Raw genomic sequence first — 47,444 nt, 5'->3', positions numbered from 1 at the left:
GCACGACGGCGCAGCTCAGGCGGGTAGGAGGAGGGACGTGCCATGACTCGAATCCTTACACGAAATCGAGTCTCCACTGAACACGGGGCGGTTCAGTTCCTCGGCCACGGCGTCGGTGACCTTGCTGATCAGGTCCGCGCTGACCTCGACACCGTAGATCTGGGCGAGGTGGGAGCGGATGTCGCGCACCGACATGCCGCGTGCGTACAGCGACAGGATCCGCTCGTTGAACCGGGCCAGACGTCGGGCGTTCTTCGGGACCAGCCGCGGCTCGAACTCGCCGTTTCGGTCCCTGGGCACCGCGACCGTCACCGCCCCCACGTCGGTCAGCACCGTCTTGGACGAGGTCCCGTTGCGGCTGTTGCCCGAACCGCGGCCGGCCGGATCATGTTTCTCATAGCCGAGGTATTCGGTCATCTCCGCGTCCAGGGCGCGTTCCAGCACCGCCCGGGTCACCTGGGTCAGCAGCCCGCCCTCGCCCAGCAGGGCCGCTCCCGAGGCGTCCGCGCGGTCCATCAACCGCTCGACGACCTCGTCCACCAACCGCTCATCGACCGGCTCGACGACCGGTCCTTCGTTCTCGCCCATGTCCTGTCCGTTCCGGCCGGCCAGAGCCCTCGACCGGGCCCCGGCCAGCCTCCCAGCTCACGGACTTACACGAACTATCTGACACGCTCCACGTGTCGATCGAGCGTCGTTCACCACGTCGGAGGGGGCGGTAGGAGAGCCGTCCCGGCCCACCACGGCAACCATCGCTCGGAGTGGACGTTGGCTGCCGCTCCGACTCGGGCGGGTGGGTCAGTCGAGTTCGTTCTTGTGGACGACGCCGTCTTTGACGATGAGGCGCAGGTTGCGTTCTGGATCGGCGAGGACGGACAGGTCGCTGGTCGGGTCGCCGTCGACGACCAGGACGTCGGCCCAGGCTCCCGGCGCGACGACGCCGAGCGGAGCCGCGCGGTAGGGGTCGCGGCGGTCGGACAGGCGGAAGAGCTCCGCGTTGCCGGAGGTGGCCATCTTCATGGCCTCGACCGGGCTGAGGTATTTGCCGAGCCGGACGAGCATCTCGTTCTGCCGATGGGCCTTCCCGGGATCGAATACCAGGTCGGTGCCGAAGGCCAGCCGTACGCCGTGTTCGAGTGCCCAGCCGAAGGTGCGGGCGACGCCCTCGCACACGTCGCGGTTCTTGCGGGCGCTGTCCGGAGAGGCGTAGTGGTGGTCGTCGGCCTCGAAGGGCTGGGTGCTCAGCCACACGTTCTTCTCGGCGAGGTAGCGGATGGTGTCCTCGTCGGCGAGGTGGCCGTGCTCGATGCAGCGGATCCCGGCCTCCACCGCGCGGCGCACGCCTTCGGAGGTGTAGACGTGCGCGGTCACGTAGGTGCCCCAGTCGGAAGCCGCGGCGACCGCCGCCTCCAGTTCCGCGGTGGTGAACTGCAGTACGTCCAGCGGGTCGAACTCGGAGGCGACGCCTCCGCCGGTCATCAGCTTGATCTGCGTGGCGCCCTTCCTCAGCTGCTCGCGCACGGCCGCGAGCACCCGCTCCGGCCCGTCGGCCACCCGCGTGAACCCGATCTCTTCGGTGCGAGGCTGCGGCCCGCCGAATGCCGTCGGGGTGTCGTGGACGGTCCCGAAGTCGCCGTGCCCGGAGGTCTGAGAGACGGCCGCCTGGCTCGGGTAGATCCGCGGGCCCGGGAACAGCCCGCGGTCGAGCACGCGCCGCAGCGGCTCGGTGTCTCCGGCCATGTCCCGGACGGTGGTGAAGCCGCGCATCAGCATGTCGCGGGCCGAGGCCAGGGCCTGGTAGTAGACGGTGCCGGTGGCTCCGAGCTGCAGCTCCGCCATGGTGCCGCCGATCGCGAACAGGTGGACGTGAGCGTCGGTGAGCCCGGGGATGAGGGTGCGGCCTCCGCCGTCGAGCACCGTCGTTCCCCGGGAGCCGTGCGGGGGCGGGCTGCCCAGCACCACCTCCGCGATCCTGTCCCGCTCAATACGGACGTGTCCCGGCACCGCCTCAGCGCCGGTCCCGTCGAAGACGCGCACGTTCGTCACCAGCAGCCCGGCAGCAGAGTCGTCGATACCCATGCCGTCATCCTCGCCCGGCCGGGAGACCGCCACGAGACGGGACACCCGGGCGGAGGCCGTCAGAACACCGGCGTTCCGCGGGCGCCCACCGAGCCGGGCAGGCGGACAGTACTGGGAGTCCGCCACCCGGCCCGCCCCCTGGACGGACTGAGGACGCAACCCGTGCCAGACGCGCGAACGACCTCACTGGCCTGGCGGATGCCTCGTCAGTAGCGCCAGCGGACGGCCTCGATGACCTCCGCATCCGTGTGCATCGCGAACACCTCCGCCTCCGCCCGCCGGACGGCCAGCACGGCCTCGTACAGCTCGGGTCCGAGCGCCTGCCGCAGTACGTCGGACTTCTCGTACGCGTCGATCGCCTCCGGCAGGCTCGCCGGGAGGCGTTCGGCGTCGCCGAGGGTGGCGGGGTCGCTCAGGGTCTCGGGCGGGAGGGGCAGGCCGGCGTCCAGGCCGGCGAGTCCTGCGGCCAGCGCGCCGCCGACCGCCAGGTACGGATTGGCGGCGGCGTCGAAGCACTTGAGCTCGGCGTTGGCCTGCCCGGCGGCGGAGCCGGTGATCAGGCGCAGCGCCGCCTCGCGGTTCTCCAGGCCCCAGCAGCGGTAGGCCCCGGCGAAGTGGGAGGGGACCAGCCGCAAGTAGGAGGCGGCGCTGGGGGCGCCGAGGGTGAGCAGGGCGGGCAGCTCGGCCAGGATGCCCGCGAGGAACTGCTCGGCCTCGGGGTGGAGCCCGTGGCGGCCGGGGCCGCCGTGTCCGAGGTTCCGGCTGTCTCGCCAGAGGCTGAGGTGCAGGTGGCCGCCGTTGCCGATCGAGCCCTCGGAGAAGACGGGCGCGTACGAGACCCGCAGGCCGTGCCGGGCGGAGACGGCGCGGATGGTGTGGCGTACCAGCATCGCGGTGTCGGCCGCCTCGACCGGCCCCTCGGCGGTGACCGAGACCTCGAACTGCCCGGCGGCGTACTCGGGGTGGAGCTGGAGCACAGCCAGGCCCTGGGCGGTGAGGGCGCGCAGCACGTCCCGCAGGTAGTCGGAGTGCTCGACGAAGCGGGTCATCCCGAACGCGGGCGCGACCGTCGCGGGGGCTCCGGCGGCGTCGGCCGCCACCCACTCGATCTCGATCCCGGCTCGCACCGAAAGCCCGCGCCGCTCGACGGCCTCGGTGACCTGACGGGCGAAGCCGCGCTGGCAGCCGGGGTGCGGCGTGCCGCCCTGGGTGTAGCGGTCGGCCGGGGCCCAGGCCCAGCCGGGCTGGGCGGCGAGCGGGGTGAGCCGGTCGAGGTCGGGGACGAGCCGCAGGTCGCCCACCGGACCGCTGCTCGAAGGCGTAGTGGTGAGGGAGTCGTCCACCAGGGTGATGTCGAAGCAGGGCACCGAGCCGACACCGTACTCGGCGGCGCGTTCGAGCTGGGCGAGCGGGACGGACTTCACCCGGGTGAGCCCGGCGTTGTCGACCCAGCCGAACACCACCCCGTCGATTCCGTCTGCGGCGAGCTGGGAGGCGGCCGCCCGGGCCTGGGCGGCCCGCTCAGCTCGGGGGTACGTGGTGGTCATGCCGCCCATGCTGGCGCTCGCGGCGGCCGGCGGGCGAGTCGCCGACCGCGAATTCACTCGTCCGTGAACGATCGTGGCTGTGACGTGACGCGGGAGGCGGGGCATGGGAACCGCTCTGCCCGGCCGGTGGTCGACCGGGCCGAGGCCGGTGGTGCCGCCGACACTGGACGCACGCCCGCCACAGTCACTGCACGCGGCACGGTCACCCGATGGTGGGACGGTCCGCCGAAGATCGTCCCCGAACCCGTCTCCAGGCCACTACGCTCCCAGCAATCGAAGATCCGTGTCCGGACGAAGATGCGGCACGCTGCCGAAAGGCCATGGATGACCCCCCACATCGCCCGTGAGCGACGGGAGCCGTCGCCGACGGCGTCCCCCGAACTCCAGCTGGCCGATGCGCCTGGCACCCACTCGCTCGCCGCCTGGTTCCTCGGCCCGATGGCCGAGAACCAGACGGTGCTCGCCGACCTGATCAACGACGCCTTGGCGTCGCACTGCGCGGCCCGCAGGAACCTCTACAAAGACGACCCGCCCTACGTCACCGACGGGATCAAGCAGTCGCCGGAGTACCAGCAGTCCGTCGCGACCATGCGCAGGGAACACGCCAAGCTCCTGGACCACCTCGGCAGTTCGGTGCCGTTCTTCAGCTACCGCTACCAGGCCCACATGAACTGGGACCAGACGATCCCGGCGCTCGCGGGCTACTTCGCGGCCACGCTGTACAACCCGAACAACGTCGCCCTGGAGTCCTCGCCGGTGACGACCCGGTTGGAGGAGGAAGTCGGAAAGGACCTGTGCCGGCTGCTCGGCTACCAGCCGCTCGCCCTGCCGACACCGTGGGGCCACATCACCTCCGGCGGCACGGTCGCCAACCTCGAAGCCCTCTGGTCCGCACGCAACCTGACCTACTACCCGATCGCGGTGGCCGAGGCGATCCGGCGCCACCCGCACGCACTCGGCGGCGCCCGGGACCTCACCGTCCGCCTGGCGAACGGCAAGGACACCCCGACGCTGCTCGACCTGGACCCGTGGGAGTGCGTCAACCTGCCGGTGGACGAGGTGCTGGGCCTGCCGACCCGGATGGTCGAGGACCATCACGTCAGGACGGAGGACCTCAGGCTGATCAACACCTACACGTTGCAGCACCTCGGCTACGAGGAGTTCCGTCGGCGCTTCCTGGAGGGCCGGGTGGGCAACCCGGCCGTCCTTGTGACGGCGACCATGCACTACTCGTGGCCGAAGGCTGCGGCCCTGCTGGGCATCGGGCAGAGCGGTCTGGTCCCGGTCGAGGTGGACCTGGACGCGCGGGCCACCGTGGCGAGCCTGCGCACCCGCCTGGAGGAGTGCGAACGGGGCCGCCGCCCGGTCATCCTCAACGTCGCCGTGCTGGGCAGCACCGAGCAGAGCTCGGTCGATCCGCTGACGGAGATGCTGGCGCTGCGCGAGGAGTTCCACGCCCGCAACGTCTCCTATCCGATCCACGTGGACGCGGCGTGGGGCGGCTACTTCGCCTCGGTCAGGCGTCGCCGCCCGGAGCAGGCCGACGGCCAGGTCACCTTCACACCGGACTTCGTGATGAGTGAGTACGTCAACCGGCAGTACGACTCCCTGCACCGGGCGGACTCGATCACCATCGACCCGCACAAGGCCGGTTTCGTGCCCTACCCGGCGGGTGGCCTCTGCTACCGCAACGGTGCGCAGAAGAACATGGTGGCCTTCACCGCGCCCTACCTCGACCTGGGAAACTCGGGTGTGGGCCTGTACGGAGTCGAGGGTTCCAAGCCGGGTGCCGCCGCGGCGGGCGTCTACCTGAGCCACCGCGTCATCACCACCGACCAGCACGGCTACGGCAAGATCCTCGGGCAGGCACTGTTCAACAGCAAGCGCCTCTACGCGGCCTTCGTCACCCTCGGCCTCGACCACCCCGACCTGCTCGTCGCCCCGCTCCAGCGGCTGCCCGTCGAACGCGAACACCCGGGCGACGAGCGCGCCCTGCGGGAGCAGCTCCTTTTCATCCTGGACCGCATCGTGTGCAGGAGCAACGAGGAGATCATGGCCGACCCGGAAGCCCGGGACCTCCTCGCCGAGCTCGGTTCGGACCAGGTCGTCATCGCGTACGCGTTCAACGCCGTCCGCGAGGGCCGGCCCAACCCGGACCTGGCCAAGGCCAACCGGATCAACCGCCTGATCGCCGAGAAGCTCGGGATCGCCCCGAAGGTCCCTGCCGCCAGGAACATGCCCGCGCCCGCACAGCGCCCCGACCTGATCGTCAGCGGGTCGGCCCTCGAACCGGACCTGTACGGCGGGGTGTACATGCGGCGGGTGGCGGACCGGCTGGGCCTCCAGGGAGATCCCGGCGGGACCCCGATCAGGCATCTGGTCTCCTGCACACTGGACCCCTGGCTGACCGACACCGAGCGCGGCGACTTCATCCCCGTCCTGCGGGAAGCGTTGGCCGAGGGGGTGCGGGCGGCGATCCGCGAGGTGTTCCCCGAGCCTGCCCGGTGACCACTGGAAGTCCGAAGCCGTCATCGATCCCGTTCAGGCGGTGACTCCGAGCCTCTGATCACGTGCGGTGCGTTCTCGGGCGGTCGTGGGGGACGGCCTGGCGTCGGGGCGGGTGGATGGGGGAAGGAGACTGACAGGGATCGGCATTCGAGTGCCGTTGCGGAGGACCGATGCGTCAGGACGGACGGGTCACGGACTCCTTGTTCGCGCTGCTGAGCCGGGACTGGCTGGGGGCGCCGGTCGCGGTGCTGGTGGTGGCGGTGGGTGGCGCCATGGTCGGGGTAGGAGGGGCCTGGGCGGTGGCGCTCGGTGGTCCGGCGCTGGCCGTCGGTGTGCTGCTGGCGGCGGGAGCCGTGCGGCACCTGGTGCTGGTGGCCCGCGAGGCGCGGGCGAATCCGCCGCCGGGGCGGCTGGTGGACGTGGGCGGCCATCGGATGCACGTCCTGGGCGCGGGGGACGGCGGGGGCGGGCCCACGGTGGTCTGGATGCCCGGCGGGCACGCCCCTGGTGAGGACTTCCGGGAGCTGCACACGCTGTTGTCGGCCCGGGCCCGGTCGGTGCTGGTCGACCGCTTCGGCACGGGCTGGAGCGATGTCGGGCCCTTCCCCCGGACGACGGCGGCCGAGGCGGAGGAGCTGTCGGCCGCGCTGGAGATGGCGGGGGAACGGGCCCCGTTCGTGTTCGTCGGCCATTCCTTCGGCGGGTTACTGGTCGCGAACGTCGCCAGGCGGCGGCCGGAGCTGGTGGCCGGACTGGTGCTGCTCGATCCGACTCCCCTGGAGGTCATCGCTTTCGCGCCGCGCAACCGGCAGCTCGAGGGGATGCGTCGGCGCATCCTGCTGACAGCGGTGCGTCAACTTTTCGGTGCGCACCGTGGCCGGGGCGAGCGGACCGGGCAGCTGTGCGCCGCTGCGTCGGCCTTCGGGGAGCTCACGCCGACCGGCTTGGCACGGGTGGGCTGGGAGACCGTGGTGTACGACGGGGACCTCGGGAACCTGCCGCTGGTGCTCGTGATACCCCGGGATCTCATCGGCGGCGAGGCGGTGCTGGCCGGCGCCCGGGACGCGGTCGAGGCCGAGCGGATCAGCCGCTTCTACCTCGGCAGCAGGGTCCGGTACCTGGCGGCGTCGACGGCGTCCCGGCTGGTGCACACGCCCGAGGGGACGGGCCACGACTTCCCGCACGAGGCGCCGGAGTTCGTGGTCGGTGTGGTCGGGGACCTGGTGCGGGAGCTGCGGGTGGTCAGCCCATGACCGTCCGCGCCGAGTCCGCGCGTGCCGGGCGCCGGCGTGAGAAGGAACCCAGGTCCACGACGTTGCCGGTGTGTTCGCAGCGGTACCGGACCGGGTCGCCGTCGTGGTCGTGGCCGGCCTCGACCAGGTCGATCAGGGTTGCGAGGAAGCGGCCGACCAGCGGGGCGTTCTTGAACTGGTTGCCGCTGGTGCCCATGGCGACGTAGTAGCCGCCGAGGGCGGTGCGGTCGTAGATCGGGGTCCAGTCGTCGGCGACGTCGTACACCCCGGCGGTTCCGAGGGCTCGGTTGGGCACCCCGATGGTCGGGAAGCGGCGGGCCGCCCGGGTCACCTGGGTACGGAAGCGGTGGGCGGTGGGGCGGGGGTCGGCGGCGTCCGGGTCGTCGATCCACTCGGGTGGGTCGCAGGCGGGCTCGGTCCCGCCGACCAGGAGGTGGCCGCCGGGGGCCGGCCGCAGGTAGGTGCCGAGGTCGAGGTCGGCGACGACAGGGGTGTACCCGCCTGGTGCGGGGACCTGGTGGACCTCCTCGCGCAGTGGGCGTACTCCGATCGTGAAGTCGGCGCCGACGCCCGCCAGCCGGTTGAGGGCGCCCGACCAGGGGCCGGCGGCGTTGACGACCACTGGTGCGGGGATCCGCGCGCCGTCGGCGAGCCGGATGCCCGTCACCCGGTCCGCGCGCCGGTCGACGGCGACCACGGCCCGGTGGAACAGGAAGTGGGCGCCCAACTCGCCGGCCGCGTCGGCGAGGTTCTGGGCGGCGAGCTGCGGGTCGTCGACGTACCCGGCGTCCGGGGTGAACAGGGCGCCGAGCTCACCGGTCGGGCCGGCGAAGAAGGCGTCGTCGTCCACCGGCTTCGGCGGCCAGTACCGGCCGGGGTCGATCCCGGGCAGGCGCCTGCGCAGCGCGGCGGCGTCCCACCTTTCGTACGGGACGCCGGTGCGGTCGAACAGGGCGGTGACGGCGGACGGGTCGGCGGCGGGGGAGTCGAGCAGCACGGCGCCGGTGCGGTGGAAGGCGGCGAGCGGTCGGCGGTCGGTGAGTCGCAGGTGCTCGGGCCAGGACGTCCAGAGGTGCTGGGCCTCCCAGGCGGTGGCGACGCCGTCGAACGTGGAGTAGTTGAAGCGGATGATCGCGCTGGAGGCGCTGGTGGAGCCGTGGCCGGCGGCACCCGCCTTGTCCACGACGACCACCTGGCGCCCGCTGCGGGCGAGTTCAAGGGCGATGGCGGCGCCGATCACTCCGGCTCCGACGACTACGGCGTCCGCTCGGCGACTGGTCATCAGGTCCTTCGGAACGGTAGGCGGGGCACGGAGTCGAGCAGCTCCCGGGTGTACGGGTGCTGCGGGGCGTGCAGGAGGGCCCCGGTGGCGGCGGTCTCGACGATCCGGCCGTGCCGCATGACCGCCACCGTGTCGCAGACGTGGCAGACGGCGGGCAGGTTGTGGCCGATGAACAGCATCGACAGACCGAGCCGCCGCTGGAGTTCGCGGATCGTGTTGAGGACGGCCGCCTGCACCGAGACGTCGAGGGCCGAGGTGATCTCGTCGGCGATCAGCAAGCCGGGCTCGACGGCCAGGGCGCGGGCGACGGCGACCCGCTGGCGCTGGCCGCCGGACAGCTGCCGCGGTAGGCGGTCCGCGAACCGGGGGTCCAGGCCGACGAGTTCGAGCAGGGCGGGGACGCGCTCGGCACGGGCCCGCCGGTCGAGCCGGTGGAACGCGGTGGCCGCTTCGAGCAGGGTCTGGCGGACGGTCATCCGGGGATCCAGCGCGGTGTCCGGGTCCTGGAGGACGATCTGGACCAGACGGCCAAGCCGACGCCGGTCGCGGACGGTGCGGACCCGGACTTCCCGACCGTCGAGCAGGATCCGGCCCCCGTGCACGGGCGTGAGTCCGACGATCGCGCGGGCCAGGCTCGACTTGCCGGAGCCGGACTCGCCCACGAGCCCGAGCGTGGTGCCGGCCGGGATCTCCAGCGAGACGCCGTCCACGGCGGCGACGGGGCCGCGCGGGCCGTGGTGGCGGACGGTGAGGTCGCAGACCTGAAGGGTGGTCATGAAGCGAGGACCGCCTCCGGCACCGGATTCCAGCACGCGACCCGCTGCTCCGCGTCGAGGCCGTCAAGCGGCGGGGCCTGCTCGGCACAGCGGTCCAGGCGGTGCGGGCAGCGGGGTTCGAAGGGGCAGCCCGGGGCGGGGGCGAGCGGGTCGGGCGGTGCGCCCTCCACAGTCGGCAGCGGACGGTCACGGTCGGCGGTGAGGTCCGGTACCGAGGCGACCAGGGCCCGGGTGTAGGGGTGCCGGGCGCCGTCGGCGAGGCGGCCGGCGGGCAGGGATTCGACGATGGTCCCCGCGTACATCACCAGGACGCGTTCGCAGAACTCGCCGACCAGCGCGACGTCGTGGCTGATGAACAGGACGGCCGCGGAGGTGTCCCGCCGGAGGTCGGCGAGCAGTCGGGTGATCTGCCGCTGCACGGTGACGTCGAGGGCGGTGGTCGGCTCGTCGGCGAGGATCAGGCCCGGCCGCACCATCAGCCCGGCAGCGATCATCACGCGCTGACGCTGGCCACCGGAGAGCTGGTGGGGGCGCGAGCGCAGCAGTGCGGGGGGAAGGGCGACCCGGCGCAGCGCGTCGGCGGCTTGCGCGGCGGCCTGGGCGCGGCTCGCGCCGCGGTGGGCCCGGACGGCCTCGGTGAGTTGGGTGGAGACCCGCAGGGAAGGGTTGAGTGCGGAGGCCGGGTTCTGGAAGACCATCGCCAGACCGGTCGCGAGGTGGTGGTCGCGCTGCTTCGGGGTCATGGTGGCGAGGTCGGCGCCGAGCAGCCGGAGGGTCCGCCGGGACACCCGGGCCCGTTCGGGGAGCAGGTCGGCGATGGCGAGCGCGGTGAGCGATTTGCCCGAACCGGACTCGCCGACGAGCCCGACGATCTCGCACGGCCGCAGCGCGAGACTCACCCCGCGCACCGGACGAATTACGCCGTCCGGAGCGGGGAGTTCGACGCTGAGGTCCTCGACCTGGAGCACCAGGCCGTCCTCGGCCGGGCCGCTCGGGGCGGGCGATGGCACGGGCGTCCGGGGCGCCGGGCCGCGCCGGGCCACGCTCCCGGCCAGCACCTCGCCGAGCAGCTGGAAGGTCAGGGCCGCGTAGAGGACCGCCAGGCCCGGGGCGAGCGCGGACAGCGGTTCGGCGTAGATCCGGTCGAGTCCCTGGTTGAGGAGCTGCCCCCAGTCGTAGCTGGGCGGCTGGACGCCCAGTCCGAGGAAGCTCAGCCCGGAGAGCGCGACGAGGGCCGTACCCGCGGCCGTGGTGGTGGCCAGCAGCAGCGGCTCGGCGATGTTGGGCAGGACGTGCCGCCACAGCAGGCGGTGCCGGCGTAGGCCGAGGGCCCGGGCCGCGGCCAGGTGGTCGGTGCCGGCCACGGCGGCGGAGAGCGTCTGGGCGAGCCGGGCGAAGCCGGGGACGCCCGCGACGGCGAGGGCGAGCATCGCCCCGCCGGCGCCCGCGCCGAACACCACAGCGAGGAACATCGCGACCAGCAGCGCCGGGAAGGCGAGCAACAGGTTGATCAGGGCGGTGAGCGGCCGGCGGGCGCGGCGGCCGACGACGGCGGTGGCCCCGCCGAGCAGGACACCGCCGGTGGCGCCGAGCAGGGTCGCGGCCAGCGCGAGCAGCAGGGAGAGCCGGGAGGCCGTCAGGACCCGGGCCAGCACGTCCCTGCCGAGGTTGTCGGTGCCGAACGGGTGGGCAGCGGACGGGCCTTGCAGCACCGCGAAGGGGTCGGGGCGGTCGGCCGCCGTGCCCCACAGGAGCGGTGCGGCCAGCCCGAGGACGAGCAGCGAGACCAGCATGACCGCCGAGATCCAGGCCATCGGTGAGCGGAGGTACCTGCTGGGAACGGGCATCTCAGCTCTCCCGGATCGTCGAACGAGGGTCGAGCACCGCCAGCAGCACGTCGACCAGGAGGCCGGAGAGCAGTACGGCGGAGCCCAGGATCAGCACCATCGCCTGGATCACCGGGTAGTCCTGGGCCACCACGGACTGGGCCATCGCGGAGCCGATGCCCGGCCAGCCGAACACCTTCTCGACCAGTACGGTGCCGGCGATCATGCCGGGCAGCAGGCTACCGGCGACGGTGAGAGCGGCAGTGGCCATGTTGGGCGCCGCGTGTCGCAGGTAGCGGCGGGAGGGGGACAGCCGCTTGCTCCGGGCGGTGCGCAGGTAGTCCTCCCCCAGCACCTTCAGCGCCTCGACCCGGACGATGCGTACCAGGACGGCCGCCGGAGCGACGGACAGCGCGAGGACGGGCAGGACGAAGGACTCGGCACCCGCCGTGCCGGCCACCGGCAGTAGCTGGAGGCCGACGGCCAGCAGCGCGGTGAGCCCGGCGGCCAGCACGAAGTCCGGTACCCCGGCCAGGCCGGCAGTGACCACGGTGAACGCCAGCTCGCTGCGCGGGTGCCGGCCGTCGCGGGTGTGGACGGCGGCGAGCAGTCCGCCGGGCAGGGCGACGGCGAGGGTGGCCAGGAAGGCCAGGCCGGCGATCTCCAGGGTGGCGGGCAGCCGGGTGCGGACCAGTTCGGCGACCGGTGTCCCGGTGATCAGCGAGGTGCCGAGGTCACCGTGCACCAGGCCGCCCAGGTAGTGCCGGAACTGGGCGAGTAAGGGTGCGTCGAGGCCGATTTGGTGCCGGCGGGCGGCCACCAGCGCGGGGGCGGCATCGATGCCGAGGGCGGCGCGGACCGGGTCGCCGGGGATGAGGTGAACCATCGCAAAGGAAGCGGTGAGCACGATCCCGAGGGAGAGCAGTAGCCGGGCGGTGCGGCGCGTCAGGAACACCGTCCACGGGTGCCGCAGCAGACGGGGCAAGGACACGGTGGGCTTCCCGGTCACTGGTGGAGGCGGATGCTGGTGGGGACGAGCTGGCCGCCAAAGGTGGTGGCGAAGGTGGTGCGGTAGCCGTACACGGTGTTCCGGCCGTCGGCGATCGGCAGGGCGTCGGCCGAGCGCAGCAGCGCGGCGGCGGCCCGGTTCCAGGTGCCGCAGCCGGTGGTGTCGGGCTCCCGGAGCGCCTGGGAGATCAGGGCGTCGTACTGGGGGTTGGTGACGCCCGCGAAGTTGAGGCCCTGGGCGGGGGTGGGACCGGAGAAGAACGGGATGAAGCCGACCGGCAGGGCGAAGCCCGGTGAGGTGCCGACCACGACGTCGAAGTCGCCGCTCTGGTACATCGCGTTGACGAGGGCGGGCAGGCTCTCAGTGACCAGCGTGACGTCCGCGCCGAGCGCCGTCCAGGTCCGGGCCATCAGCTCGGCGGCGGGCGGCAGGGTCGGTCCGAGGTCCGAGCTGGTGATCAGGCGCAGCCGGAGCCCTCGGCCGTCCTTGGTCAGCGGGCCGCCATCAATGCGGGCCCAGCCGACCGCGCGCAGAGCCTCGGCGGCGTCCTGCGCCGGCAGGTTGGTGGCGGCGAGGTCGGCGTGGCAGACGGCCCCGACGGCGCCGAAGTCGGCGGCGGGCCGACCGGTGCCGCCGACGGCGACGTTGGCGAGGCCCTGGCGGTCGAGGGCGGACACCAGGGCGCGGCGCAGCGCCGGGTCGGCGAGGGGACGGCCGGGGCGCTGGTTGAAGAAGGTCAGCCCGACCACGGTCGCCACGTCCTCGGTGGCTAGACCGTGGCCGGTGAGCCGGGCGCGGTCGGGCCCGTTCACGCTCGCGATGTCGACGCCCCCGGTAAGCAGCAGGTTCGCGGTGGTGGAGGCCTGGGGCACCACCGAGAGGACGATCCGGGCCGGCAGGCCTGGCGCGGCGGTGGTCGCCCCGGCGGGGCCCCAGGTGTAGCCCTCGCGGACGGTGAACTCGTACGGCCCACCCGGGGAGTAGCGGGTGAGCACGTACGGGCCGGTGCCCTGGGTGGCACGGTCCAGCGATCCGGGCCGGTCGAGGCCGGCCGGGCAGACGATCGGCAGCAGGCCGAGGGTGCGGGTGAGGAACGGGAAGGGCGTGGCGGCGGTCGCCGACACCGTGCCGGTCCGGTCATCGGCACTCGCGGTGAACGGGACGTTCGGCAGCACGGTCTGGGCACCGGCGAGCTGGTGGACCGGGTCACCCGCGTAGTCGAGCGCCCGGGCCACGGCGGAGGCGGTGAGCGGGGTGCCGTCGGAGCAGGTGATGCCCGGGCGGAGGGAGAAGGTGGCCGTGGTGGTGGTGGCCTGCCAGGAGGAGGCGAGACCGGAGACCACGGTGCCGTCGGGGGCGACGTTGACCAGCGAGTCGTAGGCGTAGCGGGCCTGACTGGCCCCGAAGGTGGAGTACGGGTTGAAGCTGGGCGTCTCGCTGGACTCGGCGATCCGGAGGGTCCCGTGGTCCACCAGGGGGGTGGTCGTCGAGGAGTTGGCGACGTCGCCGCAGCCGCTCAGCGCGACGGCCGAGGCGGTGAGGGCGGCCGCCAGGGCGACCGGCGGGGTGCGTCGGGGCATGGCGGCCATGGTGCCACCTGGTCTTGGCTGCTGCGAGTCAACTGACCTACACGGCAGGCGTGTTCGAATTCCTTGAGTCGCCTGTCGGCCCGGCTGGGAGCCGTGGGCGGCGGCTTGGGAGGACGATCATCATTCACCCTTTCGAGCGGTGTCACGGTCCGCGTGTCCTGGACCGGGCTGCTTGGCGGTCGGTCGCCGCCAGGATGGTCGCATGACGAACGAACCGGGCCGGGAGATCGGCCGTCTGGCGGACCGCTATTGGGAGTTCCTGCTGGCGCGCGACCCCATGCTGAGAGTCCGTCAGGGGCTCCCGGTGGAGACGCTGCCCGGGGTGACACCCGCCGAGACCGAGGAGCGGGCGCGGTTCGCCGGGGATGTGCTGAACCGGGTGCGGGCGCTCGACGGTACGGAGCTGTCCGGCGCCGATGCCGACACCACCGCGTTCCTGGTCGGACTGGCCGAGCAGGAGCTGCGGGCCCACCGCCACTACTGGCTGACGCCCGCCGCCACGCCGTACCGGCTGTTCCCGCTGTCGCTGTACACCGACGCGGTGCTGTGCCCCTTTCGGCTCGCCGAGCGGCCGGATGCCGAGCGGTACTTGGCGCTGGTGCGCGAGCTGTCCCGGGTGGTCGGCTCGATCGGGGACAAGGTGGCAGGGCAGGCGGCGCGGGGTTTCCGGGTGCCCGCCCCGGCGCTGGCCGGAGCGCGCACCACCCTCGCCGGGCTGCGGACGTCGGTCGCGCACCGGGTGGAGGTGGCCGAGGACCGGCTCGACGGGCTGGGGCCGGCCGGGCGCGGGCACCTCCTGGACGGCGTGCGGCGGCTGGTGGAGAGCGAGTTGACGCCGGCCTTCGACCGGCTGCTCGCCGTCCTGGACGACCCGGCCTATCTGCTCGCGGCGCCGCAGGCCGTCGGCTGGGCGCAGTACGAGGGCGGTGAGGAGGCGTACCGGGACTTCGTCCGTACCCACAGTGGGGGCGACACGTCACCCGAGCAGCTGCACGAGCTCGGCCGCGAACAGTGCCGCGAACTCGCGGAGCGGATGCGGGAGGTGCGCGCGACGCTGGGCTTCCACGGCTCGGAGGCCGAGTTCCACGAGCGGTTGCGCACCGAGCCCCGGCTGTACGCCCGGACGCCGGAGGAGGTCGAGGCGCGCTACCGCGGCCATCTCGACCGACTGGCCCCGGTGCTGCCGCACTGGTTCGCCACCCTGCCGCGGGCGCCGTACGGACTGGCCCGACTGGACCCGGCGCTGGAACCGGGTATGACTTTCGGCTACTACGAGGCGCCGACCGCGGCCGATCCGGTCGGGCGCTACCGCTACAACGGTTCGGACCTGGACCGGAGGTCCCTGCTCGGCTCGGCCTCGCTGATCTACCACGAGCTCGCGCCGGGGCACCACTTCCACCTCGCCCGGCAGGCGGAGAACCGCGCGCTGCCACAACTGCGCCGTGAGGTAGCCGAGTTCGGTGCGTTCAACGAGGGCTGGGCGGAGTATGCAGCGGGCCTCGGCTGGGAGGCGGGCCTCTACGCGGACCCGTGGGACGCTTATGGACGCCTCGCCCAGGAGCGGTTCACCGCGCAGCGCCTCGTCGTCGACACCGGGCTCAACCTCGGGACGATGAGCCTGGAGCGGGCGCGGGACTTCATGCGCGCCAACTCCACCGAGGCGGACGGCCAGATCGCCTCGGACCTGCTGCGCTACTCGACGGACCTGCCAGGGCAGGCGCTCTCCTACCGGGCCGGCTTCCTGGAATTCGGCCGACTGCGGGCCGACGCCGAGGCGCAGCTGGGCGCCGGGTTCGAGGCGCGGGCCTTCCATGAGGCGGTGCTGGGGGGTGGGGCGCTGCCGTTCCCGGGACTGCGCCGGCGAGTGGTGCGGGAACTCGGCGCGCACTGATGCGGACCAATTGCGTCTGATAATCAGGTAAGCGCATCGCCCGGTGTTCGGGTGCACTGCAATTCGGGTCGCACGAGATGGTCATGAACACTCGCATGAGTGAATCCGGCGGAAGACGTTTGGCCTCGGCCGACATGGTTCGACTACGGTGGCCATGAGATCGGGCGGCGCGTGCCGGTGTCCGGAAATTCGGTTCGGTAGGTGAATCCCGGATTCCGAGGTGGAATGCTTCCGTCCGCCCGGCTGCGCGCTGCTCCGTGTTCGCAGTGCCCGGGTTCCCTGCCATACCTATGTGTAGAGAGGATGGAGCATCATGCCGCCCGTAGTACCACCCTTCCTGATCGGCCTCGTCGTCGCGCCCCTGGCCAAGCGCCTGCTCAAGCCGCTGCTGCGCGGAGTCGTCAAGACGTCCGTCGGCATCGCGATGGAGGTGAAGAAGGCCGCCCACGAGGCCGGGGAGAACATCCACGACCTCGCGGCCGAGGTGGCCGCCGACATGGTGGCGGCCCAGATCGCCACCGGTGACACCGGAGCCGGCTCAGGTGACGGTCAGCATCCCGACGGGAACGGCGCCCCGGGCGCCGCGAAGGACGAGACCGCCGAGCGGGCTCGCCGGGCCTCCGAGGAGGACCCGAGGGCCCCCAAGATCCGCGCGACCGCAGGCGTCGGCAAGACGTCCTGACGGCCGTCCGGATCCCAGGCCGCCGCCGGGCGCGCATTTCGATCGATTTCGAAGGAGTGCGCCCCGGTGGCGGCCGACTGCAGGCTGGTCGGCTGCGGCGCAGTCGCCGCCAGAATTACCCACTCCGCCATCGCAATCCGTCGTATCACCGACGGTTTTCCGCGACCTCCGCAAACAGGTGATCGTACAAATGCCATCGCTACTGGGTGCCGCAGCCGGAATCCGCTCCGCGGAATTGGACGCGAGCCCGCGATCGGTCATCCCGGGCCGCCAGCGCTGGGACGTCAAGCTGGTACTCGGACGGCCACGAACGGCCGAGGTGCTCGCCGCCGCGCTGCGTCGCGTTCCCGGGGTCACCGAGGCCCAGGCCAACCCGGTCACCGGCGGGGTGCTCGTCCGGCACGATGCGCGGGTGCGCGCCACGGACGTCGGCCGGATCGTCCGCAGGGCCGTCGCCCTGGTCGCGGAGGGCCCGACCAGAACGGCCGCCCCCGCTAGGCCCGCCGCCGCACCGGCCCCGCGGGCGGACCGGGGCCTGGTCGTGCGACCGGTGCTCGCGGTCGGCGGCGGGGTCGCGGCCGGGATCGCGCTGATCAAGGGGTCGGCGCTGAGCCGGCAGCTGGTGGCGGTGGGCGGGGTGGCCGCAGCGACCGCGGCCGTCGTCCGGAAGGCCTGGCATAGAACGGTCGACGCCTCCCAGGGCGCTGCCGGGCCCGGAGCCGAACGCCATCCCCTGCTGGAGATCGTCGGACCGCACCGCGCCCGCCTCTACCGGGCCGCCGCGCTCTCGGTCTCCTGCCAGATCTCGGAAATGGCGCTCGGCACCTTCCTCGGCTGGACCGGACTGGTCCTCATCAAGGGCGAGGCCGCGCCCCTGGTCAGCCTCGGCCTGACCACCGCCTCCGCTCAACTCTGGGGCCTGGCCGGGCTGGTGGCCGCCGCCTGCGCCGCCGTGGCGGGCCTCTCCTACGCCTCGAACCTGCAGTGGCGCCGGCTCGGCCAGGACGTCGAGCACGACTGGCGGGGCCGTACGTACCGGCACGTCCAGCACCTTGACCTGGGGCAGTTGGAGGGCGAACGGACCACCCGGGTGGCCGGGGCGCTCACCGACGACGTCGGCCAGCTGGGCGCCTTCTTCGCCGGCCCGGCCAACGACGTGCTGCAACTGGGCACCAGCCTGGCCCTCCTGGTGCCGGCCTTCCTGCTGCTGGCGCCCCAGATCGCCTGGATCGCGTTCCTGCCGATCCCGGTCATCGCCTGGCTGTCGCTGCACCACCAGGACAAGGCCGCGGCCGACTACGCCGTCACCGGCGAGCGCCGGGCCAGGCTGGGCAGCCAGGTGATCAACTCGCTGGAAGCCAGCGCCACCGTCAAGAGCTTCTGCACCGAGGACTACGAGGCCGAACGCATCGACGAGTTGAGTGCGGCGGCCCAGGAGAGCACCCGGCAGACCGACCGGGGCACGATCCGCCACGCCGAGACCGTCCGGGCCTGCACCACCGCCTCGATGGCGGGCACCCTGCTGATCGGCGGCCGTTCAGTACTCAACGGAACCCTGCGCTTCGAGGTGTTCAGCCCGCTGATCGGGCTGCCCCAGATGCTGCTGATGCGGATGAGCCGGGTCGGCGGCATCGTCGACCAGTACCAGCGCACCCTCGCCTCCTACGACCGGGTCCAGCGGCTGCGCGCCCTGCCCGTCGAGGCCGACGGCAGCAACGGGACGCTCGACCCCGCCGAGGTGCGCGGCGAGCTCGTCCTCGACGGGGTCACCTTCGCCTACCCCGGCCGGCCGGCGGCACTGGAGGACCTCTCGCTGACCATCCCGGCCGGGCAGGTGACCGCCCTGGTGGGCGCCACCGGCTCCGGCAAGACGACGATCGCCAAGCTGCTGATGCGCTTCCAGGACGCGGAGTCCGGCAGCGTGCTGCTCGACGGACAGGACGTCCGGGACCTGTGGCGGCACGACCTGCGCCACGCCATCGGCTTCGTCGCCCAGGACCCGTTCCTCTTCGACGGAAGCATCGCCGACAACATCCGCTACGGCAGCTTCGACGCCCCCGACGAGGCCGTGGTCCAGGCGGCGATGACGGCCGAGGCGCACACCTTCATCGCGACGCTGCCGGACGGCTACGACACCCTGATCGGCGAACGAGGCGCCGCGCTCTCCGGCGGCCAGCGGCAGAGGATCGCCCTGGCCCGCGCGATCCTCAAGGACCCGCCGGTCGTCATCCTCGACGAGGCCACCTCCGCGGTGGACAACGAAACCGAGGCCGCCATCCAGCGCACGCTCCGCAGCTTCGCGGCCGACCGGACGATGGTCGTCATCGCCCACCGGCTCTCCACCGTCCGCCACGCCGACCGGATCTACGTCCTGGACAAGGGCGGCGTCGTCGCCGAACAGGGCACCCACGACGAACTGGTCGCCCGGCACGGACTCTACGCATCCCTCTGGCAGCTCCAGGCCGGCGAACTCGCCGCCTGACCACAGCAGCAGCGCCCGCCCGCCGACCGCGTGACGACACCGCGGTCGGCGGCGCCCGGCGCGCCCTGCCCACATGCCTGCCCACACTCTCGGAGGTACCCCATGTCCCGTCGCGACGGCGACGTCCTGGCCCTGACAGCCGCCCAGCTCGAGATCTGGCTCGCCGAGCAGAGCTCACGGACGCCGATCCCGGGCTACCGCGTCGGCGAGTGCCTGGAGATCCACGGACCGGTGGACCGGGAGCTGTTCGAGACCGCGCTGCGCCGGGTCGTCGACGAGGTCGACGCCCTGCACGTGACCTTCGTCGACGACGGCGACGGCCCGCGCCAGGTCCTCCGGGAGAGCTGGGACTGGACGCCCGCGCACCTCGACCTCAGCGGGGAGCCCGATCCCCGCGCGTTGGCCGTGGAGTGGATGGAGCGGGACCTGCTGCGCCCGCTGGACCTCGCCCGTGACCCGCTGTTCGGCCACGCGCTGATCAAGGCGTCGCCGACGGAATTCCTCTGGTACCTGAACTACCACCACGTGGTGCTGGACGCGATCAGCAGCTCCATGCTCCGGCAGCGGGTCGGCGAGGTGTATTCGGCGCTCGCTGAGGGCGACGCCGTACCGCCGTGCCCGTTCGGCTCGCTGCGGGACCTGGTCGACAGCGACGCCGGCTACCGCGCGTCCACCGACTTCGCCGCCGACCGCGCCTACTGGACCGAGCGTTTCGCCGACCTGCCCGCCCCGACCCGGCTCACCGACACCTCCGCGACCGACCCGCACCGCGCTCTCCGGCTGGCCGAGGAGCGGGAACTGCGCCGCCCGGACGCCCTGCGGGTGGCGGCGGGACGTTCCGGCGTCCGGTGGTCCCGCGTGGTGATCGCGGCGACGGCGCTCTACGCCCACCGGCTGACCGGCACCCAGGACGTGGTGCTCGCCATGCCCGTCACGGCCCGCAGGGGCGCCGACCGCGACCTGATGTCGGTGCCGGGCACGATGTCCAACGTGGTGCCGCTGCGGCTGACGGTGCGACCGGACATGCCGTGGCGCGAACTCGTCGCCCAGGCGGCGCGGGAGGTCGAGTCAGCCGTCACGCACGAGCGCTACCGCAGCGAGGACCTGCTGCGTGACCTCGGCGCCCCGGGCAGCATCGGGACGGCGTTCCCGCTGATCGTCAACATCATGGCCTTCAACTCCAGGCCGAGCTTCGCCGGGCACCCGGCCTCCGTGCACCACTTCGTGTCCGGGTCCACCACCGACCTCGCCGTCTGGGTGTTCGACTACCGGGACGGCAACCCGCCGCTCCTTCGGCTTCACGGTGCGCCGGAGGCGTACGGCGACGACGACCTCGCCGCCCATCAGGAGCGGCTGCTCGCACTGCTCGACACCGTCGCGGACTGTGACCCGGATGACCTGGTGGGCCGGATCGAGCTGCTCACGGCCGAGGAGTACGGCGAGCTGGCGGTGCTCGGCGCCGGGCCGGCCGCGCCGGCCCCGGCCGAGAGCCTGCCGGAGCTGTTCCGGGAGCACGTGCGGGCGACCCCGGACGCCGTCGCGCTGGTCTGCGGCGACGTCTCGTTGACGTACGCGGAGCTGGACGCGCGGGCCAACCGGCTGGCGCACGCCCTGATCGAGCGGGGCGCGGGACCGGAGCGGCTGGCGGCGGTGGCCCTGCCGCGCTCGGCGGAGCTGGTGGTGGCGATCCTCGCGGTGCTGAAGACCGGCGCGGCGTACGTACCGGTCGACCCCGAGTACCCGACCGCCCGGATCGCCTACCTGCTCGACGACGCCCAACCGGCCTTGGTGGTCACGGACTCCCGCAGTGAGGACCGCCTGCCCGCCGGCGGTCCGGTCGACCGGCTGGTGCTGGACACCGACGACCTGAACGGACAGCCGGACACCGACCCGATGATCGCCATCGATCCGGGTCATCCGGCGTACGTCATCTACACGTCCGGTTCCACCGGGCGGCCCAAGGGTGTGGCACCGACCCACGGCGGTCTGCTGAACCTGCTCGCCGACCTCCGGCAGGTGCATTTCGCGGCGGTGCTCGGAGAGCGGCAGCGGCTGCGGGTGGCCCTGACCACGTCGGTGTCGTTCGACGCCTCCTGGAACCAGTTGCTCGCCCTGTTCGCGGGCCACGAGCTGCACGTCCTGGACCACGCGACCTGGACCGACCCCGTGGCCTTCGTCGGCTACGCGGCTCGCTGCGGGCTGGATTACATCGAGGCCACGCCGTCCTACCTGGACGTCCTGGTCGCCCACGGGCTGCTGAGCGACCCGCAGTGGCGCCCGGCGCTGGTCGCGGCGGGCGGCGAGGCCGTTCCGGAGCGGCTGTGGGAGCAGCTGCGGGCGTCCGAGGGGGTGTCCTGCCTCAACCTCTACGGGCCGTCTGAGTGCACCGTCAACCCGGTGATCGCGTCCCTGGGTTCGAGCTCGCGCCCGGTCATCGGCCGGCCGGCCACCAACGCCCGGCTGTACGTGCTCGACGGCGCCCTGCGGCCGCTGCCGACCGGTGCGGCGGGTGAGCTGTATCTCGCCGGCGCGTGCCTCGCCCGCGGCTACCTCAACCGGCCGGGGCTGACCGCCGGGCGGTTCGTTGCCGACCCGTTCGGGCCGGCCGGATCGCGGATGTACCGCAGCGGGGACCTGGTGCGCTGGGACGCGTCCGGCAACCTGGAGTTCCTCGGCCGCACGGACGACCAGGTGAAGATCCGCGGCTTCCGGGTCGAGCTCGGCGAGATCGAGGCCGTCCTCGCCGAGCACCCGCAGGTCGCCCGGGCCGCCGTGCTGGTGCGCGCCGAGGAGCCCAGGCTGGTCGGCTACGCGGTGCCCGAGCCCGGCACCACCGTGACCGACACCGCCCTGCGCGACCACCTGAGGGACCGGCTGCCCCGGCACATGGTGCCGTCGGCGCTCGTGCTGCTGGACGCGCTGCCGCTGACCCCGAACGGCAAGCTCGACCGGCAGGCCCTCCCGGACCCCGACCGGCAGCCCGCCGCGCCGGGCCGTGCCCCGCGCACCGCGACCGAGCACCTGCTCGTGGGGTTGTTCGCCGAGGTGCTCGGGGTGTCCGAGCCCGGGCTGGACGACAGCTTCTTCGACCTCGGTGGGCACTCGCTGCTCGCCACCCGGCTGGTCGCCCGGGCCCGGTCGGTGCTGGGCGTGGAGCTGAGGCTGCACGACCTGTTCGACGCGCCGACGGTGGCGGAACTGGCGGCGGCGGTGGACGTCGCGGGCCGGGCGCGTCCGGCGCTGGCGCGGCGCGAGCGGCCGGCGACCGTTCCGCTGTCCTTCGCACAGCGGCGGCTGTGGTTCCTGCAGCGCATGGAGGGCCCGAGCGCCACCTACAACATCCCGCTGACCCTGCGGCTGTCCGGAAGCCTGGACCAGCGGGCCCTGGAAACCGCCCTGGCGGACCTGGTCGAGCGGCACGAGAGCCTGCGCACCGTCTTCCCGACCGCCGACGGCGTGCCGTGCCAGCGGGTGCTGGACCCCGACGAGGCCCGGCCGCGGCTGCGGGTGACCGAGCTCGGCGAACGCGAGCTGCCGGAGCGGCTGGCGCAGGCGGCCCGGTACGGGTTCGATCTCGCCGAGGAACCGCCACTGCACGCCGAACTCTTCCAGCTGGCGGCCGAGGAGCACGTGCTGGTGCTGGTAGTGCACCACATCGCCGGTGACGGCTGGTCGATGGGGCCGCTCTCGCGGGACCTGGCGACCGCCTACGTGGCCCGCGCCGAGGGCGGGAAGCCGGAGTGGTCGCCGCTGCCCGTCCAGTACGCCGACTACGCCCTCTGGCAGCGGGAGCTGCTCGGCGACGGAACCGACCCGGACAGCCTGCTGAACAGCCAACTCGCCTACTGGCGCGAGCAGCTGGCGGACCTCCCCGAGCAGGTGGAGCTGCCGTTCGACCGGCCCCGGCCGGCCGCGATGTCCTACCGGGGCGCCCACCTGCCGGTACGGATCGACTCCGAGCTGCACCAGTGCCTGCGCGCGCTCGCCCGCGACGGCGGGGCCAGCCTCTTCATGGTGCTCCAGGCCGGACTGGCCGCGCTGCTGGGCAAGCTCGGCGCGGGCAGCGACGTCCCGATCGGCACCCCGATCGCCGGGCGCACCGACGAGGCCGTGGACGAGCTGGTCGGCTTCTTCGTCAACACCCTGGTGTTGCGCACCGACCTCTCCGGTGACCCGTCGTTCACCGAACTGCTCGGCCGGGTGCGCGGAGACGCGCTGGCCGCGTACGCGCACCAGGACGTGCCGTTCGAGCACCTGGTGGAGGCGCTGAACCCGACCCGGACGCTGGCGCACCACCCGCTGTTTCAGACCATGCTCGCCCTGCAGAACGCGCCGCTCGGCACCTTCGACCTGCCGGGGCTGCGGGTGGCGACCGACCTGGTCCCCACCGGAACGGCCAAGTGCGACCTGACCTTCATCCTGGCCGAACAGCCCGGCGAGGACGGCCTGTCGGGCGTGGTGGAGTACAGCACCGACCTGTTCGACGCGGACACCGTGGCCGGGATCGTCGAGCGCTGGCTGCGGCTGCTGCGCGCCGTGGTCGCCGACCCCGGCCGGCGGATCGGCCGGGTGGACGTGTTGTCCGCCGAGGAGCTCAGCGCACTGCTCCCGGCCCGTACCGGCCAGGGCGAGCAGGTGCCGGAGGGCGGCCTGACTGCGCTGTTCGAGCGGCAGGTGCGGGCCAACCCGGCCGCCGCCGCCCTCACCGACGGCGAAGTCACCCTGACCTACGGCGAGTTGAACGCCCGCGCGAACCGGCTCGCACACGCGCTGATCGAGCGGGGCGTGGGCCCGGAGCAGCTCGTGGCGCTGGCCCTGCCGCGTTCGGCGGAGCAGGCCGTGGCGGTGCTCGCCGTGCTCAAGGCCGGCGGCGCGTACCTCCCGGTGGACCCGCGGTACCCGGCCGCCCGGATCGCCTACCTGCTCCAGGATGGCCGGCCCGCGCTCCTGGTGACGACCGGCGCGGCCGGCGAGCTGCCGGGAGCGGACGGCGTGGACCGGCTGCTGCTGGACACCGCCGAACTGGACGGGTTGCCGGACTCCGACCCGCGGGTCGCGGTCGATCCCGGTCAGGCGGCCTACGTCATCCACACCTCCGGCTCCACCGGCAACCCGAAGGGCGTCGTGGTCCCGCACCGGAACGTGGTGCGACTGTTCGACACCACCCGGGAGCTGTTCGGCTTCACCGCCGAGGACGTCTGGACGCTGTTCCACTCCTACGCCTTCGACTTCTCGGTGTGGGAGCTGTGGGGCGCGCTGCTGCACGGCGGCCGGCTGGTCGTCGTGGACCACGAGACCAGCCGCTCGCCCGGCCGGTTCCTGGAGCTCCTCGCCCGGGAGCGGGTGACCGTCCTCAACCAGACGCCCTCCGCCTTCTACCAGCTGATGCAGGCGGACCAGGAAGCGGCGCCCGAACTCGCCCTGCGCACCGTGGTGTTCGGCGGTGAGGCGCTGGAGCACGCCCGGCTGACGAGCTGGTACGAGCGTCACCCGGAGGACACGCCGCGGCTGGTCAACATGTACGGCATCACCGAGACCACCGTGCACGTCACGCACGCGGCGCTCGACGCCTCCGGCAACGCCACCGGGCAGATCGGCACGGCCCTGCCGGACCTGCGCACGTACGTCCTCGACGGCGGCCTGCGCCCGGTGGCCCCGGGCGTCGCGGGCGAGCTGTACGTCGCCGGCCCTGGCCTGGCCCGCGGCTACCTGAACCGGCCCGGCCTGACCGCCGGGCGATTCCTCGCCGACCCATTCGGGCCCGCAGGCTCCCGGATGTACCGCACCGGCGACGTGGTGCGCCGGGCCGCATGGGGGTCCCCCCGGCCGGAGGCTGGGGGAGGCAGCCTGCGCTACGTCGGCCGGGCCGACCAGCAGGTGAAGGTACGCGGCTTCCGCATCGAGCTCGGCGAGATCGAGGCGGCACTCGCTGCGCACCCCGGCGTCGCCCAGGTCGCCGTGCTGGCCCGGCAGGACCGGGCCGACGACACCCGGCTGGTCGCCTACCTGGTGCCGGCCTCAGGCGCCGCGCCGCGCCCGGCCGAGCTGCGCGGACACCTGGCCGAGCGGCTGCCGGAGCACATGGTGCCGTCGGCGTTCGTCCTGCTGGACGCACTGCCGCTGACCACCAACGGCAAGCTCGACCGCCGTGCTCTGCCCGCCCCCGACCTCGCCCCGGCGGCGACCGCCCGAGCGCCGCGCACCCCGCAGGAGCAGGTTCTCTGCGAGCTGTTCGCCGAGGTCCTGGGCGTGGCGTCGGCCGGCGTCGAGGACGGCTTCTTCGACCTCGGCGGCCACTCCCTGCTGGCCACCCGCCTGGCCGCCCGGATCCGCGCGACCCTCGGCGTGGAGATGCCGCTGCGCACGCTGTTCGAGGCACCGACCCCGGCCGGCCTGGCCGCCGCCCTGGTGGCGGCCGGACCGGCGCAGGCCGCCCTGGCACGGCGCGAGCGCCCCGAGGTGATCCCGCTGTCGTTCGCGCAGCGGCGGCTCTGGTTCCTGCACCAGTTGGAGGGTGCCAGCGCGAACTACCACATCTCCCTCGCCTGGCGGCTGTCCGGGGACCTGGACCGGCGGGCCCTGGAAGCCGCCGTGGTGGACGTCGTGGCGCGGCACGAGAGCCTGCGCACCGTCTTCCCGGCGGTGGACGGCGTGCCGCACCAGGAGGTGCTGGACGTCGTGGCAGCCCGCCCGGGGCTGCTGGTGAGCCGGACGACCGAGGCCGAGCTGCCGGCCGTCATGGCGGAGGCGAAGGCCCACCGATTCGACCTGGCGGTCGACGTCCCGCTGCGGGTCGAGCTGTTCGAGCTGGCAGCGGACGAGCACGTGTTCCAGCTGGTGCTCCACCACATCGCGGGCGACGGCTGGTCGCTGGGCCCGCTCGCGCAGGGCCTGACCGCCGCCTACGCGGCACGCTGCCGGGGCGAGGAGCCCCAGTGGGAGGAGCTGCCGGTCCAGTACGCCGACTACACCCTGTGGCAGCACGAGCTGCTGGGCGAATCCACCGACCAGGACAGCCTGTTCGCCCGCCAGGCGGCCTACTGGACCCGGCAGTTGGCGGATCTGCCGGACCGGATCGAGCTGCCCGCAGACCGGACCCGCCCGGCGGTCGCCTCGCACCGGGGCGGGCTCGTGCGCGCGGGGCTGGACGCCGAGCTGCACCGCGGCCTGCGCGAGCTGGCCCGGGCACACGGGACCAGTCTGTTCATGGTGCTCCAGGCAGGGCTGGCGGCACTGCTGAGCAGGCTCGGTGCGGGCGACGACATCCCGGTCGGCAGCCCGGTCGCGGGCCGGACCGACCAGGCGCAGGACGAACTGGTCGGCTACTTCGTCAACACCCTGGTGTTCCGTACCGACACCTCGGGCGATCCGACCTTCGCCGAGCTGCTGGGCCGGGTTCGGGACACCGCGCTGGCCGGGTACGCCCACCAGGACCTTCCGTTCGAACACCTGGTCGAGCTCCTGAATCCGTCCCGGTCGCTGTCGCACCACCCGCTGTTCCAGGTCATGCTGGTGCTGCAGAACGCACCCCGCGCCGACTTCGCGCCGCCCGGACTGCGCGTCGAGGACGTGCCGTCGACCTCGACCACCGCCAAGCTCGACCTGATCTTCACCATGTCCGAGCGGCACGCGGAGGACGGTACCCCGGAGGGGATCGACGGGTCCGTCGAGTACACCAGCGACCTGTACGACCCGGCCACCGTCGAGACGATGATCGGGCGGTTGGAGCGGCTGCTCCGCGCCGCGATGGCCGACCCGCGGCGCCGGCTCAGCCGGCTCGGCCTCCTCACCGCCGAGGAGCGCGATGAGTTGACGGCGCTGGGTACCGGCCCGGAGGCCCAGGCGTTCACCGCGAGTCTGCCGGAGCTGTTCAGTGCTCAGGTGCGGGCGACTCCGGACGCCGTCGCGGTGGTGGGGCCGGAAGCGTCGCTGACGTACGCTGAGCTGGACGCGCGGGCGAATCGGTTGGCGCATGCGCTGATCGCGCGGGGTGCGGGGCCGGAGCGGCTGGTGGCGGTGGCGCTGCCGAGGTCGGCCGAGCTGGTGGTGGCGATCCTCGCGGTGCTGAAGACCGGCGCGGCGTACCTCCCGGTCGATCCGGAGTACCCGGCCGCGCGGATCGGATACATGCTCGACGACGCCCGGCCGGTCCTGGGGCTGACCGACGCCGCCACCCGGGGTCGGCTGCCGGACGGTCCGGTCAGATGGCTGGTGACCGACGACCCGGTGACGGCGGGGCTGATGGAGGGCTGCCCGGCCACGGACCCGGCGGTGGTCGTCGATCCGGGCCACCCGGTCTACGTCATCTACACCTCCGGCTCCACCGGTAAGCCCAAGGGCGTGGTGGCGACGCACGGCGGCCTGGTCAACCTGTTCGCCAACCAGTGTCTGCTGCTCTTCCGGACCGGGGAGCGGATGCGGATCGGGCTGACCACGTCCGTGTCGTTCGATGCCTCCTGCGACCAGTTGTTCGCCCTGTACGCGGGTCACGAGCTGCACGTCCTGGACGAGGCGACCTGGAGCGACCCGGACGCCTACCTCGAGTACGCCGCGCGGGCCGGGCTGGACACTGTCGGCGGAACCCCGTCCTACCTGCAAGTCCTGGTCGAAAACGGCCTGTTGGACCACCCGTCGTGGCGTCCTTCGATGGTCGGGCTGGGCGGTGAGGCCGTTCCGGAGCAGCTGTGGGAGCGGTTGCGGGCGGGCGGCGACGTGTTCTCCCTGAACTACTACGGGCCGGCCGAGTGCACGGTGGACTCGGTGGTCGCGCCGGTGGAGGTGAGCGCGCGCCCGGTGATCGGTAGGCCGCTCGGGGGCGTCCGACTTCACGTGCTCGACGCCGCGTTGCAGCCGGTGCCCGCCGGGGTGTCGGGCGAGCTGTACATCGCAGGCACGGGGCTGGCGCGCGGCTACCTGAACCGGCCGGGGCTGACCGCGGGGCGGTTCGTCGCGGACCCGTTCGGACCGGCCGGATCCAGGATGTACCGCTCCGGTGACCTGGTGCGGTGGGGCTCGGACGGGAACCTGGAGTTCCTCGGCCGCATCGACGACCAGGTCAAGGTCCGGGGATACCGGATCGAGCTCGGCGAGATCGAGGCGGCACTGGCGGAACACCCGCAGGTCGCGCGGGCCGCCGTGATCGTCCGGCAGGACCGGGCGGGGGACCCCCGGCTGGTCGCCTACCCGGTGCCCGTCACCGGGGCGGAGCTCCGGCCGGAGGACCTGCGGGCGCACCTGCGCGAGCGGCTGCCGGACTTCATGGTGCCGACCGCGTTCGTCTCCCTCGACGCCCTGCCGCTGAACACCAGCGGCAAGCTGGACCGGCGCGCACTCCCCGAGCCGGAGACCTCCGTGACGGGGACCGGCCGGGCACCGCACACGCCCGAGGAACACGTGCTGGCCGGGCTGTTCGCCGAGGTGCTGGGCCTGTCGCAGGTCGGTGTCGACGACGACTTCTTCGACCTGGGCGGGCACTCCCTGCTGGCCACCCGGCTGGTGGCCCGGATCCGTACGACCCTGGACGTGGAGCTGCCGCTGCACACCCTGTTCCGCGATCCGACGGTGGCCGGGCTGGCTGCCGGGCTGGGCGGCGCGGACCGGGCCAGGCTCGCCCTGTCGCGGGCTGAGCGGCCCGCGCTGGTGCCGCTGTCGTCCGCTCAGCGGAGGCTGTGGTTCCTGCGCCAGTTGGAGAGCGCCGACTCCGTCTACAACATGCCGCTCGCGTGGCGGCTCTCGGGACCGCTGGACCTGGCGGCCCTGGAGGCGGCGCTGGGCGACGTCGTCGACCGGCACGAAGCCCTGCGCACGGTCTTCCCGGCCGTGGACGGCGTACCCCACCAGCAGGTACTGCCCGCCGGGGAGGCGCGCCCGAGACTGTCGGTCACCCCGGCCGACGAGACGACCCTGCCGGACCTGCTAGCCGGTACCGCAACGCGGGGCTTCGACCTCGCGGCCGAACCGCCGCTGCGCGCGGAGGTGTTCGAGTCGGCGGCGGACGAGCACGTGCTGCTCCTGGTGATGCACCACATCGCCGGTGACGGCTGGTCGCTGGGCCCGCTGGCCGCCGACCTGGCCACCGCGTACGCGGCGCGCCGCCGGGGCCAGGAACCGCAGTGGGCGCCGCTTCCGGCGCAGTACGCCGACTACACGCTGTGGCACGACCGGCTGCTCGGGGACCGCGACGACCCCGCGAGCCTGTTCGCCCGACAGTCGGCCTACTGGACGGAGCGGCTGGCCGGCCTGCCCGAGCAGATCCGGCTGCCCGCCGACCGGAGCCGCTCGGCGGCCACCTCGTACCAGGGCGGGCAGCTGGCGGTCGAGTTGGACACGGAGCTGCACGGCGCGCTGTGCCGCCTGGGCCGGGAGCACGGGGCCAGCGTTTACATGGTGCTGCAGGCCGCCCTGGCATCGCTGCTGGACAAGCTCGGCGCGGGCACGGACATCCCGGTCGGCAGCCTGATCGCCGGACGGACCGACGAGGCGCTGGACGACCTGGTCGGGTTCTTCGTCAACACCGTGGTGTTCCGCACGGACACGAGCGGCGACCCGTCCTTCGCCGAACTGCTGGTCCGGGTCCGGGAGGCCGCGCTCGGCGCGTACGCTCACCAGGACCTGCCGTTCGAGCAGGTTGTCGAGGCCGTCAACCCGTCCCGGTCACTCGCCCGGCAACCGCTGTTCCAGGTGCTGCTCGCGCTGCAGAACGTGCCCCGCACCGAGTTCGCGCTGAGCGGTCTGAGCGCCGAGGTCCTGCTGTTCCGGACGCCCACGGCGATGTTCGACCTCGGCTTCCACCTGCTGGAGCGCGGTGGCACCGTCGGGCCGGCCGAGGGCATCGTCGGGCGGGTCGAGTACAGCACCGACCTGTTCGACCACGCCACGGTGGAGGTCTTGGTCGCCCGGTGGCTGCGCCTGCTGGCGGCGGTGGTCGCCGAGCCGGACCGGCCGCTGAGCCGGATCGACGTCCTCACCGCGGAGGAGCGGCACGAGCTGCTGGTCGCGCGCAACGACACCGCCCGCCCGGTGCCTGCCGCCACGCTGCCGGCGCTGTTCGAGGCGCAGGTCCGGGCGACCCCGCAGGCCCCTGCGGTGGTCCTTGACGACACCCTGCTGACCTACCGCGAGCTGAACCGCCGGGCCAACCGCCTGGCGCACGCGCTGATCGCCCGCGGGGTGGGGCCGGAGCAGGTCGTCGCCCTGCGGCTGCCGCGATCCGCCGAGCTGGTGGTCGCCGTCCTCGCGGTGCTCAAGACGGGCGCGGCGTACCTGCCGGTCGACCCGGACTACCCGGCCGCCCGCATCGCGTACATGCTGGAGGACGCGCGCCCGGCCGTGGTGCTCGACGACCTCGCGGCCGTCACACCGGACGGGGAGTGGCCGGAGCACGATCCGGCCGTCGCTGTGGACGCGCGACACCCGGCCTACGTCATCTACACGTCGGGATCCACCGGCCGGCCCAAGGCCGTGGTGATGCCCGCCGCCGGGCTGCTGAACCTGCTGGCGTGGCACCACGAGGCCGTCGGCGGTGAACCCGGCACCCGCGTCGCGCAGTTCACCGCGATCAGCTTCGACGTCTCGGTGCAGGAGCTGCTCTCCGCGCTGCTGTACGGCAAGACCCTGGTGGTGCCGACCGAGGAGCAGCGCCGCAGCGCCGAACTGTTCGCGCACTGGCTCGACCGGCACCAGGTCGCCGAGCTGTTCGCACCCAACCTGGTGGTCGAGGCGCTGGCCGAGGCCGCCGAGGAGGCCGGGCTGGAGCTGCCGAGCCTGCGGCTGGTCGCGCAGGCCGGTGAGGCGATGCGCCTCGGCGGTGCGGTGCGCCGCTTCCAGGCCCGCCGCCCGGGCCGGTTGCTGCACAACCACTACGGTCCCGCCGAGACCCATGTGATCACCGCCTACCCACTGCCGGCCGACCCGGCGGACTGCCCGCTGCCAGTGCCGATCGGCCGCCCGATCGCCAACTGCCGCGCGTACGTGCTGGACTCGGCCCTGCGGCCGGTCGCACCCGGGGTGCTGGGCGAGCTGTACCTGGCCGGGGCGGGCCTCGCCCGCGGCTATCTGAACCGGCCCGGGCTGACCGCCGGGCGCTTCATCGCCGATCCGTACGGGCCGGCGGGCTCGCTGATGTACCGCACCGGCGACCTGGTCCGCTGGCGCGCTTGGGGGTCCCCCCGGCCGGAGGCTGGGGGAGGCGAGCTGGAGTTCGCCGGCCGGGTGGACCACCAGGTGAAGGTGCGCGGCTTCCGGATCGAACCAGGCGAGATCGAGGCCGAGCTGACCACGCATCCGGGCGTCGGACAGGTCGCGGTGCTCGCCCGCGAGGACCGGATCGTCGCGTATGTCGTCCCCCTGGCCGGGGCCGGTGCGACAGCGGAGGCACTGGCGGCGTACCTGCGCGACCGGGTGCCGGACTACCTGGTGCCGTCCGCGTTCGTCCTGCTGGACGCGCTCCCGCTGACTCCCAACGGCAAGCTGGATCGGGCCGCGCTGCCCGCGCCCGAGCCGGCGGGAGCTACCGGAGGACGGGCGCCGCGCACCCCGCAGGAACAGATCCTGTGCGAGCTGTTCGCCGAGGTGCTGGGCTTGCCGCAGGTCGGGGTCGACGATGACTTCTTCGACCTGGGCGGGCACTCGCTGTTGGCCACCCGGCTGGTCTCGCGGGTCCGGGCGACCCTCGGAGTCGAGCTGGAGCTGCGCAGCCTGTTCCGCACGCCGACACCCGCCGGACTGGTGGCCGGGCTGCACGACGCCGCCTCCGCACGGCAGGCCCTGGTACCCCGGCCCCGCCGCGATCCGATGCCCCTGTCCTTCGCCCAGCGCCGACTGTGGTTCCTCCAGCAGTTCGGGGCGCTGAGCGCCACCTACCACATGCCGCTGGCCCTGCGGCTGTCCGGCGACCTCGACCGGGCCGCGCTGAGTGCCGCGCTCGCGGATGTGGTGACCCGGCACGAGACCCTGCGCACGGTCTTCCCGCACATCGCCGGAGTCCCGTACCAGCGGGTGCTGGACGCCACCGAGGCAGCCGTTCCGCTGACCGTGCGCGTGGCCGGCGAGGCGGAGTTGCCCGTCATGCTGCGCGAGGCAGCGGTGCGTGGCTTCGACCTGACCTCGGAAGTACCGCTGCGGGCGGAGCTGTTCGCGGTCGCAGAGAAGACCGACGAGCACGTGCTGCTGCTGGTCATGCACCACATCGCCGGGGACGGCTGGTCCATGGGCCCGCTGGCCCGCGACCTGGCCACCGCCTACACCAGCCGGCAGCGCGGCGAGGCGCCGGCCTGGCCGCCGCTGCCGGTGACGTACGGCGACTACACCCTGTGGCAGCACGAGATCCTGGGCGACGAGCAGGACACCGACAGCGTGTTCGCCCGGCAGGTCACCTACTGGACGGAGGCGCTGGCCGGGCTGCCCGAGCAGCTGCAGCTGCCCGCCGCCCGGCCACGCCCGGCCACCATGTCGTACGGCGGCGACCTGTTGGAACTCCGGATCGATGCCGAACTGCACACCGCGCTGGTGGGGTTGGCGCGGCGCTCGGGTGCGACCCTGTTCATGGTGCTCCAGGCCGCACTCGCCGCGCTGTACACGCGGCTGGGTGCGGGGACGGACATCCCGATCGGGAGTCCGATCGCGGGGCGTACCGACGAGGCGCTGGACGAGCTGGTCGGCTTCTTCATCAACACGCTGGTGCTGCGCACCGACACGAGCGGTGATCCGAGCTTCGCCGAGCTGCTGGGGCGGGTCCGGGAGACGGCGCTGTCGGCGTACGCCCACCAGGACGTGCCGTTCGAGCACCTGGTGGAGGCACTGAACCCGTCCCGCTCGCTGTCCCACCACCCGCTGTTCCAGACCGGGCTGGTCGTGCAGAACGCGCCGGGTGGTGACTTCGAGCTGCCGGGTCTCCTGGTCTCCGGGGTGACCGTGCTCACCGGGACCGCGCGGCTCGACCTGACCTTCGGGTTCGCGGAGGAGCACGGACCCGACGGCGCGCCGGCCGGGCTCAGCGGCGCGGTCGAGTACAGCACCGACCTGTTCGACCGCTCGACGGTCGAGGCCCTGGTCACCCGGTGGACCAGGCTGCTGGCGGCGGTCGCCGCCGCCCCGGACCTGCCGATCGGCGGGATCGACCTGCTGTCCGCGGAGGAGCGGCGCGAGCTGCTGCCCGCCGTCGACGGCGCGGCGGACGCGGCGAGCCTGCCGGAGCTGTTCGCGGCGCGGGTGGCGGCGGCGCCGGATGCGGCGGCGCTCATCTGCGGGGAAACGGAGCTGACGTACCGACAGTTGGACGCACGGGCGAACCGGTTCGCGCACGCGCTGATCGCTCGCGGTGTCGGCCCGGAGCGGGTCGTGGCGGTGGCGCTGCCGCGGTCGGCGGAATCGGTGGTGGCGGTCCTGGGCACCCTGAAGGCCGGGGCCGCGTACTTGCCGCTGGACCCGGCGTACCCTGCCGCCAGGATCGCGTTCATGCTCGACGATGCCCGTCCGGCGGTGGTGGTCGACGACCCCGCGATGGTGGTCGAGGGGGACCGGCCGGAGGACGATCCGGCTGTCGTGGTGGACGTCCGGCAGCCGGCCTACGTGATCTACACCTCGGGCTCGACGGGCCGGCCCAAGGGTGTCGTGGTGACCCACAGTGGCGTGTCCGGCCTGGTGGCGGCACAGGTCGAGCGGCTCGGCGTGGCGCCGGGCAGCCGGGTGCTCCAGTTCGCCTCGCCCAGCTTCGACGCGTCCTTCTGGGACCTGTGCAGCGCCGTGCTCACCGGCGCGACTCTCGTCCTGGCCCCGGCCGAGGCTCCGCTGGAGGCCCTTACGGACCGCGGGCTCGGCATCACCCATGTGACCCTGCCGCCCTCGGCCCTGGCTGCCCTGCCGGAGGGCTCGGTGACCGCGTCGACGCTGGCTGTGGCGGGTGAGGCCTGTGCACCGGAGCTGGTGGCGCGGTGGGCGCCCGGACGCCGGATGATCAACGCGTACGGCCCGACGGAGACCACGGTGTGCGCGACGATGAGCGACCCGCTGTCGCCCGGTCCGGGGGTTCCGCCGATCGGCCGGCCGGTCGCGGGCTTCCGGGTGTACGTGCTCGACGAGCGGCTGCGCGTCGTGCCGCCGGGTGTGATGGGGGAGCTGTACGTCGCCGGCCCCGGTCTGGCGCGCGGCTACCTGAACCGGCCCGGTCTGACGGGCGGCCGGTTCGTCGCCTGCCCGTTCGGCAAGGACGGCGACCGCATGTACCGCACCGGCGACCTGGTGCGCCGGCGGGCGGACGGTGAGCTGGAGTACGTCGGCCGGGCCGACGACCAGGTGAAGGTGCGCGGCTTCCGTGTCGAACTCGGCGAGGTCGAGGCGGCGTTGGCCGAGCACCCGGGCGTCGCCCGGGCCGCCGTCCTCGCCCGGGACGACCGGCTCATCGGCTACGTGGCGACCCGTCCCGACGCGGCCGTCCGCCCCGCGGAGCTGGCGGCGCACCTGCGTGACCGGCTGCCTGACTACCTGGTGCCGGCCGTGTTCACGGTGCTGGACGCGCTGCCGCTGACCCCCAACGGCAAGCTGGACCGCGCGGCGCTGCCCGCCCCCGACCTCGGCTCGGCCGAGGCCGGTCGGGCCCCGCGCACCCCCCAGGAGCAGATCCTCTGCGAGCTGTTCGCCGAGGTGCTCGGCGTGTCCGGGGTCGGGGTCGACGACGACTTCTTCGGCCTGGGCGGGCACTCCCTGGTCGCCACCCGGCTGGCCGCGCGGGTGCGCTCGGTGCTCGGCGTCGAGCTGGGGCTGCGCACGCTGTTCCAGGCGCCCACCGTGGCGGGCCTGGCCGAGGCGCTGGCCGGGGCGGGCCACGCCCGCCCGGCGCTGACCGTGCACGAGCGGCCGGACACGGTGCCGCTGTCCTTCGCCCAGCGCCGGCTCTGGTTCCTGCACCGAATGGACGGCAGCGCCGCGACCTACCACATCCCGCTGGCGCTCCAACTGACCGGCACGCTCGACCGAGCGGCGCTGGACGAGGCGCTGGCCGACGTGGTGGCCCGGCACGAGAGCCTGCGGACGGTGTTCCCGGAGGTCGACGGCGTGCCGTGCCAGCGCGTGCTGGACCCGGCCGCGGCCCGGCCGCGGGCGCGGCTGACCGAGGTGTCGGAGGCCGAACTGTTCGACCAGCTCGCCGAGTTCGCCCGGCAGCCCTTCGACCTGACCTCGGAGGTTCCGCTGCGGGCGGAGCTGTTCGCGCTCGCCGAGAAGACCGACGAGCACGTGCTGCTGCTGGTGATGCACCACATCGCCGGGGACGGCTGGTCCACCGGCCCGCTGGCCCGTGACCTGGCCGCGGCGTACGCGGCCCGCTGCGAGGGGCGTGCGCCGGTCCGGACGGGCCTGCCGGTGCAGTACGCCGACTACACGCTGTGGCAGCGCGAGTTGCTCGGCGACGCCGCCGACCCGCAGAGCCGGTTCGCCGAGCAACTCGACTACTGGAAGCGGCAGCTGTCCGACCTGCCGGAGCTGCTCCGGCTGCCCGTCGACCGGCCGCGTCCGGCCGTCGCCGGCTGGCACGGGGACCACGTCGGCCTGGAACTCGACTCCGAACTTCATGCCGCCCTCACGGAGTTGGCACGGCGCACCGGGACGAGTCTGTTCATGGTGCTGCAGGCGGCGCTGGCGGCGCTGTACACCCGGCTGGGTGCGGGCACGGACGTTCCGATCGGGAGTCCGATCGCGGGGCGTACCGACGAGGCGCTGGACGAGCTGGTCGGGTTCTTCGTCAACACGCTGGTGCTGCGCACCGACACGAGCGGTGATCCGAGCTTCGCCGAGCTGCTGGGGCGGGTCCGGGAGACGGCGCTGTCGGCGTACGCCCACCAGGACGTGCCGTTCGAGCACCTGGTGGAGGTGCTGAACCCCGCCCGGTCGCTGTCCCACCACCCGCTGTTCCAGACGATCCTGGCCGTGCAGAACGCGCCGATGGGCCGGTTCTCGCTGCCCGGGATGGAGGTCGCCACCTACGCGGTGGCCACCGGAACCGCCAAGTTCGACCTCGGGGTGAGCCTGGTCGAGCAGTTCGGTCCGGACGGGAGCCCGGCTGGGATCGTCGGCGCGGTCGAGTACGCCACCGACCTGTTCGACCGCTCGACGGTCGTAGCCCTGGCCCGGCGCTGGACCCTCCTGTTGGAGGCCGTCACCGCCGACCCGGAGCAGCCGATCGGGGGGATCGAGCTCCTCGACGCCGACGAGCGGCACCGGCTGCTGGAACGGGGCAACGCGACCGCCCGCGAGGTGGGCGCCGTCCCGGTGCCGCAGGCCTTCGCCGCCCAGGTCACGGCGACGCCGGATGCGGTCGCGCTGGTCCGTGGCGACGTCGAGTTGACGTACCGGGAGCTGAACGAGCGGGCGAACCGGTTCGCCTACTCGCTGATCGCCCGGGGGGTCGGTCCGGAGCAGCTGGTCGCGGTGGCGCTGCCACGGTCGGTGGAAGCCGTGGTGGCCGTACTCGGCGTGCTGAAGGCCGGGTCGGCGTACCTGCCGGTGGATCCGGCGTACCCGCAGGCGCGGATCGCGTTCATGCTGGACGATGCCCGTCCGGCGGTGGTGGTCGACGATCCGGCGATGGTGGCCGACGTCTCGGAGTGGCCCGACACCGATCCGGAGGTCGCCCTCGACGTCCGGCATCCGGCCTACGTGATCTACACCTCGGGCTCGACCGGTCGCCCCAAGGGCGTCGTGGTCGCCCATGGCGGTGTCGCGAGCCTGGTCGCCGGCCAGATCGAGCAGTTCGCGATCGAACCTGGCAGCCGGGTGCTCCAGTTCGCCTCGCCCAGCTTCGACGCCTCGGTGTCGGAGATCTACACCGCCCTGCTGTGCGGCGCGGCGTTGGTGCTGCCGCCCGCGGCGGACCCGGTCGCCGCGCTGACCGACCCGGGGCTCGTCGTCACCCACGTGACCGTGCCGCCGTCCGTCCTGGCCGCCCTCCCCGAGGGTTCGATGACCGTGTCCACACTGGTCGTGGCCGGTGAGGCCTGTGCGCCGGAGCTGGTGGAACGCTGGGCATCGGATCGGCGGATGATCAACGCGTACGGTCCGACGGAGACGACGGTGTGCGCGACGATGAGCGATCCGTTGTCCCCGGCCGCGGGTGTGCCGCCGATCGGCCGTCCGATCGCCAACGCCCGGGTGTACGTGCTGGACGAGCGACTGCGGCCGGTGCCGCCGGGTGTGCCGGGGGAGCTGTACGTGGCCGGCGCCGGGCTGGCGCGCGGCTACCTGAACCGGCCCGCTCTGACGGCTGGACGCTTCGTCGCCTGCCCGTTCGGCGCGGACGGCGAGCGCATGTACCGTACCGGCGACTTGGCGCGCTTCCGCGCGGACGGCCAGCTGGAGTACGTCGGCCGGGCCGACGACCAGGTGAAGGTGCGCGGCTTCCGCGTCGAGCCCGGCGAGGTCGAGTCGGCCCTGGCCGAGCACCCCGCCGTCGCCCGGGCCGCCGTCCTCGCCCAGGACGACCGGCTGATCGGCTACCTCGTCCCGCACCAGGAGGCGTTCCGGGACAGCGGAGTCGAAGCGGACCACGTGGACGAGTGGCGGGGCATCTACGACGCCCTGCCCATCACTCCCGACGAAGCCGCCTTCGGCCAGAACTTCGTCGGCTGGAACAGCAGCTACGACGCCGACCCGATCCCGGTCGACCAGATGCGGGAGTGGCGGGACGCGACTGTCGCCCGCATCCTGGCCCTGCGTCCCCGCCGGGTGCTGGAGGTCGGCGTCGGCACCGGTCTGCTGCTCTCGCAGGTCGCGCCGAACTGCGAGACCTACTGGGCGACCGACTTCTCCGCCACCGCGATCGACGCACTGGCCGCCCAGGTGGCCCGGGAGGAGGACCTGGCCGAGCGGGTGGTGCTGCAGACCCGCCCGGCGCACGACACCGACGGGTTGCCGGCCGGGGAGTTCGACACCATCGTGATCAACTCGGTGGTGCAGTACTTCCCGTCGGCCGACTACCTCGCGGACGTGATCGGGAAGCTGATGCGGCTGCTCGCCCCGGGCGGCGCGCTCTTCATCGGCGACGTGCGCAACCTACGGCTGCTGCGCCCGCTGGCCACCGCCGTCCAGGTGCACCGGACCGGGGACGGCGCCGACCTCGCCGCGGTGCGCCGCGCCGTGGAGCAGGCCCTCCGGGTCGAGAAGGAGCTCCTGGTCGACCCGGACCTCTTCACGGCCCTGAGGGAACACGGCACGGACATCGGCACGGTGGCGGTGGAGGTCAAGCGCGGCCGGCACCACAACGAACTGAGCCGCTACCGCTACGACGTGACGCTGCACAAGCGGCCGGCCGTACCGGTCCGGCCACTGGACCTGGCGTGGGGCCGGGACGTCGCCGGCCTGGCGGAGCTGCGTGAACTGCTCGGGCGACGGGGTACCGGCCCGGTGCGCCTCACCGGGATCCCGAACCGCCGCGTCGCACGCGAGGCCGAGCTGGCCCGGGCGGTGCGGAACGGGGACGGCACGCTCGCCGGGCTGCTGGAGCGGTTGCACGGCCCGGCCGACGGTGACCTGCCAGACCCGGAGGACTTCCACGCCCTCGGCGGGGAGCTCGGCCGTCGGGTGGACCTCACCTGGTCGGCCGACGCGCCCGAAGCCCTAGACGCGCTCTTCACCGATGGACCTGCGGACGCACCCGTCGAGGCCTACCGGCCGGTGCGGCGGGCCGGCACCGCGCTGTCGTCGCTGACCAACCGCCCGGCCGGCAGCCGGGGCACCGGCGCCCTCCTCAGCGAACTCCGCGGCTGGCTGCGGGACCGGCTGCCCGACTACCTGGTCCCGTCGGCGTTCGTGGCGCTGGACGCGCTGCCGCTGACGGCCAGCGGAAAGCTCGACCGCCGTGCCCTGCCCGCACCCGACCTCGGCCCGGCCGTGGCCGGGCGGGCGCCGCGCACCCCGCAGGAGCAGCTCCTCGCCGAGCTGTTCGCCGAGGTGCTCGGGCTAGCCCAGGTCGGGGTCGAGGACAGCTTCTTCGACCTCGGCGGGCATTCCCTGCTGGCGACCCGCCTGGCCTCCCGGGTCCGGGCGACCCTCGGCGCGGAACTGGAGGTCCGGACACTGTTCGAGACCCCGACCGTGGCCGCCCTGGCGGCCCGCCTGGACGGCTCCGGAACGGTGCGGCCCGCGCTGACCGCCCAGCCCCGCCCGGACCTGGTGCCATTGTCCTTCGCCCAGCGCCGGCTGTGGTTCCTGCACCGGATGGACGGGCCGAGCGCCACCTACAACATGCCGCTCGCGCTGTGCCTGACCGGCGAACTCGACCGGCCGGCCCTGCACGCCGCGCTGGCGGACGTGGTCGGCCGGCACGAGAGCCTGCGGACGGTCTTCCGGGAGACGGACGGCGTGCCCTACCAGGTCGTGCTGGACGCGGCGGAGGCACACCCGGAGCTGCCGGTGATCGAGCTCGACGAGGGCTGCCTGGCCGAGCGGCTGGCGCGGACGGCCCGGCGCGGCTTCGACCTGGCGGCGGAGCCGCCGGTCCGGGTGGAGCTGTACGCGCTCGCCCCCGACCGGCACGCGCTGCTGGTCGTGGTGCACCACATCGCCGCCGACGGCTGGTCGATGGGCCCGCTCTCCGGCGACCTGGCGGCGGCCTACGCGGCACGCTGCCGGGGCGAGGAGCCGCCGTGGTCGCCGCTGCCGGTGCAGTACGCCGACTACACCCGGTGGCAGCGAGGCCTGCTCGGCGACGCCGCCGACCAGGACAGCCTGTTCGCCCGGCAACTGGCCTACTGGAAAGACGAGTTGCAGGGCATGCCGGAACAGCTCCAGCTGCCCGCCGACCGGCCCCGGCCGCCGGTGGCCTCCCAGCTGGGCGACCGGGTCGTGGTCCGGCTGGACGCCGAACTGCACCAGGCGCTGCGGGACCTGGCCACCGAACGCGGCGCCAGCATGTTCATGGTGCTCCAGGCCGGCCTCGCCGCGCTGCTCACCCGGCTCGGCGCCGGTACCGACATCCCGATCGGCAGCCCGATCGCCGGCCGCACCGACCAGGCGCTGGACGAGCTCGTCGGCTTCTTCGTCAACACCCTGGTGCTGCGCACCGACACCGGCGGCGACCCCGGCTTCGCCGAACTGCTCGGACGGGTGCGGCAGAGGGCGCTCACCGCGTACGACCACCAGGACGTGCCGTTCGAGTACCTGGTCGAGGTGGTCAACCCGGCGCGGTCGCTGGCCCGCCACCCACTGTTCCAGGTCATGCTGGCCCTGCAGAACGCGCCGCTGGGCGAGTTCGCGCTGCCGGGGCTGGAGACCGGCCACCTGGAGGCGCCGACCGGGACCTCCCGGGTCGACCTGACCTTCAGCCTGGCCGAGCAGTTCCGCCCGGACGGCCACCCCGACGGCCTGGTCGGCGCGGTGGAGTACGCCACCGACCTGTTCGACGCGGCCACCGTGGAGCTGCTGTTCGACCGCTGGGCCCGGTTGCTGCGGACGGCGGTCGCCGACCCGGATCGGCCGATCAGCCGGATCGACCTCATGTCCGAGGCGGAACGCCACCGACTGCTGTACGGGTTCAACGACACGGCGGCCGAGCTGCCCCGGGCCGCGGTGCCGGAGCTGTTCGCCCGCCAGGTGCGGGCCACTCCGGACGCGGTGGCCGTCGTGGCGGGCGGCACCGAGCTGACCTACCGGGAGCTCGATCAGCGCTCCAACCGGCTCGCGCGGGCACTGCTCCGCCAGGGCGTCCGCCCGGAGACGCCGGTCGCGGTACTGCTGGAGCGCTCGGCGGAACTGATTACGGCGATCCTGGCGATCATCAAGGCGGGCGGCGCCTACGTGCCGCTGGACTCGCGCTTCCCCGCCTCCAGGATCGACCTGATCCTGCGGGAGAGCGGGGCCGCCCTGGTGCTCACCCGGGAGGTGCTGGACGCCCTGGAGCGGGCCGAGCCCGATCCGTCCGCCATCGAAGTCCGCTGCGAACCCGGACAGTTGGCGTACATCATGTACACCTCCGGCTCCACCGGGCGGCCGAAGGGCGTGGCCGTCACCCACCGCGACGTGGTGGGCCACGCGCTGACCCCCGAATGGTGCGGCGGCGGACACGAGCGGGTGCTGATGCACTCCCCGACGGCCTTCGACCTCTCGACCTACGAACTGTGGGTGCCGCTGCTCAACGGCGGCCGGATCGTGGTCGCACCGCCCGAGCAGCTCGACCTCGACCTGCTCCAGCACACGATCAGCACGCACGGGGTGACCGGGCTGTGGCTCACCGCCGGGCTCTTCCGGCTGGTCGCCGAGGAACGCCCCGGCCTGCTCGCCGGGGTGCGGGAGGTGTGGACCGGCGGAGACGTGGTCTCCCCGGCCGCCGCCGCCCGGGTGCTCGCGGCCTGCCCCGGCATCGAGGTGGTCAACGGCTACGGGCCCACCGAAGCCACCACCCTGGCCACCTGTCACCCGGTGCGCACCCTCCCCGAACACGCCGCTTCCGTGCCGATCGGCGGGCCGATGGCGAACATGCGCGCCTACGTGCTCGACGACCACCTGCGGCCGCTGCCGGTGGGCATGGTCGGTGAGCTGTACCTCGCCGGGGTGGGCGTGGCCCGCGGCTACCACGGCCGGCCCGGCCTGACGGCGGAGCGCTTCACCGCCGACCCGTACGGGCAGCCCGGGAGCCGGATGTACCGCACCGGCGACCTGGCCTGGTGGCGGCCTGAAGGCACGCTGGAGTTCGCCGGACGCGCCGACCACCAGGTCAAGCTGCGCGGCCTGCGGATCGAGCCGGGAGAGATCGAGGCCGTACTCGCGGGCTGCCCGGGCGTCGCCCAGGCGGCCGTGGTCGCCCGCGAGGACCGGCCGGGCGACAAACGGCTGGTCGCCTACCTGGTGCCCGCTCCCGAGGGCGCGCCCGAGGCGGTCGAGCTGTCCGGCCGGCTGCGCCGCGAACTTCCCGACTACATGGTGCCGGCGGCGTTCGTCACCGTGGACGCGCTGCCACTGACCGCCAACGGCAAGCTCGACCGCGCCGCCCTGCCCGCCCCCGAGTACGGGGTGTCGGACGCCGGTCGCGGCCCCCGGACGCCGCAGGAGCAGCTGCTGTGCGGCCTGTTCGCCGAGGTCCTCGGCCGGGAGCAGGTGTGCATCGACGACAACTTCTTCGACCTGGGCGGGCACTCGCTGCTGGCCGCCCGGCTGGCCTCCCGGGTCCGCGAGACCCTCGGCCTGGAGCTGGGCCTGCGCATGCTGTTCGAGGCGCCGACCGTGGCCGGGCTCACCGAGCGACTGGTCATGGACGACCCCGATGACGCGTTGGACGTGGTGCTGCCGCTGCGTTCGACCGGGACCGCCACCCCGCTGTTCTGCGTCCACCCCGGCGGCGGCATCAGCTGGTCGTACAGCGGGCTGCTGAACCACGTCGGCCCCCAGCACCCCGTCTACGCGATCCAGGCGCGCGGCCTCGGCCGGCCCGAACCGCTGCCGACGTCCTACGAGGAGATGGCGGCCGACTACGCCGACCACATCCAGAAGATCCAGCCGGAGGGCCCGTACCTGCTGCTCGGCTGGTCCGCCGGCGGGCTGATCGCCCACGCGCTCGCCTGCGAGCTGCAGTCGCGCGGCGAGCGGACCGCACTGCTGGCGATCCTCGACGCCTACCCGGTGAAGGACGTGACGTTCGAGGAGGTGCCGGTGCCCACCGAGCGGGACGTGCTCGTCGGAGTGCTCGACGTCGACCCGGACGAGCTGGGCGACCGGGACATCACCTACGCCGAGGTCGCCGAGGTGCTGAACCGGCGGGGCAGCGCGCTGTCCGGCCTGAACGAGCGACAGGTCGAAGTGATCGTCCAGATCATGATCAACAACGCGCAGCTGGCGGTCGACTTCGTCCCCGCGCGGTTCGACGGAGACCTGCTGCTCTTCAACTCCACGATCGACCGGACCGAGGACAACGCCGGGCCCGAGATCTGGCAGCCCTACATCACCGGCCGGATCGAATCGCACGAAATCACCACCCGGCACAACCGGATGACCCAACCCGGCTCGCTGGCCCAGATCGGACCGGTCCTGGCCGCCAAGCTCGCCGAGGCCACCGCCGACACCACCGTTTCCCACCAGGAGGACTGACCCATGACCAACCCCTTCGACGACCAGGACGGCACCTTCCTCGTGCTCGTCAACGACGAGAACCAGCACTCGCTGTGGCCGCAGTTCGCGGACGTCCCCGCCGGCTGGACCGTCACCCACGGACCCGACACCCAGGCCGCCTGCCTGGAGTACGTCGAGCAGGCCTGGACCGACATGCGGCCCAAGAGCCTGGCCGACGCCATGGACGCCCAGCGGTAGCCGACGTGACCACCACCGACACCAGGGACGGGGCCCGCGCCACCGCGGGCCCCGCCCGGCCCCGCGACCTCGCCGCGGACCTGCTCACCCTCGAGGCCCGGCGGGATCCGTACCCGCTCTACGCCCGTATGCGGCGCGAGAGCCCGGTCCACCGCAGTGCCGAGGGCATCTGGTACCTCACCCGTTACGCTGATGTCGAGGCGGCGCTGACCGACCTGCGGCTGTCCAACGACCGGGACCGGATGACCCGCGCCTACGTCGCGCTCGGCGGCGACCTGAAGGCCTTCAGCCGGCTCACCGACCGGCTCGGGCGGGTGATGTCCAACACCGACCCGCCGGACCACGCCAGGCTGCGCAAGCTGACCAACCGCGCCTTCACCGCCCGACGCGTCGAAGCCCTGCGCGACGGCATCCAGCGGATCGTCGACCGGCTGATCGACGAAGCCGTCGCGGCCGGACCGGCCATGGACCTGATCGAGGACGTCGCCGCCCCGCTGCCGATGTCCGTCGTCTGCGAGCTCTTCGGCATCCCGGACGACGACCTCCCGCGGGTCAAGGCCTGGTTCAGCCGCTTCGGCCGGCTGAGCGAGGACCTCGACAAGTCCGAGGAGGCGATCGGGCAGTACGAGGAGTACCTCGCCCGCCTCGTCCGGAGCCGCCGGGCCGACCCGGGCGACGACCTGATCAGCGCCCTGGTTGCCACCCAGGCGCAGGACGACCGGCTCACCGACTCCGAGCTGCTGTCCACCTGCTTCGTCCTGATCACCGCTGGCGACGAGACCACCACACACCTGATCGGCAACGGGATGCTCGCCCTGCTGCGCCACCCCGACCAGCTGGCCCGGCTGTGTGCGGACCCGAGGCTGATCCGCGACGCCGTCGAGGAAGTGGCCCGCTACGACACGGTGACCCAGGCGATCGTCCGGGTCGTCGCGGAGGACCTGGAGATCGGCGGGCGCACCCTGCGCGAGGGCGAGCTGGTCTACCTGTTCCTCGGCGCGACCAACCGCGACCCCGAGCGCTTCGAGGATCCCGACCGGCTCGACCTGACCCGCCCCGGCAACCGGCACCTGAGCTTCGGCAACGGCCCGCACTTCTGCCTCGGCGGCCCGTTGGCCAGGCTCCAGGCAGAGGTGGCGATCGGCACGCTGGTGCGTCGGCTGCCCGAGCTGCGGCTGGCAGAGGGGACGCCGCTGGAGTGGCGGCCCAACCCGCTGCAACGGCGGCTGTGCGCCCTCCCGGTCAGCTACTGACCCGATGAACGACGACGAAGGAGAACCGACCGTGGCCCGAGAGTTCGAGGTCCGAAAGGAACAGGACCTGCCCGCGACACCCGAACAGGTCTGGGCCGCGGTCGCCACCGGCGCCGGCAACCTGGGCTGGCTGTACCCGATGGAGATCGAGCCGCGCGTCGGCGGAAAGGTCACCCGGGCCGAGAGCACCGTCGTGGCGTGGGAGCCGCCGACCCACTTCGCCGCCCGGGCGACCCTCGGCGACGAGTTCTCCAACACGCTCAGCTACCGGATCGAGCCGGTGGACCGCGGAACGAGCCATCTGCGGATGGGAATCCATTGGGTGCACGAGGGCGTCTGGGACGAGATCTGGGACAAGAAGGCGGACGCGGCCGAGAAGCACGTCCACCTCTACCAGCACAGCCTCGCCGAGTACCTGCGGCACTTCGCCGGCCGCCCCGCCGTCTACGTCAAGGCCGGGCGCCCCGAACCCACCTCCGACCCCGCCGACTTCGCTGCCCTGCGGCGACGCCTCGGCCTCGCCGACGACGCGGACGTCGGCGACCGGCTCCTGCTCCAGGTCCCCGGCCCGGACGGCGGCCCGGAGGAGGTGGTCGTGGACTGGCTCAGCCCCGACTTCGTCGGCCTGCGCGGACCGGACGCGCTCTACCGCTTCTTCAACGGCAGCACCTGGAACACGCCGATCTGGCTGGCCCACCACGTGTTCGCCGAGGACGCCGACGAGCAGAAAGCCACCCAGGCGTGGAACACCTGGCTCAACGACACCCAAGCCTAGGACCCCGATGCAAACCTCCACGGAAACACTGCTCTACGCCGCCGAACTCGTCGAGGAGAACGGCACCTACACCCTTGTCGTTCAGGACGTGAGGCGGGACACCGTCCAGACCACCCCGGTCCCCAAGGCCATGGTGGACAAGCTCCCGACCTTCCTCGCGGCACTGAGCGCCAAGCTCACACCGTCGCGCCGCCTCTGGTAGATCCCTTCGGCCCCCACGAGGCCGGTGCCGTCCGGAAGCCATCGAGCCCGGGACGGTGCCGGCCTCGCCGTCCCGGGGGTCGGCCCGCCGAAAGAGGGAGACGCCGAGGCGGTGTGGCTCTCCTCAATAGGGTGCCAGAGTGTTCCGCCGGTCTGGTCGGGAGGGAAGTAGACCTGGGATGGCTGGTCAAGGATCAGGACGCGGGGTACCGGACGATGTTGCGTGGAGAACCACTCGTGGAGGCTGAGGAAGGTAGCGACGTGGTAGCCGAGGTGATTCTCGGCGCTGCCCATGTTGGCGAGGGGAACAGGCCCGTTGATGGTGTCGGGGACCACAGTGAGGCGGTTGATGTCGAGGCGAATTGGGGCCTCGGAGTGTTCGAGTCTTCGCCGGCTCAAGGACGAGGGCCTGGTCGAGGAGGTCGTGCGGCCGCAGGCTGACAAGCTGCGGGCCTGGTTCCTCACCGAGCACGGCCCCCGGATCGCCGCGACCTTCCCCGAGCGGGAGGGCGTGGCCGTCCGAATCCGATGGAGCCGGGATGCAGTGGCAGCTGCGTCTTGGCGCTGGCGGTGCCAGCGGGGGTGATCGCATACCCCCGGCCGAGCCGCGCGCCGCTTGGCCGGGGGTGTCGGCAGTTGTCCGTAGGGTACCCGGCGTGAACATTGATGATCTTTCCTGGCAGGCCAACACCCTTCGCGGTGTCTCCACCCGCGTCGTACTCACCCTCATTGACCACGGGCACCTGGAGGTGGTGATCCAGGCCGCCCTCGAGCGCGAGGACTGGCACTGCGCCAGAACCGCCGTCACTTCGCTCTGCTCCGACGGCCAGTTCGAGCGCGCGCTGGACATGCTGGCCCCGTTCACCGCCACCGGCTGGCACACCGCCCAGTGGCTCGCAGCCGACGTCATGACCCAGCAGGGCCGGGGCGAGGAAGCGCTCGCGATGACACGCCCGGACCCGGACCAGCTGCAGGACGGCCACTACTGCTCCCGCTACGCCGAGCTGGCCGTCGCCGCCGACCGGGCCGATCTCGCCATCGAGGTCCTCACCCCGCACCTGGACGAGGCCTGGCTGCTGCGGCACCTGGTCGAAGTCACTGACGGCCAGGACCGTGACGAGCAGATGCTCCAGCTGCTCACCACGGCGCTGACGAACGCGGCCGACGGCTACGGCGTGCGGGCCTCGCGCGAGGAGGTGCTCCTTCATACCGCCCGGGTACTGGGGCGCTCCGGCCGGCCGAGCGAAGCCCTGGCGCTGCTGCGCGCCGAGGCGCTTTCGGGCGGCCATCACACCCTCGCCTTCTCGGAGAACTTCGCCGAGCTGCTCGCACGCCAGGGCCTGACCGACGAACTCGCAACCCTGGCGGCAGACGACGACCGCCTCGTCGGCGCGTACACCGCGGCGCTCACCGAGGCCGGACGGGACACGGAAGCCGAAGCCCTGCTGCGCGAACGCATCGTCGTCCACAACCACGACCGCGACCGCACGCGGCTGATGACGCTGCTGGGCCGCCAGGACCGGATCGACGAAGCCGTCGAGGTCGGCCTGCCCATGTGCGCGGACCACGAGAACGGCGCCACCGTCCACTGGATCCTCGAGCTGCTGGTGGACGACGGCCGCCCCGGCCGGGCACTCGAGGTACTGGACAACCTCACCGGCTGGTGGGTCGACGGGCACCCCGACGACGTCCAGCACATGCGCCTGCGGCTGCTCGGCGAGGCCGGCCGCCACGCCGACGGCATCGCGCACGCCAACGCCCTGCCCCAGGACAAGCCCGGCCAGTGGGACCCCAACATCGCGGACCTCCTCGAAGGCGACGGCCGCACCGAGGAAGCCATCGCCCTGCTGCGCTCGTCACAGCACCGGAACGCGGCCGAGCACCTGGCCGACCTCCTCGCCCGCTACTGAGCTTGATTGCGTGATGTCGGCTGTTGCTGAGCTCAGCCGTCCATGATCAGTCCGGTCTCGGTGAGGCAGGCGTCGATCAGATGGGCTCGGTACTGG

General features: G+C 73.1%; 19 protein-coding genes and 1 pseudogene. 11 read left to right on the top strand and 9 right to left on the bottom strand.

Annotation, left to right across the window (positions count from 1 at the left end; translation table 11 throughout):
* Positions 1 to 15: 15 nt before the first annotated feature.
* From AB0J08_RS31765 to AB0J08_RS31755, 3 genes are all read right to left on the bottom strand, one after another.
* Positions 16 to 588, bottom strand: a complete 573-nt coding sequence (locus AB0J08_RS31765; protein ID WP_360641312.1) for a transposase — start codon at positions 586 to 588, stop codon at positions 16 to 18.
* 210 nt (positions 589 to 798) lie between these two features.
* Positions 799 to 2,079 (bottom strand): amidohydrolase family protein, encoded by a 1,281-nt coding sequence (locus AB0J08_RS31760; RefSeq protein WP_360641311.1) that lies wholly within the window; start codon positions 2,077 to 2,079, stop codon positions 799 to 801.
* 206 nt (positions 2,080 to 2,285) lie between these two features.
* Complete coding sequence (locus AB0J08_RS31755) at positions 2,286 to 3,626, bottom strand: glutamine synthetase family protein (RefSeq protein WP_360641310.1); 1,341 nt, start codon at positions 3,624 to 3,626, stop codon at positions 2,286 to 2,288.
* 324 nt (positions 3,627 to 3,950) lie between these two features.
* Here AB0J08_RS31755 and AB0J08_RS31750 point away from each other — a divergent pair, with 324 nt between their 5' ends.
* Entirely contained in the window at positions 3,951 to 6,134 is a 2,184-nt protein-coding gene (locus tag AB0J08_RS31750) for a pyridoxal-dependent decarboxylase (protein ID WP_360641309.1), read from the top strand.
* A gap of 170 nt (positions 6,135 to 6,304) precedes the next feature.
* Positions 6,305 to 7,387, top strand: a complete 1,083-nt coding sequence (locus tag AB0J08_RS31745; RefSeq protein WP_360641308.1) for an alpha/beta hydrolase — start codon at positions 6,305 to 6,307, stop codon at positions 7,385 to 7,387.
* Here the strand turns inward: AB0J08_RS31745 and AB0J08_RS31740 are convergent.
* From AB0J08_RS31740 to AB0J08_RS31720, 5 genes are read right to left on the bottom strand one after another with little or no spacing between them, the layout of a single operon-like run.
* Positions 7,377 to 8,669, bottom strand: coding sequence for an FAD-dependent oxidoreductase (locus tag AB0J08_RS31740; protein ID WP_360641307.1), 1,293 nt, complete (start codon positions 8,667 to 8,669; stop codon positions 7,377 to 7,379). The genes AB0J08_RS31745 and AB0J08_RS31740 overlap by 11 nt on opposite strands.
* The gene (locus AB0J08_RS31735) at positions 8,669 to 9,445 is read right to left on the bottom strand and encodes an ABC transporter ATP-binding protein (protein WP_360641306.1); all 777 of its coding nucleotides are present in this window, start codon (positions 9,443 to 9,445) and stop codon (positions 8,669 to 8,671) included. The genes AB0J08_RS31740 and AB0J08_RS31735 overlap by 1 nt, the downstream gene beginning before the upstream one ends.
* A complete protein-coding gene (locus AB0J08_RS31730; protein WP_360641305.1) occupies positions 9,442 to 11,292 on the bottom strand; it encodes a dipeptide/oligopeptide/nickel ABC transporter permease/ATP-binding protein in 1,851 nt (616 codons plus the stop codon). The genes AB0J08_RS31735 and AB0J08_RS31730 overlap by 4 nt, the downstream gene beginning before the upstream one ends.
* A 1-nt stretch (position 11,293) precedes the next feature.
* Positions 11,294 to 12,262 carry an ABC transporter permease gene (locus tag AB0J08_RS31725; RefSeq protein WP_360641304.1) on the bottom strand — a complete coding sequence of 323 codons (969 nt, stop codon included), beginning with the start codon at positions 12,260 to 12,262 and terminating at the stop codon, positions 11,294 to 11,296.
* A gap of 14 nt (positions 12,263 to 12,276) precedes the next feature.
* A complete protein-coding gene (locus AB0J08_RS31720) occupies positions 12,277 to 13,860 on the bottom strand; it encodes an ABC transporter substrate-binding protein (protein ID WP_360641303.1) in 1,584 nt (527 codons plus the stop codon).
* A gap of 211 nt (positions 13,861 to 14,071) precedes the next feature.
* Between AB0J08_RS31720 and AB0J08_RS31715 the strand changes: the two genes are divergently transcribed.
* The 8 genes from AB0J08_RS31715 (at position 14,072) to AB0J08_RS31680 (ending at position 45,439) form a co-directional block, all read left to right on the top strand.
* Entirely contained in the window at positions 14,072 to 15,760 is a 1,689-nt protein-coding gene (locus AB0J08_RS31715; protein WP_360641302.1) for a DUF885 domain-containing protein, read from the top strand.
* A 313-nt stretch (positions 15,761 to 16,073) separates the two neighbouring features.
* A complete protein-coding gene (locus tag AB0J08_RS31710; RefSeq protein ID WP_360641301.1) occupies positions 16,074 to 16,442 on the top strand; it encodes a DUF5132 domain-containing protein in 369 nt (122 codons plus the stop codon).
* 190 nt (positions 16,443 to 16,632) lie between these two features.
* On the top strand, positions 16,633 to 18,924 hold the full coding sequence (locus AB0J08_RS31705) for an ATP-binding cassette domain-containing protein (protein ID WP_360641300.1): 2,292 nt from the start codon (positions 16,633 to 16,635) through the stop codon (positions 18,922 to 18,924).
* A gap of 102 nt (positions 18,925 to 19,026) precedes the next feature.
* Positions 19,027 to 42,990, top strand: coding sequence for a non-ribosomal peptide synthase/polyketide synthase (locus AB0J08_RS31700; RefSeq protein ID WP_360641299.1), 23,964 nt, complete (start codon positions 19,027 to 19,029; stop codon positions 42,988 to 42,990).
* A gap of 3 nt (positions 42,991 to 42,993) precedes the next feature.
* Positions 42,994 to 43,209, top strand: coding sequence for an MbtH family protein (locus AB0J08_RS31695; protein ID WP_360641298.1), 216 nt, complete (start codon positions 42,994 to 42,996; stop codon positions 43,207 to 43,209).
* Positions 43,210 to 43,214: 5 nt separating this feature from the next.
* Positions 43,215 to 44,462: a cytochrome P450 gene (locus AB0J08_RS31690; protein WP_360641297.1), complete on the top strand. Its 1,248-nt coding sequence runs from the start codon at positions 43,215 to 43,217 to the stop codon at positions 44,460 to 44,462.
* Positions 44,463 to 44,493: 31 nt separating this feature from the next.
* Complete coding sequence (locus AB0J08_RS31685) at positions 44,494 to 45,237, top strand: SRPBCC domain-containing protein (RefSeq protein ID WP_360641296.1); 744 nt, start codon at positions 44,494 to 44,496, stop codon at positions 45,235 to 45,237.
* Positions 45,238 to 45,244: 7 nt separating this feature from the next.
* Positions 45,245 to 45,439 carry a hypothetical protein gene (locus AB0J08_RS31680; RefSeq protein ID WP_360641295.1) on the top strand — a complete coding sequence of 65 codons (195 nt, stop codon included), beginning with the start codon at positions 45,245 to 45,247 and terminating at the stop codon, positions 45,437 to 45,439.
* Between the two features lie 167 nt (positions 45,440 to 45,606).
* Here the strand turns inward: AB0J08_RS31680 and AB0J08_RS31675 are convergent.
* Positions 45,607 to 45,903, bottom strand: a pseudogene (locus AB0J08_RS31675) (DUF3732 domain-containing protein); the annotation flags it as partial.
* A gap of 191 nt (positions 45,904 to 46,094) precedes the next feature.
* On the opposite strand from AB0J08_RS31675, the gene AB0J08_RS31670 reads away from it, so the two are divergent.
* Positions 46,095 to 47,348: a hypothetical protein gene (locus AB0J08_RS31670; RefSeq protein WP_360641294.1), complete on the top strand. Its 1,254-nt coding sequence runs from the start codon at positions 46,095 to 46,097 to the stop codon at positions 47,346 to 47,348.
* Positions 47,349 to 47,444: the final 96 nt, after the last annotated feature.

The sequence above is a fragment of the Kitasatospora sp. NPDC050463 genome (assembly GCF_040655255.1).
Lineage (GTDB): Bacteria > Actinomycetota > Actinomycetes > Streptomycetales > Streptomycetaceae > Kitasatospora.
Note: the sequence above shows the minus strand (reverse complement) of the source record. Positions and strands in the feature narration are given on the sequence as shown.

What these genes read in the sequence shown, in the direction of transcription:
- AB0J08_RS31695 (WP_360641298.1), top strand. Translation starts at nt 42,994, where the DNA reads ATGACCAACCCCTTCGACGACCAGGACGGCACCTTCCTCGTGCTCGTC.
- AB0J08_RS31755 (WP_360641310.1), bottom strand. Translation starts at nt 3,626, where the DNA reads ATGACCACCACGTACCCCCGAGCTGAGCGGGCCGCCCAGGCCCGGGCG.
- AB0J08_RS31680 (WP_360641295.1), top strand. Translation starts at nt 45,245, where the DNA reads ATGCAAACCTCCACGGAAACACTGCTCTACGCCGCCGAACTCGTCGAG.
- AB0J08_RS31710 (WP_360641301.1), top strand. Translation starts at nt 16,074, where the DNA reads ATGCCGCCCGTAGTACCACCCTTCCTGATCGGCCTCGTCGTCGCGCCC.
- AB0J08_RS31720 (WP_360641303.1), bottom strand. Translation starts at nt 13,860, where the DNA reads ATGCCCCGACGCACCCCGCCGGTCGCCCTGGCGGCCGCCCTCACCGCC.
- AB0J08_RS31760 (WP_360641311.1), bottom strand. Translation starts at nt 2,079, where the DNA reads ATGGGTATCGACGACTCTGCTGCCGGGCTGCTGGTGACGAACGTGCGC.
- AB0J08_RS31700 (WP_360641299.1), top strand. Translation starts at nt 19,027, where the DNA reads ATGTCCCGTCGCGACGGCGACGTCCTGGCCCTGACAGCCGCCCAGCTC.
- AB0J08_RS31735 (WP_360641306.1), bottom strand. Translation starts at nt 9,445, where the DNA reads ATGACCACCCTTCAGGTCTGCGACCTCACCGTCCGCCACCACGGCCCG.
- AB0J08_RS31705 (WP_360641300.1), top strand. Translation starts at nt 16,633, where the DNA reads ATGCCATCGCTACTGGGTGCCGCAGCCGGAATCCGCTCCGCGGAATTG.
- AB0J08_RS31750 (WP_360641309.1), top strand. Translation starts at nt 3,951, where the DNA reads ATGACCCCCCACATCGCCCGTGAGCGACGGGAGCCGTCGCCGACGGCG.
- AB0J08_RS31765 (WP_360641312.1), bottom strand. Translation starts at nt 588, where the DNA reads ATGGGCGAGAACGAAGGACCGGTCGTCGAGCCGGTCGATGAGCGGTTG.
- AB0J08_RS31745 (WP_360641308.1), top strand. Translation starts at nt 6,305, where the DNA reads ATGCGTCAGGACGGACGGGTCACGGACTCCTTGTTCGCGCTGCTGAGC.
- AB0J08_RS31715 (WP_360641302.1), top strand. Translation starts at nt 14,072, where the DNA reads ATGACGAACGAACCGGGCCGGGAGATCGGCCGTCTGGCGGACCGCTAT.
- AB0J08_RS31730 (WP_360641305.1), bottom strand. Translation starts at nt 11,292, where the DNA reads ATGCCCGTTCCCAGCAGGTACCTCCGCTCACCGATGGCCTGGATCTCG.
- AB0J08_RS31740 (WP_360641307.1), bottom strand. Translation starts at nt 8,669, where the DNA reads ATGACCAGTCGCCGAGCGGACGCCGTAGTCGTCGGAGCCGGAGTGATC.